The sequence below is a fragment of the Variovorax sp. Varisp41 genome (assembly GCF_047325085.1).
Classification (GTDB): Bacteria; Pseudomonadota; Gammaproteobacteria; order Burkholderiales; family Burkholderiaceae_C; genus Variovorax.
The window spans coordinates 505,479-560,869 of the sequence record NZ_CP168540.1 but is presented as its reverse complement, the minus strand read 5'-3'; the positions used below and the strand labels follow the sequence as shown (position 1 = coordinate 560,869).

50 protein-coding genes, 1 pseudogene and 1 riboswitch (2 of these 52 cut by a window edge) are annotated in these 55,391 nt (G+C 69.7%); of the genes and pseudogenes, 23 read left to right on the top strand and 28 right to left on the bottom strand.

Annotated elements, in window-relative coordinates; genetic code table 11:
- The 5 genes from ACEN9J_RS02435 to ACEN9J_RS02415 all read right to left on the bottom strand — a co-directional run.
- Positions 1 to 37: the 5' portion of a helix-turn-helix domain-containing protein gene (locus tag ACEN9J_RS02435; RefSeq protein ID WP_057597524.1), read on the bottom strand. The gene continues 575 nt to the left of window position 1, outside the view; 37 of the gene's 612 nt are visible here — the first part of the coding sequence; the start codon lies at positions 35 to 37; the stop codon falls past the left edge of the window.
- A gap of 139 nt (positions 38 to 176) precedes the next feature.
- Positions 177 to 581 (bottom strand): cupin domain-containing protein, encoded by a 405-nt coding sequence (locus tag ACEN9J_RS02430; protein ID WP_057597523.1) that lies wholly within the window; start codon positions 579 to 581, stop codon positions 177 to 179.
- A 118-nt stretch (positions 582 to 699) separates the two neighbouring features.
- Positions 700 to 1,311 (bottom strand): DJ-1/PfpI family protein, encoded by a 612-nt coding sequence (locus tag ACEN9J_RS02425; protein ID WP_413763196.1) that lies wholly within the window; start codon positions 1,309 to 1,311, stop codon positions 700 to 702.
- Positions 1,312 to 1,348: 37 nt separating this feature from the next.
- Complete coding sequence (locus ACEN9J_RS02420; RefSeq protein WP_093344382.1) at positions 1,349 to 1,675, bottom strand: ferredoxin family protein; 327 nt, start codon at positions 1,673 to 1,675, stop codon at positions 1,349 to 1,351.
- Between the two features lie 10 nt (positions 1,676 to 1,685).
- Positions 1,686 to 3,014 (bottom strand): MFS transporter, encoded by a 1,329-nt coding sequence (locus ACEN9J_RS02415; protein ID WP_413763195.1) that lies wholly within the window; start codon positions 3,012 to 3,014, stop codon positions 1,686 to 1,688.
- A 292-nt stretch (positions 3,015 to 3,306) separates the two neighbouring features.
- A riboswitch (Fluoride riboswitch) is annotated at positions 3,307 to 3,376 on the top strand.
- Between the two features lie 78 nt (positions 3,377 to 3,454).
- Here ACEN9J_RS02415 and ACEN9J_RS02410 point away from each other — a divergent pair.
- Positions 3,455 to 4,711, top strand: coding sequence for a voltage-gated chloride channel family protein (locus tag ACEN9J_RS02410; RefSeq protein ID WP_413763194.1), 1,257 nt, complete (start codon positions 3,455 to 3,457; stop codon positions 4,709 to 4,711).
- A gap of 12 nt (positions 4,712 to 4,723) precedes the next feature.
- Here the strand turns inward: ACEN9J_RS02410 and ACEN9J_RS02405 are convergent, their stop codons facing one another.
- Entirely contained in the window at positions 4,724 to 5,602 is an 879-nt protein-coding gene (locus ACEN9J_RS02405; RefSeq protein WP_057598144.1) for a LysR family transcriptional regulator, read from the bottom strand.
- A gap of 125 nt (positions 5,603 to 5,727) precedes the next feature.
- Here ACEN9J_RS02405 and ACEN9J_RS02400 point away from each other — a divergent pair, with 125 nt between their 5' ends.
- Positions 5,728 to 6,279 carry a GNAT family N-acetyltransferase gene (locus ACEN9J_RS02400; RefSeq protein ID WP_261207207.1) on the top strand — a complete coding sequence of 184 codons (552 nt, stop codon included), beginning with the start codon at positions 5,728 to 5,730 and terminating at the stop codon, positions 6,277 to 6,279.
- A 3-nt stretch (positions 6,280 to 6,282) separates the two neighbouring features.
- Positions 6,283 to 7,788, top strand: coding sequence for an MFS transporter (locus ACEN9J_RS02395; RefSeq protein WP_413763193.1), 1,506 nt, complete (start codon positions 6,283 to 6,285; stop codon positions 7,786 to 7,788).
- 9 nt (positions 7,789 to 7,797) lie between these two features.
- On the opposite strand, the gene ACEN9J_RS02390 is transcribed toward ACEN9J_RS02395, so the two are convergent.
- Both ACEN9J_RS02390 and ACEN9J_RS02385 read right to left on the bottom strand, forming a co-directional pair.
- The gene (locus ACEN9J_RS02390) at positions 7,798 to 8,484 is read right to left on the bottom strand and encodes an alpha/beta hydrolase (protein ID WP_413763192.1); all 687 of its coding nucleotides are present in this window, start codon (positions 8,482 to 8,484) and stop codon (positions 7,798 to 7,800) included.
- 99 nt (positions 8,485 to 8,583) lie between these two features.
- Positions 8,584 to 9,303: a Crp/Fnr family transcriptional regulator gene (locus ACEN9J_RS02385; RefSeq protein WP_057597478.1), complete on the bottom strand. Its 720-nt coding sequence runs from the start codon at positions 9,301 to 9,303 to the stop codon at positions 8,584 to 8,586.
- A gap of 174 nt (positions 9,304 to 9,477) precedes the next feature.
- Between ACEN9J_RS02385 and ACEN9J_RS02380 the strand changes: the two genes are divergently transcribed.
- The 13 genes and pseudogenes from ACEN9J_RS02380 (at position 9,478) to ACEN9J_RS02320 (ending at position 23,621) form a co-directional block, all read left to right on the top strand.
- Positions 9,478 to 10,068: an HD domain-containing protein gene (locus ACEN9J_RS02380; protein WP_413763191.1), complete on the top strand. Its 591-nt coding sequence runs from the start codon at positions 9,478 to 9,480 to the stop codon at positions 10,066 to 10,068.
- A gap of 26 nt (positions 10,069 to 10,094) precedes the next feature.
- The gene (locus ACEN9J_RS02375; RefSeq protein ID WP_057597476.1) at positions 10,095 to 10,862 is read left to right on the top strand and encodes a class II aldolase/adducin family protein; all 768 of its coding nucleotides are present in this window, start codon (positions 10,095 to 10,097) and stop codon (positions 10,860 to 10,862) included.
- Positions 10,863 to 10,961: 99 nt separating this feature from the next.
- Positions 10,962 to 11,840 (top strand): bile acid:sodium symporter family protein, encoded by an 879-nt coding sequence (locus ACEN9J_RS02370; protein ID WP_413763190.1) that lies wholly within the window; start codon positions 10,962 to 10,964, stop codon positions 11,838 to 11,840.
- Between the two features lie 7 nt (positions 11,841 to 11,847).
- Entirely contained in the window at positions 11,848 to 12,774 is a 927-nt protein-coding gene (locus ACEN9J_RS02365) for a LysR substrate-binding domain-containing protein (protein ID WP_413763189.1), read from the top strand.
- Between the two features lie 77 nt (positions 12,775 to 12,851).
- A complete protein-coding gene (tcuA, locus tag ACEN9J_RS02360) occupies positions 12,852 to 14,279 on the top strand; it encodes an FAD-dependent tricarballylate dehydrogenase TcuA (protein ID WP_413763188.1) in 1,428 nt (475 codons plus the stop codon).
- On the top strand, positions 14,263 to 15,492 hold the full coding sequence (tcuB, locus tag ACEN9J_RS02355; protein ID WP_413763187.1) for a tricarballylate utilization 4Fe-4S protein TcuB: 1,230 nt from the start codon (positions 14,263 to 14,265) through the stop codon (positions 15,490 to 15,492). Before tcuA ends, tcuB begins: the two co-directional genes overlap by 17 nt.
- 34 nt (positions 15,493 to 15,526) lie before the next feature.
- On the top strand, positions 15,527 to 16,315 hold the full coding sequence (locus ACEN9J_RS02350) for a class II aldolase/adducin family protein (protein ID WP_413763186.1): 789 nt from the start codon (positions 15,527 to 15,529) through the stop codon (positions 16,313 to 16,315).
- Between the two features lie 46 nt (positions 16,316 to 16,361).
- Positions 16,362 to 17,327: a tripartite tricarboxylate transporter substrate binding protein gene (locus tag ACEN9J_RS02345; protein WP_413763185.1), complete on the top strand. Its 966-nt coding sequence runs from the start codon at positions 16,362 to 16,364 to the stop codon at positions 17,325 to 17,327.
- A gap of 13 nt (positions 17,328 to 17,340) precedes the next feature.
- A pseudogene (locus ACEN9J_RS02340) lies at positions 17,341 to 18,165 on the top strand (amidohydrolase family protein); the annotation flags it as partial.
- A gap of 142 nt (positions 18,166 to 18,307) precedes the next feature.
- The gene (locus ACEN9J_RS02335; RefSeq protein WP_413764534.1) at positions 18,308 to 19,267 is read left to right on the top strand and encodes a Bug family tripartite tricarboxylate transporter substrate binding protein; all 960 of its coding nucleotides are present in this window, start codon (positions 18,308 to 18,310) and stop codon (positions 19,265 to 19,267) included.
- Between the two features lie 20 nt (positions 19,268 to 19,287).
- Complete coding sequence (locus ACEN9J_RS02330) at positions 19,288 to 20,241, top strand: D-2-hydroxyacid dehydrogenase (protein WP_413764533.1); 954 nt, start codon at positions 19,288 to 19,290, stop codon at positions 20,239 to 20,241.
- A gap of 36 nt (positions 20,242 to 20,277) precedes the next feature.
- Entirely contained in the window at positions 20,278 to 21,252 is a 975-nt protein-coding gene (locus ACEN9J_RS02325; protein ID WP_413763184.1) for a tripartite tricarboxylate transporter substrate binding protein, read from the top strand.
- A gap of 95 nt (positions 21,253 to 21,347) precedes the next feature.
- Positions 21,348 to 23,621, top strand: a complete 2,274-nt coding sequence (locus tag ACEN9J_RS02320; RefSeq protein ID WP_413763183.1) for a glycoside hydrolase family 3 N-terminal domain-containing protein — start codon at positions 21,348 to 21,350, stop codon at positions 23,619 to 23,621.
- Between the two features lie 3 nt (positions 23,622 to 23,624).
- Here the strand turns inward: ACEN9J_RS02320 and ACEN9J_RS02315 are convergent, their stop codons facing one another.
- The 7 genes from ACEN9J_RS02315 to ACEN9J_RS02285 form a co-directional block, all read right to left on the bottom strand.
- Positions 23,625 to 24,074: a DUF3592 domain-containing protein gene (locus tag ACEN9J_RS02315; RefSeq protein WP_413763182.1), complete on the bottom strand. Its 450-nt coding sequence runs from the start codon at positions 24,072 to 24,074 to the stop codon at positions 23,625 to 23,627.
- Between the two features lie 65 nt (positions 24,075 to 24,139).
- A complete protein-coding gene (locus tag ACEN9J_RS02310; RefSeq protein WP_413763181.1) occupies positions 24,140 to 26,179 on the bottom strand; it encodes a YadA family autotransporter adhesin in 2,040 nt (679 codons plus the stop codon).
- A 31-nt stretch (positions 26,180 to 26,210) separates the two neighbouring features.
- Positions 26,211 to 28,466: a phosphocholine-specific phospholipase C gene (locus ACEN9J_RS02305; RefSeq protein WP_413763180.1), complete on the bottom strand. Its 2,256-nt coding sequence runs from the start codon at positions 28,464 to 28,466 to the stop codon at positions 26,211 to 26,213.
- 52 nt (positions 28,467 to 28,518) lie between these two features.
- Positions 28,519 to 28,719: a hypothetical protein gene (locus ACEN9J_RS02300; protein ID WP_057598534.1), complete on the bottom strand. Its 201-nt coding sequence runs from the start codon at positions 28,717 to 28,719 to the stop codon at positions 28,519 to 28,521.
- 147 nt (positions 28,720 to 28,866) lie between these two features.
- Entirely contained in the window at positions 28,867 to 29,898 is a 1,032-nt protein-coding gene (gene phnE / locus ACEN9J_RS02295; RefSeq protein ID WP_296736979.1) for a phosphonate ABC transporter, permease protein PhnE, read from the bottom strand.
- Entirely contained in the window at positions 29,895 to 30,713 is an 819-nt protein-coding gene (locus ACEN9J_RS02290) for a phosphonate ABC transporter ATP-binding protein (RefSeq protein ID WP_082321850.1), read from the bottom strand. The genes phnE and ACEN9J_RS02290 overlap by 4 nt, the downstream gene beginning before the upstream one ends.
- A 50-nt stretch (positions 30,714 to 30,763) precedes the next feature.
- Positions 30,764 to 31,699 carry a phosphate/phosphite/phosphonate ABC transporter substrate-binding protein gene (locus ACEN9J_RS02285; protein ID WP_296736982.1) on the bottom strand — a complete coding sequence of 312 codons (936 nt, stop codon included), beginning with the start codon at positions 31,697 to 31,699 and terminating at the stop codon, positions 30,764 to 30,766.
- Positions 31,700 to 31,892: 193 nt separating this feature from the next.
- Between ACEN9J_RS02285 and ACEN9J_RS02280 the strand changes: the two genes are divergently transcribed.
- Entirely contained in the window at positions 31,893 to 32,747 is an 855-nt protein-coding gene (locus ACEN9J_RS02280; RefSeq protein ID WP_296736983.1) for an HAD-IIA family hydrolase, read from the top strand.
- Here the strand turns inward: ACEN9J_RS02280 and ACEN9J_RS02275 are convergent.
- Genes ACEN9J_RS02275 through ACEN9J_RS02265 form a run of 3 tightly spaced genes read right to left on the bottom strand, consistent with a single transcriptional unit; the run spans position 32,734 to position 35,953 of the window.
- On the bottom strand, positions 32,734 to 33,666 hold the full coding sequence (locus ACEN9J_RS02275) for a MurR/RpiR family transcriptional regulator (RefSeq protein ID WP_261207153.1): 933 nt from the start codon (positions 33,664 to 33,666) through the stop codon (positions 32,734 to 32,736). The genes ACEN9J_RS02280 and ACEN9J_RS02275 overlap by 14 nt on opposite strands.
- Before the next feature lie 44 nt (positions 33,667 to 33,710).
- Positions 33,711 to 35,006 (bottom strand): aspartate carbamoyltransferase, encoded by a 1,296-nt coding sequence (locus ACEN9J_RS02270; protein ID WP_413763179.1) that lies wholly within the window; start codon positions 35,004 to 35,006, stop codon positions 33,711 to 33,713.
- Positions 35,007 to 35,017: 11 nt separating this feature from the next.
- The gene (locus ACEN9J_RS02265) at positions 35,018 to 35,953 is read right to left on the bottom strand and encodes a LysR family transcriptional regulator (protein ID WP_057593116.1); all 936 of its coding nucleotides are present in this window, start codon (positions 35,951 to 35,953) and stop codon (positions 35,018 to 35,020) included.
- 91 nt (positions 35,954 to 36,044) lie between these two features.
- Here ACEN9J_RS02265 and ACEN9J_RS02260 point away from each other — a divergent pair, with 91 nt between their 5' ends.
- Genes ACEN9J_RS02260 through ACEN9J_RS02245 form a run of 4 tightly spaced genes read left to right on the top strand, consistent with a single transcriptional unit; the run spans position 36,045 to position 39,891 of the window.
- Complete coding sequence (locus tag ACEN9J_RS02260) at positions 36,045 to 37,049, top strand: hydroxyacid dehydrogenase (protein ID WP_413763178.1); 1,005 nt, start codon at positions 36,045 to 36,047, stop codon at positions 37,047 to 37,049.
- On the top strand, positions 37,046 to 37,738 hold the full coding sequence (locus ACEN9J_RS02255) for an RraA family protein (RefSeq protein ID WP_413763177.1): 693 nt from the start codon (positions 37,046 to 37,048) through the stop codon (positions 37,736 to 37,738). The genes ACEN9J_RS02260 and ACEN9J_RS02255 overlap by 4 nt, the downstream gene beginning before the upstream one ends.
- A gap of 48 nt (positions 37,739 to 37,786) precedes the next feature.
- Positions 37,787 to 38,764 (top strand): Bug family tripartite tricarboxylate transporter substrate binding protein, encoded by a 978-nt coding sequence (locus tag ACEN9J_RS02250; RefSeq protein WP_413763176.1) that lies wholly within the window; start codon positions 37,787 to 37,789, stop codon positions 38,762 to 38,764.
- A gap of 5 nt (positions 38,765 to 38,769) precedes the next feature.
- Positions 38,770 to 39,891, top strand: a complete 1,122-nt coding sequence (locus ACEN9J_RS02245) for an NAD(P)/FAD-dependent oxidoreductase (RefSeq protein WP_413763175.1) — start codon at positions 38,770 to 38,772, stop codon at positions 39,889 to 39,891.
- A 67-nt stretch (positions 39,892 to 39,958) separates the two neighbouring features.
- On the opposite strand, the gene ACEN9J_RS02240 is transcribed toward ACEN9J_RS02245, so the two are convergent.
- The 8 genes from ACEN9J_RS02240 to urtA form a co-directional block, all read right to left on the bottom strand.
- Positions 39,959 to 40,309 carry an alpha/beta hydrolase gene (locus ACEN9J_RS02240; RefSeq protein ID WP_413763174.1) on the bottom strand — a complete coding sequence of 117 codons (351 nt, stop codon included), beginning with the start codon at positions 40,307 to 40,309 and terminating at the stop codon, positions 39,959 to 39,961.
- A gap of 250 nt (positions 40,310 to 40,559) precedes the next feature.
- Positions 40,560 to 40,904, bottom strand: a complete 345-nt coding sequence (locus ACEN9J_RS02235; protein WP_057593111.1) for a zinc ribbon domain-containing protein — start codon at positions 40,902 to 40,904, stop codon at positions 40,560 to 40,562.
- 21 nt (positions 40,905 to 40,925) lie between these two features.
- A complete protein-coding gene (gene fmdA, locus ACEN9J_RS02230) occupies positions 40,926 to 42,158 on the bottom strand; it encodes a formamidase (RefSeq protein WP_057593110.1) in 1,233 nt (410 codons plus the stop codon).
- A 27-nt stretch (positions 42,159 to 42,185) separates the two neighbouring features.
- Positions 42,186 to 42,887, bottom strand: a complete 702-nt coding sequence (gene urtE / locus ACEN9J_RS02225; protein WP_093344438.1) for an urea ABC transporter ATP-binding subunit UrtE — start codon at positions 42,885 to 42,887, stop codon at positions 42,186 to 42,188.
- A 331-nt stretch (positions 42,888 to 43,218) separates the two neighbouring features.
- Positions 43,219 to 43,962: an urea ABC transporter ATP-binding protein UrtD gene (urtD, locus tag ACEN9J_RS02220; protein WP_057593108.1), complete on the bottom strand. Its 744-nt coding sequence runs from the start codon at positions 43,960 to 43,962 to the stop codon at positions 43,219 to 43,221.
- Positions 43,963 to 43,976: 14 nt separating this feature from the next.
- Positions 43,977 to 45,167 carry an urea ABC transporter permease subunit UrtC gene (gene urtC / locus ACEN9J_RS02215; protein WP_413763173.1) on the bottom strand — a complete coding sequence of 397 codons (1,191 nt, stop codon included), beginning with the start codon at positions 45,165 to 45,167 and terminating at the stop codon, positions 43,977 to 43,979.
- A 25-nt stretch (positions 45,168 to 45,192) separates the two neighbouring features.
- Positions 45,193 to 46,107 (bottom strand): urea ABC transporter permease subunit UrtB, encoded by a 915-nt coding sequence (gene urtB, locus ACEN9J_RS02210; RefSeq protein ID WP_057593106.1) that lies wholly within the window; start codon positions 46,105 to 46,107, stop codon positions 45,193 to 45,195.
- Between the two features lie 154 nt (positions 46,108 to 46,261).
- The gene (urtA, locus tag ACEN9J_RS02205; protein WP_057593105.1) at positions 46,262 to 47,527 is read right to left on the bottom strand and encodes an urea ABC transporter substrate-binding protein; all 1,266 of its coding nucleotides are present in this window, start codon (positions 47,525 to 47,527) and stop codon (positions 46,262 to 46,264) included.
- A gap of 270 nt (positions 47,528 to 47,797) precedes the next feature.
- Between urtA and ACEN9J_RS02200 the strand changes: the two genes are divergently transcribed.
- Complete coding sequence (locus ACEN9J_RS02200) at positions 47,798 to 51,214, top strand: ATP-binding protein (RefSeq protein WP_413763172.1); 3,417 nt, start codon at positions 47,798 to 47,800, stop codon at positions 51,212 to 51,214.
- On the top strand, positions 51,186 to 52,097 hold the full coding sequence (locus tag ACEN9J_RS02195; RefSeq protein WP_413763171.1) for a response regulator: 912 nt from the start codon (positions 51,186 to 51,188) through the stop codon (positions 52,095 to 52,097). Before ACEN9J_RS02200 ends, ACEN9J_RS02195 begins: the two co-directional genes overlap by 29 nt.
- A 9-nt stretch (positions 52,098 to 52,106) precedes the next feature.
- Here ACEN9J_RS02195 and ACEN9J_RS02190 read toward each other — a convergent pair whose 3' ends face one another.
- The gene (locus ACEN9J_RS02190) at positions 52,107 to 54,002 is read right to left on the bottom strand and encodes a GspE/PulE family protein (RefSeq protein WP_057593103.1); all 1,896 of its coding nucleotides are present in this window, start codon (positions 54,000 to 54,002) and stop codon (positions 52,107 to 52,109) included.
- A gap of 132 nt (positions 54,003 to 54,134) precedes the next feature.
- Positions 54,135 to 55,391: the 3' portion of a diguanylate cyclase gene (locus ACEN9J_RS02185; RefSeq protein ID WP_413763170.1), read on the bottom strand. Its footprint extends 273 nt past the window's final position; the window shows 1,257 of its 1,530 coding nt (coding positions 274-1,530); its start codon lies off the right edge, out of view; it ends in the stop codon at positions 54,135 to 54,137.

Here is a 55,391-nt window from a genome sequence, read left to right as displayed (position 1 = left end):
CCACATGGGCCGGCACCTCGGCGGGGGCCGCTGCCACGGCTGGAGCGGCGGGGGCCGCCGCGCGCCTGGGCGCGCGGGCGGTTTTCTTTGAAGCAACCATGCTCCGAATTTAACGGAACCGGTTTACCTGCCGGCACACCCGGTTGCCCGGATGGCCGGCACCGCGCGAGAAGAACTCAGTTCTTGTCGGCTTCGAAACCCGCTGCGTTGAAGAACACATTGGGCTTGCGATAGATCGCGAGGATGGTGCAGCCCTCGTCCGAGCGCGTCTCGTGCAGCGAGCCCGGCTGGCGCCAGACGAACTGGCCCGCGCGGCAGATGCCGTCGTGGTCCGAGAACGAACCCTCGAGCACCCAGCTCTGCTCGATCTCGGGATGCTTGTGGAACGGCAGCACCGCGCCGGGTTCCCACTTGAGCAGCACCGTCATCTCGCCCGATGCGTCGTTGCGGTAGAGCACCTTCATCTGGATCTTCGGAAACTGCGAGGGCCGCCATTCGAGCGTGGCGGGATCGACGTAGACGGAACCACCGATGGTGGGTTGCAGCTTGCCGGAGAGGCGTTCCTTGAAGACGGCGGACATGGTGTTTGACTCCTGTGAATGAATGGATGGGTGGGGGACGGGGGACATCGCCGCAGCGGGTGGATTCGATTCTAGATCAAAGTTTCCCATTGGACAACTTTTGAAATCATGGGACAGATCAGGCGGCGAAGCGCAGCCGGTTGGCCTCGCGCGCGGCGCCGTATTCCATGATCCGGGCCACCTCGGCCGCGGGTGCGGGGCCGAAGCGTTTCTCGATCAGGTACAGCACGGCGTCGATGCACAGCGTGACGCCGCCGCCAGTGACCACGCGGCCGTTGTCGACCACGAGCGCGGGCTCGGTGCGGATCGCCGGATAGCGTTGCCGCAGCTCATCGAGCGGCGAGGTCTCGGGTGGCACCACCTCGAACTTGGTGGTCGCGCGCAGGCCGTCGAGCACGCCGGCCTCGGCCAGGATCATCGCGCCGGTGCAGACCGAGCAGACCAGCGCTTCGGGCGCCACGCGGCGCACGAACTCGAGCACGCGTGCATCCTGCGAGGCGGCGCGCCAGCCGGGCCCGCCGGGCACCAGCAGCACGTCGACCTCGCGCACCTCCTCGAAGCTCTTGTTCGGCAGCACCTGCAGGCCGTTGGCGAGCGTGACCGGCGCGCGGTCGAAGGACACGGTCTGGTAGCCGAGCTCGGGGATCACGCGCCGCGCCATCGAGACCACGCCGATGGCGGCGAGGTCCACGGGCTCGATGCCCTCGTAGAGCAGGAAGGTCATGTGCATGCGCGGGTCTCCGTTCTGAATGAAAAAGGCGTGGGGGTCATGGTTCGAGGATCAGGCGCTCGCGCTTGGCGGTGTCGAAGGCATGCGCGTCGGCATCGGCCAGCGGCCGGGTGTCGGCCGCCACCGGCCACTGCGCCGCGAGCCGCGCATTGAGCGCGATCCAGTCGCGCTGGTCGGGCGCGAGGTCGGCCGCGGGATGGATCGCCTGCACCGGGCACACCATCTCGCACAGGCCGCAGTTGGCGCAGGCGCGCGGATCGATGACCACGAAGTTCGGTCCTTCGTGGAAGGCGTTCTGCGGGCACACCGACACGCACTCGCCATAGCGGCATGCGATGCAGGCTTCGGTCACGACGAAGGTCATGCGGCCGCGCTCAGAAGTTGCGCACCGATTCGTCGCGCGTCTCGTGCGCGAAGAAGGCCGCCACCAGCGTCACGCAGGCCAGGCCGATCAGCATGATCGACACGCCCGCGGTGCCGCCGAGCTTGCCCACCAGCAGGGTGGCGAGGATCGGCGCCAGTCCGCCGCCGAGCGCGGCCGACACCTGGAAGCCGAACGAGGCGCCGGTGTAGCGCACGCGCGCACCGAAGAGCTCGGGGAAGTAGGTGGCCTGCGGGCCGAACATGAGGCCGTGGCCGAAGCTCAGCGCCACCGCGGTCGCGGCGATGATGATCCACGGATCGCGCGTGTCGACCAGCCAGAACAGCGGGAACGCGAAGACGATGGTGAAGAGCGTGCCCGCGAAGTAGAACGGGCGGCGCCCGACGATGTCCGACAGCCAGCCGAACAGCGGAATCGTCACCACCTCGATCGCCGCCGCGACCATGATCGCGTTGAGCAGCATCTCCTTGGGCAGGCCCAGGTTCTTGGTCGCGTAGACCACCATGAACACCGTGAGCATGTAGACCCACGAGACTTCGCAGATCTTCAGGCCGACCGCGATCAGGAAGTTCTTCGGATCGCGGAACACCGCTTCGGCGAAGGGATTGCGCGCGATCTCCTTCTTGGCCTTCATCTCGAGGAACACCGGCGACTCCGACACCCGCGTGCGGATGAAGGCACCGAGCGCCACCAGCACCACGCTCAGCAGGAAGGGCACGCGCCAGCCCCAGGCCATGAAGTCCTCCTCGGGCAGGGTCGACACCATCGAATAGACGCCCGCCGACAGGATCAGGCCGATCGGGAAACCGACCTGCACCAGGCTGCCGCACAGCCCGCGCCGGCGCTTCGGCGCATGCTCGAGCACCATCAGCGCCGCCCCGCCCCACTCGCCGCCCAGGCCGATGCCCTGCACGATGCGCAGCACGATCAGGAGGATCGGCGCCCAGATGCCGATCTGCTGGTAGGTCGGCAGCAGGCCGATGGCGAAGGTGCCGAGTCCCATGATCGCAAGCGTCAGCAGCAGCATCGACTTGCGGCCCAGCCGGTCGCCAAAGTAGCCGAACACCGCGCCGCCGAAGGGCCGCGCGAAGAAGCCCACGGCCGCGCTGCCCAGCGCGGCCAGCGTGCCCATCAGCGGGTCGTCGGCGGGAAAGAAGATCTTGTTGAAGACCAGCGCGGCGGCGGTGCCGTAGATCAGGAAGTCGTACCACTCGATGATGGTTCCGACCGAGCTGGCGAACACGACACGGCTGACTTCGGAGCTGTCGGTCTTGGCCGACCGTCCCTCCTGGGCCAGCGCGGGGTTTGCGGGGTGATTCATGGTGGTGGCTCTCCGATGCGAGGTTGATGGCTCTGCTGGCGGGGACCGCCCGCCTCGAGGGCGGCGGCGGCACGGGTTGCCCGTTTTCGTGCACGGGCGTTGGAAGCTGCGCGAAGATTAGTTTTGTTTCCCAATGGGAAACATATCGCTTTCCCTGAGATGAAATATCCGCCGCTCCAGGGGTAAATCCCGTATCGAGAGTTGCCCAGTTTTGGTGAATAAGTTTCCCATCGGGCTACTTCTTCGCAAGAGCCATGCCACGGGACGGCGCCGGAGACCGCCCTCTTAGAATCCAGGCCCAAGAGATGGCGTACCTCTTCGAACCGCCGCACCTCCGTGCGGCTGATGACGCCTACAGACACCTGACCTCGTCAGGGCTGTAGGCGCTCGCGTGCATGCATCCCCCGCTGGTCAGGCCGATCGATCCGAGCCCCTGAACCATGCGCAAACTTTCCAACTTCGAACCGCTGCAACTGCTGCCCTTCATCGGCCGATGGCTGCTGCTCGCCACGCTCGTGGCCGCCCTGGCCGGCACCGCCTCGGCCTTCTTCCTGCACGCCCTCGACCTGGCCACGGCCTGGCGCGAGGCCCATCGCTGGATCGTCTGGCTGCTGCCCGTCGCCGGCATGGCCGTGGGCTGGGTCTATCACCGGCTCGGCAAGCAGGTGGACGCCGGCAACAACCTGCTGATCGAGGAGATCCACGACCCTCGCCAGGTGGTGCCGCTGCGCATGGTGCCGCTGGTGCTGGGCGGCACCGTGGTCTCGCACCTGTTCGGCGCCTCGGTCGGCCGCGAGGGCACGGCCGTGCAGATGGGCGGCGCGCTGGCCGATCAGCTCACGCACGTGTTCCGCCTGCAGCGCGACGACCGCCGCGTGCTGCTGATGAGCGGGATCGCCGCGGGCTTCGCGTCGGTCTTCGGCACGCCGCTGGCCGGGGCCATCTTCGGCCTCGAGGTGCTGGCCATCGGCCGCATGCGCTACGACGCGCTCTTTCCCTGCATCGTCGCGGCCTTCGTGGCCGACCGGGTCTGCACCGCCTGGGGCATCCACCACACCCACTATGCGATCGGTGCGGTGGGCGCCATCGACGCCTGGCGCGTGCTCGCCGTGGTCCTCGCGGGCATCGTGTTCGGCCTGGTCGGCATGCTGTTCGCCACCGCGGCCCATGCGCTGGGCGCGCTGGTCAAGCGCCTGATCGCCTACCCACCGCTGCGTCCCTTCGCGGGCGGCGTGGTCATCGCCACGGCGGTGTGGGCGCTCGATGCCCACCGCTACATCGGCCTGGGCATCCCCGACATCGTCCGCTCGTTCCAGGCGCCCATGCAGCCCTGGGATTTCCTCGCCAAGCTGGTCTTCACCGTCGCCTCGCTGGGCACGGGCTTCAAGGGCGGCGAGGTCACGCCGCTGTTCTACATCGGCGCGACCCTGGGCAACGCGCTGGCGCCGCTGCTGCACATGCCCTTCGCGCTGCTGGCCGGCATCGGCTTCGTCGCCGTCTTCGCGGGGGCCGCGAACACCCCGATCGCCACCACCCTGATGGCGATGGAACTGTTCGGCGCCGACATCGGCCCCCTGGCCGCGATCGGCTGCGTCACCGCCTACCTGTTCTCGGGGCACACGGGCATCTACCGCGCGCAGCGCATCGGGCACCGCAAGCACCACGGGCGCGCCGCGGAGGACGGCAGGCGCGCCTGAGCGCCGGACGGTTCAGGCCGTGCTGTCGAGCAGCAGCTCCGCGAAGCGCTGCTGCACGTAGAGCGCGGTGGCGCCCAGCGGCCGCCCCTGCAGCCACAGCATGCGCACCGACAGCCGCGGCAGCGCGAGCGCGGGGCACGGCAGTTCCTTGAGGGCCTGGCGGTAGCCCTCGTAGTGCGCGATGTTGACGGGCAGCACGGCCCATCCGAGCTTGTCGGCCACCATCTCGGCCGTGCTGTAGAAGCTGTCGGAGCGCCAGACGCGCGGGCTGTAGGCCACCTCGTGCACGTCGTCCGCATGCATCAGCAGTTGCCGGTGCCCGACCAGGTCCTTGCGCCGCACGGTGCGGCCGTCGGCCAGCGGATGGTCGACCGCCACGAACACGCCCTGCGGCACGCTGCCGATGCGGCGCAGCTCGAAGCAGGCGCGCGCCGGGCCACGGTCGAAATGGAAGGCCACGCTCGCGCGCTCCTGCTCCACGTAATCGGCCACCTCGGTGGCGGTGCCGTTGAGCAACGTGAGTTCGAGGCTCGGGTACTTCACCGAGATCTCTCGCAACAGCGTGGCGATGGCGGTGTACGGCAGCGCCTCGTCGAAGGCCATCGAGAGCGCGGCCTCGCTGCCGTCGTGCAGCGAACGCGCGCGCTGGTCGAGCTGCTCGGCCTGGCGCAGCAGCTCGCGCGCCTCGAGCAGCAGCACCTGCCCCGCCTCGGACAGCTGCGCATTGCGCCGCGAGCGATCGAACAGCGCCACGCCGAGGTCGGCCTCGAGCAGGCCGATGGCCGTGCTCACGGCCGACTGGGCCTTGCCGAGCCGGCGCGCGGCCGCCGAGAACGAGCCGCAGTCGGCGGTGGTGACGAACTGGCGCAACTGGTCGACGGTCCATTCCATGGGCCTGCCTCTTTCTATCTATTTATCAGATGGGTTTTATCTTTATTCATCCATTCTATTGAAGCAAGATCGGCAGTCCAGGCGAGGCGACCTCGCCCCGTCCCTGAAAAGAGAAGTCCGTTCGTATGCCGATCTCCCGTCTCGCGATGCCCCGCATCCATACCGCCCCCATCGACCTGAACTGGTGCCACGACCCCGCGCAGGAAGCCGCCATCGCCGCGCTGTTCATGCGCCAGCTGAGCCCGCGCTACATCTCGCATTCCGAGTTGCAGGGCGAGCGCGCCGTCGCGCCCGGCGAATGGCGCCGCGACCTGCCCGAAGTGCTGCGCGCCGAACTGCGCGAAACGCTCGCGCTGCCGCCGGCCACGGCCGCCTCGCTGATCGCCACCGCGCATGCCGGCGATGCGCTGGCCGCGATCGCGCTGGTGTCCATCGACGAGGTCGGGCGCGCCGCGCGCGCCTTCGCCACGCTCGACGACCTCGTGGTCGATGCGCCGTTCCAGTCGGCCGGCGTCGGCGGCCAGCTGTTCGACTGGGTCTGCGCCGAACTGCGGCAGCGCGGCATCGCACGCCTGTTCCTCGAGAGCGGCCTCGGCAACCAGGGCGCGCACCGCTTCTTCGAGGCGCGCGGCTGCATGCCGGTCTCGGTCACGATGCTCAAGGAACTGGAGGCCTGAGCGATGAATACCGTGTTCAGGCAATGGATCACCCTGGTGATCGTCTCGATGGCGCTGCTCTTGATCGTGGTCGACATGACCGTGCTCTACACGGCGCTGCCCACGCTCACGCACGATCTCGCGGCCTCCTCTTCCGAGAAGCTCTGGATCGTCAACGCCTACACCGTGGTGGTGTCGGGCTTCCTGCTCGGCATGGGCGCGCTCGGCGACCGCGTGGGCTACAAGCGCATGTTCCTCGCGGGCCTGATCGTCTTCGGCGTGGCCTCGCTGTGCGCCGCCTATGCCGGCAGCCCCGCGGCGCTGATCGCGGCGCGCGGTCTGCTGGGCGTGGGCGCCTCGATGATGATGCCGGCCACGCTGGCCATCATCCGGCTCGCCTTCGCCGACGAGCGCGAGCGCGCGGTCGCCATCGGCGTCTGGGCCTCGGTCGCCTCGGGCGGCGCCGCGTTCGGCCCGGTGGTCGGCGGCGTGCTGCTCGAGTACTTCTGGTGGGGCTCCGTGTTCCTCATCAACGTGCCGGTGGTCGTGCTCGCGCTGGTGCTCGGCGCCTGGCTGCTGCCGGGGCGGCGCGCGGGCGCCACCGCGCAGCCGAAGCCCTTCGACGTCCTCGGCTCGGTGCAGGTGTTCGTGGCGCTGGTCTGCCTGGTGCTCGCGATCAAGGAATTCGCCAAGCCCGCGCCCTCGGGCCTCGCGATGGGCATCAGCGGCGCGCTGAGCCTGCTGGCCATGGCGCTGTTCGCGCGCCGCCAGCGTCGCAGCGCGAGCCCGCTGGTCGACTTCCGGCTGTTCCGCGACCCCTATTTCTCGGGCGGCGTGATCGCGGCCATCGTGGCCTCGGTGGCGCTGATCGGCGTCGAGCTGGTGTTCAGCCAGCGGCTGCAGCTGGTGAGCGGCCTCACGCCGCTGCAGGCGGGCCTGACGATCCTGCCGGTGCCGCTCGCCGCCTTCGTGGCGGGCCCGCTCGCGGGCATGCTGCTGCCGCGCATCGGTTCGCGCCCGCTGATCCTCGGCGGCCTGCTGGCCACCGCGCTCTCGCTGTGCGGGCTGGCGCTGGCCGTCGATGCCACGGGCGCATTCAAGCTCGCGGTGCTGGTGCTGTTGGGCCTGGGCGTGGGCGCGACCATCACGGCGGCCTCGAACGCGATCATGAACAACGCGCCGGCCGAGCACGCGGGCATGGCCGCGTCGATCGAGGAGGTGTCGTACGAACTGGGCGGCGTGCTCGGCATCGCGCTGCTCGGCAGCGTGCTCTCGTCGACCTACACGGCCACGCTGGCCATTCCCGACACGCTGGCGGTGCCGGCCTCGGCGCGCGACGGCATCGATGGCGCCCTGCTCGCGGCCGAGACGCTGCCCACCCAGGCCGGCACGCAGCTCGTGGCGCTCGCTCACACGGCCTTCGACCAGGCCTTCTTCGCGGTGATGGCGGTGGCCGTGGCGATCGTCGTCGCGGCGGCCTGCTCGGTGGCCGTGCTCGGCTGGCGCAGCGCGAAACCGCGCTGCGCCTGAGTCGAACCGTCAGCCTCTCGCGGCCTCGTCGATCAACGCCGCCACCTCCACCGGCTTCGACGCCAGCGAGGCGTGGCTGGCGGCCAGCGTGATGACCTTGCGCGCGCCGAGGCGCGCCGACATGTGCTCCTGGTTGGCCGGCGCGATCATGCGGTCGTCGCTCGAGATCTGGTACCACGAGGGCTTGTTCTTCCAGGCCGGCGCCGTGATGGCGTCGCCGAAGGTACTGGCCAGCGGCGCCTTCTGCGTCACGCCCATCACCAGGCCCTCATCGGCGCTCAGGTCCTGGCAGAAGCTCTCGTGGAACTTCTCGGGCTTGACCCACAGGTAGCCGTCGCTGTCGGGCGCAAGGTTGGGCACCGCGACCGGCGGATGCTGCTCGGTGATGGCGCCGGGGCTCTCGCCCGCATCGGGCGCGAAGGCCGCGATGTAGACCAGCCCGACCACGTTGGGCAGGTCGCCCGCCTGCGTGATGACGGCGCCGCCATAGGAGTGGCCCACCAGCAGCACCGGACCCGGCACCTGCGCCACCATCCTGCGCGTGCGCTCGGCGTCATCGGCCAGCGAGGTCAGCGGCAGCTCGACCGCGCGGATGCCCACATGGCCCTTGCGCGAAAGCTCGACGATGACCTTGGCCCAGTGCGCGGCGCCACCCCAGAAACCATGGACCAGAACGACTGTCGGCATGTTGCTCATGATTCGGAACCTTCCCTGTAGAACGAAAGAACGCCAGGCCCCCATGGCATGGCGGGAGGCCGTTATACGCCGCGCCATCGACCCGTCGGTGACAACCGTTCAGCCCGTGCTGACCATGCGCTGCAGCGCCTCGAGCGACAGCAGTTCGATGCGGCCATAGCCCAGCGCCACCACGCCCTCGCCCGCGAGCGCATTGAGTTCCTTCGACAGCGTCTGGCGCGTCACGCCGAGCATCATCGCCAGCGCTTCCTGCGGCAGCGCCACGCGCTGGCGCGTGTGCTGCGACTGCGTGGCATCGCCGCGCGCCAGCACCAGCAGGCGGTGCGCGACACGCGCGCGCAGGCTGCGCAGCGTGGCGTCCTCGGCCAGGCCGTAGAGCATGCGCACGCGCGCGGCCAGCATGGCGGCGATCGCGTTGGCGAACAGCACGTCGCGCATCAGCAGCCCGAAGGACCGCGGCGAAATCACCAGCAGGTCGAGCGCCTCGAGCGCGGTGGCGTCGTGGGTGCGCGGCGAGCCGTCGATCAGCGTGATCTCGCCGAACCAGTTGCCGGGCTCGAGCACCGCGAGGATCGCCTCGCGGCCGTCCTGGCGCAGCGACGAGATCTTGATGGTGCCCGCGGCCAGCCCGAAGAAGCCGCCGTCGGCGATCACCGGATCGCCCTGGCGGAACACCATGGCGCCGCGCCGCAGGTGGATCAGCTCGGCCGCGCCCAGCAGGTTCTCGCGCTGCGCGCGCGGCATGCTCATGAACCAGGGGTTCGACTCCATCGCCGCGCGATGGGCGGCGGACAGGCGCGGTTTGGCGGGAGCGGACATGCGGTGCGGCGGTGGCCGGAAAGAGGTGGAGGCCGATGGCGCGAGACAAGTCGGCGACAGGCGCGGGCGGGGTTTACCAGCAGCCTCAATTGTCAAATTCTTGACAGTTGAGCGTCAAGCCCGGGTCTACAGTGCCCTCACCCACGAACGAGAGACCCACCGGAGACGACAACGATGAATGCACGGGCAAGCTTCAAGACCATGCAGGACAGCACGCGCGACGACTGGCAGCTGATCGGCGGCGAATTCATGCAGTTCACGCGCGGCCTGCCGGAGCGCGTGATCAAGCACCTGCAGATCCTCGAGGGCGACTACGGCGGCTTTCCGGTCGACCGCTACACCCACTCGCTGCAGACCGCCACGCGCGCGCTGCGCGACGGCCGCGACGAGGAGTACGTGGTGTGCGCGCTGCTGCACGACATCGGCGACACGCTCGGCAGCTTCAACCATCCCGACATCGCCGCCGCGATCCTCAAGCCCTTCGTGAGCGAGGCCAACCATTGGATGGTGCAGAACCACGGCATCTTCCAGGGCCACTACTTCTTCCACCACATCGGCCTGGACCGCGACATGCGCGACAACTTCAAGGGCCACCCGCACTACGAGCGCACGGCCGAGTTCTGCGCGCTCTACGACAACCCGGCCTTCGACCCGAAGGCCGAGACCCTGCCGATCGCCGAGTTCGAGCCGATGCTGCGGCGCGTGATGGCGCAGCCGAAGCAGAGCATCTACAAGTCGGCGCTGAAGGAGCCGGCCACGGCCTGACCCCCTACCTCCAAAGGACCCCCACCATGAACGCCACCACCCAATCCGAAGTCCAGAAGCTCGTCTCCGCCGAGGAATGGCAATTGCGCGTCGACCTCGCCGCCTGCTACCGCCTGGTGGCGCTGTACGGCTGGAGCGACCTCGTGTTCACCCACATCAGCGCGCGCGTGCCCGGCCCCGAGCACCACTTCCTGATCAATCCCTATGGCCTGATGTTCGACGAGATCACGGCCTCGAGCCTGGTCAAGGTCGACCAGCAGTGCAACAAGATCATCGACTCGCCCTACCCCGTGAACCCGGCCGGCTTCGTGATCCACAGCGCCGTGCATGCCGCGCGCGAGGACATCCAGTGCGTGCTGCACACGCACACCAAGGCCGGCATCGCGGTCAGCGCGCAGAAGAACGGCGTGCTGCCGATCAGCCAGCAGTCGACCTTCGTGCTGGCCTCGCTGGCCTACCACGACTACGAGGGCGTGGCCTTCCGCGATGACGAGAAGCCGCGGCTGCAGGCCGACATGGGCCACGCCAACTTCCTGATGCTGCGCAACCACGGCCTCCTGACCTGCGGCAAGACCATTGCCGATGCGTTCCTTTCGATGTACACCTTCGAGAACACCTGCCAGATCCAGATCGCGGCCCAGTCGGGCGGCAGCGAACTCACGCACGTGAACCCGCAGATCATCGAAGGCGTGGGCCAGGCCATGAAGGTGCAAAGCGGCGGCCTCGGCGGCATGTTCGTCTGGCCCTCGCTGATCCGCAAGCTCGACCGCATCGACGACAGCTACAAACAATAAGACGCGTCGACCCCGGTTTCCCAGGCTGCCAGCACCCGCGCGACGGGGGCCGGCAGCCATTTTTTTAGATCCAGAAGAACGAATGAGGAGACAAGACCCATGGACGCCACGCTCATCGTGACCCGCTTCCTGTTCGGCGCGCTCGCGCTCGTGATGTTCGGGCTCGGGCTGTCGCTCTCGCTCGACGACTTCCGGCGCCTGTTCCGGCATCCGAAGGCCGTGACCATCGCGCTGGTGCTGCAGGTCATCGGCTTGCCGCTGGCCTGCTACGCGATCATCGTGGGCTTCGGGCTCTCGCCGGTGTTCGCGATCGGGCTCATGCTGCTCGCGGCCTCGCCCGGCGGCATCTCGGCCAACCTGTTCTCGCACCTGTTCGGCGGCAACGTGGCGATGAACATCTCGCTCACGGCCGTCAACACGCTGCTGTCGATCGTCACGCTGCCGCTGATCGCCAACTGGGCCATCAACCATTTCGCGCAGAGCGGCCAGGTGGTGCCGCTGCAGACGCGCAAGCTGGTCGAGGTGATCGCCATCGTGCTGATCCCGGTGGCCATCGGCATGTTCGTGGCCTCGCGCCGGCCCGGCTTCGCGGCGCGCATGGAGAAGCCGACCAAGATCTTCAGCGGCGTGGTGCTCGCGGTGGTCACGGTGCTGGCGATCGCGAACGAGTGGAAGACCATGGCCGCCACCTTCGCCGAGATCGGCCTGCCGGTGGTGCTGTTCAACGTGCTGAGCCTGCTCGCGGGCTACTACCTGAGCCGCGCCGCGGGCCTCGAGAAGCCGCTGGCCACCGCCATCAGCTACGAGATCGGCATCCACAACTCCACCTTGGCGATCTTCGTCGCGGTCAGCGTGCTCGGCAGCTTCCAGCTCGCGCTGCCGGCCGCGGTGTACTCGGTGGCGATGTACGTCACCGCCCCGCTGTTCGGATGGTTGCTGCTGCGCCGCCGCGCGCCCGAAGTGGCGCCTGCGCGATGATGCGCGCATGGAACTGAGGCAACTGCGCTACTTCGTCAAGGTCTGCGAACTACGCAGCATGGGCCGCGCGGCGGTCGAGCTCGGCGTGGTCACCTCGGCGCTGAGCCAGCAAATCAGCCGGCTCGAGAGCGAGCTCGCCACCCGCCTGCTGCAGCGCAGTTCCACGGGCGTCACGCCCACCGATGCCGGCCTGGCCTTCCTGCAGCAGGCCCAGCTCACGCTGCGCCATGCCGACGACGCGGTGCGCGCGGCGCAGCAGGCGCGGCTGTCGGGCCACGTCAGCGTGGGCCTCGCGCCCACCACCGCCACCGTGCTCGGCGTGCCGCTGATGCGCGCCATGCAGGAGCGCTATCCCGAGGTGCGGCTGCACATGGTCGAGGCGCTGTCGGGCCATCTCACGACCATGCTGCATGCGCGCCAGCTCGACCTGGCCGTGCTGTTCCAGACCGACACGCCGCGGCGCTGGAGCGTCGCGCCGCTGCTGGCCGAGAAGCTCTTCGTCGTGGCCTCGCCCACGCTCGCCAGGCGCCCCATGGGCACCAAGGTGCGGCTCTCGCAGCTGGCCGAGGTGCCGCTGATCCTGCCGAGCGGCAGCCACGGCCTGCGCGCCACGCTGATGGCGGCCTTCCTGCGCGCGCGCGTGCAGCCGAACATCGTGGCCGAGGTCGACGGCCTCGCACTGCTGATGGACGCGGTGCGCGCCGGCTACGGCGCCACCGTGCAGCCCGGCGCCGCCACCGCGCGCCACGACCGCGACGACCTCGAGCTCACGCAGATCGCCGATGCCCACGTGGGCCGGCGCAACCTGCTCGTGAGCCTGTCGGACGACGAGCTCTCGCCGGCCGCGCTGGCCACGCGCGTGGTGGTGGCCGACACCGCGCGCAGCCTCGTTCGCGACGGCCGCTGGACCGGCGCGAGTCTTCTCGAAAACTGAACACCCATTGCCGCTTTCGGCCTTTCGCGTGAAGGCCGCGCTGCCTAAAGTCTCCTGGATTCCAAGGAGACCCACGAGTGATAGACGTACTGGTTGTCGGTGGCGGCAATGCCGCGCTGTGCGCCGCCCTGATGGCGCGCGAGGCCGGCGCTTCGGTGCTGCTGCTGGAGGCCTCGCCCAAAGCATGGCGCGGCGGCAATTCGCAGCACACCCGCAACCTGCGCTGCATGCACGACGCGCCGCAGGACGTGCTGGTCGATGCCTACCCTGAAGAGGAGTACTGGCAGGACCTGCTGAAGGTGACGGGCGGCCTCACCGACGAGCACCTCGCGCGGCTCGTGATCCGCGCCTCGTCGAACTGCCGCGACTGGATGCGCAGCCACGGCGTGCACTTCCAGCCGCCGCTGTCGGGCGCACTGCACGTGGCGCGCACCAATGCCTTCTTCATGGGCGGCGGCAAGGCGCTGGTCAACGCCTATTTCCGCAGCGCCGAAAGGCTCGGCGTGCAGATCCGCTACGACACGCCCGTGGCCTCGGTCGAGCTCGACGGCGAGCGCTTCGTGGCCGTGCGCACCGAGGCCGGCGAACGCATCGCGGCCAAGAGCTGCGTGCTCGCGGCCGGCGGCTTCGAGTCGAACCGCGAATGGCTGCGCGAGGCCTGGGGCCGGAACGAGCGCGGCGAATGGCCGGCCGACAACTTCCTGATCCGCGGCACGCGCTTCAACCAGGGCGTGCTGCTCAAGCACATGATCGCCGCGGGCGCCGACAGCATCGGCGATCCCTCGCAGGGCCACATGGTCGCCATCGACGCGCGCGCGCCGCTCTACGACGGCGGCATCTGCACGCGCATCGACTGCGTGTCGCTCGGCGTGGTGGTCAACCGCGAAGCCCGGCGCTTCTACGACGAGGGCGAGGACTTCTGGCCCAAGCGCTATGCGATCTGGGGCCGGCTGGTGGCGCAGCAACCGGGGCAGATCGCCTGGTCGATCATCGACCAGAAGGCGGTCGGGCGCTTCATGCCGCCGGTGTTCGCCGGCACGCAGGCGAACACGCTCGGCGAACTCGCACGGAAGATCGGTCTGGACGAAGCCACCTTCGTGCGCACCGTGCAGGACTACAACGCCGCCTGCCGCGTCGGCCGCTTCGACCACACCGCGCTCGACGACTGCCACACCGAGGGCCTCGCGCCCGCCAAGACGCACTGGGCGCGCCCGCTCGACACCGCGCCCTTCTACGCCTACCCCGTGCGCCCCGGCATCACCTTCACCTACCTGGGCCTGAAGGTGGACGAGACCGCGGCCGTGCGCTTCGGCGGCCGGCCCAGCCCCAACCTGTTCGTGGCCGGCGAAATGATGGCCGGCAACGTGCTCGGCAAGGGCTACACGGCGGGCGTCGGCATGAGCATCGGCACGGCCTTCGGTCGCATCGCCGGCACGCAGGCAGCGAAGGCCGCCAAGAACATTTCGAAGAATTCCCCGGAGACCCTTCTTGCAGCAGCTCACTGATCTCGTCGCCCGCGCGCGTGCCGATGCGGAGGGCATCGGCGCCACCCCGTCGCGCGTGATCCCGATCCAGCCCGCCCTGCCGCTGACCGCCCCCGAGGGCGAGGTCGCGCGCATCCTGCAGATCTGCAACGCCTGCCGCTACTGCGAGGGCTTCTGCGCCGTGTTCCCCGCGATGACGCGGCGGCTCGAGTTCGGCAAGGCCGACACGCATTACCTGGCCAACCTCTGCCACAACTGCGGCGCCTGCCTGCATGCCTGCCAGTACGCGCCGCCGCACGAGTTCGCGGTCAACGTGCCGCAGGCCATGGCCCAGGTGCGCATGCAGACCTACCACGACTACGCCTGGCCCGCCGCGATGGGCTCGCTCTACGAGAAGGCCGGGCTCACGGTCGCGCTGGCCCTGGCCGGCGGCCTCGCGCTGTTCCTCGTGCTCGCGGTCGCGATGAGCGGCTCGCTGCTGCACGAGCCGCTGGCCGGCAACTTCTACGCGATCTTCCCGCACAACTTCCTCGCGCTGCTGTTCGGCACGGTGTCGCTGTTCGTGCTGCTCGCGCTGGCCCTGGGCGTGCGGCGCTTCTGGCGCGAGGTCTCGCCGGCCAACGACCCCGGCAACGCGCCGGCCATGGCGGGCGTGCGCGGGCCCGCGAGCGCGGAAGCGGCGCACGACGCGCTGCGCCTGAAGTACCTCGGTGGCGGCCATGGCGAGGGCTGCAACAACGAGGACGACCGCTTCACGCTGTGGCGCCGGCGCTTCCACCACTTCACCTTCTACGGCTTCATGCTGTGCTTCGCCTCGACCTGCGTGGCCACGCTCTACCACTACCTGTTCGACCTGCATGCGCCCTATGCGCTGACCAGCCTGCCGGTGCTGCTGGGCACCGCGGGCGGCATCGGCCTGGTGGTCGGCCCGATCGGCCTCCTGTGGCTCAACCTGCGGCGCGACCCGGCGCATGGCGACGTCGCGCAGCGGCCCATGGACCGCGGCTTCATCGCGCTGCTGCTGCTGACCAGCCTCACCGGCCTGGCGCTGCTGGCCTGGCGCGACACGCGATTCATGGCGCTGCTGCTGGCGGTGCACCTGGGCGTGGTGATGGCGCTGTTCCTCACGCTGCCCTACGGCAAGTTCGCGCACGGCATCTTCCGCTGCGCCGCGCTCTTGAAGTTCGCGATCGAGAAGCGCCTGCCCAGCCGCCTGCAGCTCGGCGCCGACTGAACCCATACCCGATATCGAAGAAAGGACCTCCGCGATGACGAACCCTGGCGTGCTCCAGATCCCCTCCATGAAGGACAAGTGCTCCGCCGCCGAATGGCAGGCGCGCATCGACCTCGCCGCCTGCTACCGGCTGGTCGACCTCTACGGCATGTCCGACATGATGGCCAACCACATCTCCTCGCACGTGCCCGGCGAGAAGGGCGCCTTCCTCATCAACCCCTACGGGATGATGTACGAGGAGATCACGGCCTCGAGCCTGATCAAGGTCGACCAGGACGGCAACATCCTGTCCTCGCCCGACTTCGGCGAGCTGAACTACGGCATCAACAAGGCCGGCTACGTGATCCACAGCGCGGTGCATGCCGCGCGGCCCGACGTGGCCTGCGTGATCCACACGCACAGCTGGGCCTCGATGGCCGTGTCCTCGCTCGAATGCGGGCTGCTGCCGCTCACGCAGACCGCGATGCGCTTCCTCAAGATCGGTTACCACGACTACCAGGGCGTGGTGCTCGACACCGCCGAGCAGGCTTCGCTGCTGGAAGATCTGGGCGACAGCGAGGCCGTGATCTTCCGCAACCACGGCGCGCTGGTGGTGGGCCGCAGCGTGGGCGAGGCCTTCAACTGGATGCACCGGCTCGAGCTGGCCTGCCGCGCGCAGATCGGCGCGATGTCGTGCAACACGCCGCTCAAGGCCGTGCCGCAGGAGGTGCTCGAGGAGACCTGGAACAACTACCAGCCCGGCACGCGCCGCCCCTACGGGCTCATGGAATGGCCGGCGCTGCTGCGCAAGCTCGACCGCATGGATCCGGGCTTCCGCGACTGACGCCCCCGCCTCCCCGCCTGCCCCAGAAGAACCAAGACGACTCCCGATGAAAAGAAGACTGTTCCCCGCCGTCGTGGCGCTGCTCGCCGCGGCCATGGCCGTTCCCGCCTTCGCGCAGAAATTCCCGCAGAAGCCCGTCACGCTGGTCGTGCCCTTCGCGCCCGGCGGCAACCTCGACGTGGTCGCGCGCACGCTCGCGCCCGCGCTCGGCCAGATCCTGGGCCAGTCGGTGATCGTGGACAACCGCGCCGGCGCCGGCGGCGCCATTGGCGCGTCCTACGTGGCACGCGCGCAGCCCGACGGCTACACGCTGCTGGTCAGCACGCCCAATGCGCTGGTGGTGCTGCCGCTGATGACGAAGACCACCTACGCGCTCGACAACTTCGCGCCCATCGGCCTCGCCGCCACCACGCCGCTGGTGATCGCGGTGCGCGGCCAGGGTCCGTACAAGGACATCGAGGGCCTGCTCACCGCCGCGCGCGGCAAGCCCGGCCAGGTCACGGCCGGCCATGCGGGCCCGGGCACCACCAACCACATCGCGCTGCTGCAGCTCGAGCAGGCCGGCAAGCTGAGCCTCAACACGGTTCCCTACAAGGGCTCGGCGCCGGCGCTCACCGACCTGCTGGGCGGCCAGATCGACCTGGTGGTGGACCAGCTCACGAGCTCGGCCGCCCACATCCAGTCGGGCATGCTGCGCGCGGTGGCCGTGATGTCGAAGGAACGCGACCCCGCGCTGCCCAACGTGCCGACCCTGCGCGAGGCCGGCCTCAAGGACTTCGACGCCACCACCGCCACCGGCCTGCTCGCGCCGGCCGGCACGCCACCCGACGTGGTGCAGGCGCTCAATGCCGCGCTGCGCAAGGCGCTGGCCGACGAGAACGTGAAGCGCCGCCTGATCTCCGTCGGCAGCCCCGGCCAGGCCTCCTCGTCCGAGGAATGGCTCGCCACGCTCAAGAAGGACGACGCCGGCGCCCGCCTGCTTGCGAAGAGCGGCAAGCTCAAGGTCGACTGAGGAGGCACGCCGCATGACCCGCCCCTGCCTGCCTCCCCACGAGGCCTTCGCACCCGTGGCGTTCGCGCCGCCGCCCGGCGCCTGCGACAGCCATGCCCACGTCTTCGGTCCCTACGCACGCTTTCCGCTCGCCGAGGACCGCAGCTACACGCCCGCCGAATACCCGGGCGCGGCCTTCATCGCGCACCTCGATCGGCTCGGCCTCGCACGCGGCGTGCTCGTGACCGGCAGCGCCAGCGGCACCGACAACGGCGCGGTGCTCGAAGCCCTGTCGCAGTACCCCGGGCGCCTGCGCGGCATCGCCGTGCCGCGCGCCGACACCGGCGATGCCGAGCTCGACCGCTGGCATGCGGCGGGCATCCGCGGCGTGCGCTTCAACCTGTTCCAGCGCGACGGCCATGCGGTCTACCGCAACGGCGTGGGCATCGAGGTGCTGGAGGCACTCGCGCCGCGCCTCGCCGAACGCGGCTGGCATGCGCAGATCTGGATCCACGCGCCCGACCTGGTCGAGCTCGCGCCGCGCCTGCTGCGCCTGGGCCTGCCGCTGGTGATCGATCACATGGGCCGCATGGCGGCCGCGCGCGGCATCGAGGACCCGGGCTTTCGCACGCTGTGCCGCCTGCTGGCCGACGGCAAGGCCTGGACCAAGATCTCGGGCGCCGACCGCAACACCGGAATGGGCGCGCCCTACGCCGACATCGATCCCTTCGCCGAAGCGCTGCTGCAGGCCAATGCCGAGCGCGTGGTGTGGGGCAGCGACTGGCCGCACATCAACTACTTCGAGGCGCAGCAGGTGCCCGACGACGGCGCCCTGCTGAACCTGCTGGCGCGCTGGCTGCCCGACGCGGCGCAGCGCCGGCGCGTGCTGGTCGACAACCCGGCCGCGCTGTACGACTTTCCCCGCCCGTGTAGAGCCCACCCACCCCCAGAGGATCACAAGAATGAAACGAGACAAGCCCTCCCTCCTGCCGCGACCGCTCATGGGCCTGGCCGCGGCCCTGCTGCTGGCCGCCGGCCTCGGCGCCGCGCCGCGCGCGCAGGCGCAGGCCGCCTATCCCGCCAAGCCCGTGCGCGTGGTCGTCGCCTTCACCGCGGGCGGCACCACCGACATCCTCGCGCGCGCCGTCACGCAGCAGCTGTCCGAGAAGCTCGGCCAGCCCTTCGTGATCGACAACAAGCCCGGCGGCGGCGGCAACATCGGCACCGAGTTCGTGGTGCGCGCGCCGGCCGACGGCTACACGCTGATCGTCAACTCGGTGGGCCCGATGGCCGTCAACCAGACGCTCTACAAGAACCTGCCCTACGACCCGCTGCGCGACCTGGTGCCCGTGGTGCAGATCGCCGACGTGCCCAACGTGCTGGTGGTGAACCCCGAGGTGCCCGCGAAGACGCTCGAGGAATTCATCGCCTATGCCAAGGCCAACCCGAACAAGCTCAACTACGGCTCGACCGGCATCGGCACCTCCTCGCACCTGTCGAGCTACATGCTCGGCAAGCGCATCGGCGCCGACACGCTGCACGTGCCCTACAAGGGCGCCAACGCGCTCACCGACCTGCTCGCGGGCCGCATCCAGTTCATGTTCGCCACCATTCCCTCGGTGATCCCGCACATCCGCGCGGGCAAGCTGCGCGCCATCGCGGTCAGCAGCCTCAAGCGCTCGCGCTCGCTGCCCGACGTGCCGACCGTGGCCGAGAAGGGCTTCGGCGATTTCTCGGCCGGCTCCTGGTTCGGCTTCTTCGCGCCCAAGGGCACGCCCGCGCCGGTGATCGCGCTGCTCAACAAATCGGTCAACGACGCGCTGCCTTCGCTCGAAGCGCAGATGATCCGCGAGGGCGCCGACCCGGTGGGCGGCACGCCCGAGCAGTTCGGCCGGTTCACGCGGCAGGAGTACGAGAAGTGGAAGAGCATCGTTCGCGAGTCGGGCGCGACGGCCGAATGAGCGGGCCGCTGCGCATTCTGATGACCGAGGCCGCCGCGCTTCAGGCCGGCACCGGCCTGGCCGAGGCGCTGGCCGGCCGCGCGCACGTGGTGGTGGCCGAGGGAGCCGATGCCGACGTGGCCTTCGTCTCGCGCGACGTCACGGGCCTGTCGACCAAGCACGAGCTGCTGCCGCAGACCCGGCGCTTTCACGATGCGCTGCGCCATGCGCCCTCGCTGCGCTGGGTGCATGCCCATTCCTCGGGCGCCGACCGGCCCGTGTACGGCGAGCTGCGCGCACGCGGCGTCGAGGTGACGACCTCCTCGGGTGCCAATGCGGGCGTGGTGGTGCAGACCGCGCTGGCCGGCGTGCTGATGCTCGCGCGCCGCTTCCCGCAACTGCTCGCGGCGCAGCGCGACAAGACCTGGGCGCCGCTCGTGGGCAGCGGGCTGCCGCGCGACCTCGCGGGCCAGACCGCGGCGATCGTGGGCTGGGGTCCGATCGGGCAGGGCCTGGGCACGCTGCTGTCGGCGCTCGGGCTGCGCGTGGTCTCGGTGCGCAGCAGTGACCATGCCGCGCTGGCGCCCGCCGTCGAGAGCCTGCGCTTCGAGGATATCGGCCGGGTGCTGCCGCGTGCCGACTGGCTGCTGCTCGCCTGTCCGCTGACCGAACGCACGCGCGGGCTCGTCGATGCGGCCGCGCTCGCGCTGCTGCCACCGGGCGCGCGGCTCGTGAACGTCGCGCGCGGCGAGGTGGTCGACGAAGCCGCGCTGATCGAGGCGCTGCGCGGCGGCGCGCTCGCCGGGGCCTATCTCGACGTGTTCGCGCACGAGCCGCTGCCCGCCGACTCGCCGCTGTGGTCGCTGCCGAACGTCATCGTCACGCCCCACACCGCCGGCCATTCGGACGGCAACGAGGCGCGCGTGGCCGCCCTCTTCCTCGACAACCTGCGGCGCTGGAACGCCGGCCTTCCTCTGCTGAACCGCGTGGCCTGACCACCCTCTTCATAACAACACCAAGACCCCACGACCATGAAAAGACAAGCCTTCCTCCGCACCACCCTCGCGACCCTGCTGTTCGCCGCGGGCACCCTGCCCGCGCTCGCCGCCGACTGGCCGAGCAAGCCCATCACCCTCGTCGTGCCCTTCGTTGCGGGCGGCACCACCGACATCGTCGCGCGCACCGTGGGCCAGAAGCTGTCGGAATCGCTCAAGCAGCCGGTGATCGTCGACAACCGCGGCGGCGCGGGCGGCACCGTGGGCGCGACCCTCGCGGCCAAAGCGCCGGCCGACGGCTACACGCTGTTCCTCGCGACCATCGCGCATGCGATCGCGCCGGGCCTCTACAAGAAGCTGGCCTACGACTTCCAGCGCGACTTCGACCCGGTGGCGCTGGTGGCCTCCACGCCCAACGTGCTGATCGTCAACGACAAGGTGCCCGCGAAGACCGTGGCCGAACTCGTGGCGTACATCAAGGCCAATCCCGGCAAGGTCAACTTCGGCTCGGCCGGCAACGGCAGCACCGAGCACATCTCGGGCGAACTGTTCCGCGCGATGACGAAGACCGAGATCGTGCACGTGCCCTACAAGGGCGGCGCGCCGATGATGGCCGACCTGATGGGCGGCCAGATCCAGATGGCGATCGAGACCAGCCCGTCGGCCTCGCCGCACATCAAGGCCGGCAAGGTGCATGCGCTGGCCGTCACCACCAGGGCGCGTTCGCCCGCCTACCCCGGCGTGCCCACGCTCGACGAGGCCGGCCTCAAGGGCTACGACATGACGACCTGGTTCGCGCTGATGGCGCCGCACGGCACGCCGCCGGAGATCGTGCAGCGGCTCAACACCGAACTGGCGCGCGCGCTGCAGCAACCCGACGTGGTCAAGCGCTTCGAGGAACAGGGCGTGACGGCCGGCCACATGAAGCCGGCCGAGCTCGCGGCCTTCATCGGCAGCGAGACCACCAAGTGGGTCAAGGTGGCGAAGGAATCGGGCGCGACGGCCGAATAGCCCACGGCTCGTGTGAACGGGTCGGACATCGCCCTACGGTCAGGGCGGAAACCCGCTTGCGGCCGCGGCGGGCGATGTCTGCAGAATGGGCGCCCATGCACGTCGGAAAAAAAGCCCCGCTCCTCTTTCTTGCCCTCGGTCTCCTCGCCAGCCTCCTCGCCACCGCCCAGTCTCCCGCCTCGCCCGCCCCGGCCACCACCGATCCCCGCATCGAAGCGCTGATCGCGCGCATGACGGTCGAGGAGAAGGTCGGCCAGCTGAGCCTCTACGGCCCGGCCGACACCAACATTCCCGGCAATCCGCAGGCCAACCGGCGCAATGCGCAGCTCGAGGCCGACGAGGTGCGCGCGGGCCGCGTGACCGGGCTCTTCAACAACGAGGGCCTGACGCGCAAGCGCGAGCTGCAGCGCATCGCGGTCCAGGAATCGCGCCTGGGCATTCCGCTGATCTTCGGTGCCGACGTGATCCATGGCTTTCGCACCATCTTCCCGATGCCGCTGGCCGAGGCCGCGAGCTGGGAACCCGCGCTGGCCGAGCGCACCGCGCGCGCGGCGGCGGTCGAGGCCAGCGCCGACGGCTTCCGCTGGACCTTCGCGCCCATGGTCGACATCGCGCGCGATGCGCGCTGGGGCCGCGGCATCGAGGGCGTGGGCGAAGACCCGCTGCTCGCGAGCCGCTTCGCCGCCGCGCGCGTGCGCGGCTTCCAGGGCGAGGACCTGTCGCGCGCCGATGCGCTGCTCGCCACGCCCAAGCATTTCGCGGGCTACGGCGCGGCCGAGGGCGGGCTCGACTACAACACCGTCGACATCTCCGAGCGCACGCTGCGCGAGGTCTACCTGCCGCCATTCCGCGCCGCGCTCGACGCGGGCGCGCTGTCGCTGATGAGCGGCTTCCACGAGATCTCGGGCATTCCCTCGACCGCCAACCCGGCCCTGCTGACCGGCGTGCTGCGCGGCGAATGGGGCTTCCGGGGCTTCGTGGTGTCGGACTACACGGCCGACGAGGAGCTGATCGCGCACGGCTACGCGGCCAACGGCCGCGAGGCCGCGAAGCAGGCCTTCCTCGCGGGCACCGACATGAGCATGCAGAGCGGCCTCTACATGCGCGAGCTGCCGGGCCTGGTGGCCGCGGGCGAGGTGCCGATGGCGCGGCTCGACGACGCGGTGCGCCGCGTGCTGTACGCCAAGCTCAGGCTGGGCCTGTTCGACCAGCCGATGCGCGGCCTCGACGGCCCGCCGGCCGCGCAGCGCGCCGAGGACCCGGCCTTCATCGCGCTGGCGCGCGAGAGCGCGCGCCGCTCGATCGTGATGCTGAAGAACGAGGGCGCGCTGCTGCCGCTCGCGAAGACCGGCACCAAGGTCGCGCTGATCGGCCCCTTCGCCTCGGGCACGCAGGACCTGCTGGGTGCCTGGAGCCTGTTCCCGGGCCAGAGCGCGCCGGTGGGCATCGACCAGGGCCTGCGCGCCGCGCTCGGCGACGCGGCGTCGCTCACGGTCACTCGCGGCTCGAACGTCGAGTCGCTGCTGCCCGGCGGCATCGAGGCCGCGATGGCCGCGGCACGCCAGGCCGACGTGGTGGTGCTGGCCATCGGCGAGGGCGAGCGCATGTCGGGCGAGTCGCGCTCGCGCGCCGACATCGGCCTGCCGCTGGTGCAGCAGGCGCTGGCCGAGGCGGTCGCCGCCACCGGCAAGCCGATCGTCGTGCTCTTGAGCAACGGCCGCGCGATGGCGCTGCCGCCGGTGGTGCGCGATGCGCGCGCGATCCTCGTGACCTGGTTCCTCGGCGTGCAGACCGGCCACGCGATCGCCGACGTGCTGTTCGGCGACTTCAACCCCTCGGGCCGGCTGCCGGTGAGCTTTCCGCAGGCGGCGGGACAGGTGCCCTACTACTACGCCCACAAGCGCACCGGTCGCCCGCTGCCGCCCGATGCGCCCGGCACCGCCTTCAAGACGCGCTACATCGAGGCCCCCAACGAGGCGCTCTATCCCTTCGGCTTCGGCCTGGGCTTCGCGCCGGTGCGCTACGACAGCGTCGCGCTCGACAGCGAGCAGTTGCCGATGACGGACGGCACGCTGCGCGTGCGCGCCACCGTCACCAACACCGGCCAGCGCGAGGCCGAGGAGGTGGTGCAGCTCTACATCGCGCAGCGCACCGCGAGCGTGACGCGGCCGGTGCGCGAGCTCAAGGACTTCCGCAAGCTGCGCATCGCGCCCGGTGCCTCGGTGCAGGTCGAGTTCGCGCTGCGCGCGGCCGACCTGGCCTTCATCGGCCGCGACCTGCGGCCCACCGTGGAGCCCGGCGACTTCGACCTGTGGGTGTCGCCCTCGGCCGTGGGCGGGCTGCACGCGCGCTTCGCGCTGGTGCCTTGAAGCTCAGCCGCGCGGCGGCAGGAACGACAGATCGACGTGGTAGCGCTTCGGGTTCGCGGGATCGACGTAGACCGCGATCCGGCGCCCGCTCAGGTGCCGCGTGGGATCGAACCAGATGTTGGCGCTGCGGAACTGCCGCAGTTCGCGCCCGAAGCCGGCGCGCGCCTCGACGATGGCGCGGTAGGGATGCCGGCCGTTGACCTGGAACGTGGTGTTGAGCTCGACCTCGCGCAGCTCGGCATCGATGCGCTGGCCGTGCTGCAGCAGCCAGGCCGCGCGCTTCGCATTGCGCTCGCCGACGAACAGGATGCCGCCGCCCACGCCCGCGAACATCAGGCCCAGCAGCGTGAGCAGCCACTTGGCCTCGTTGGGCACCGCGATCGCGATGAGCAGCAGGCCCAGGCCGACGGCGATGAAGATCCACTTGAGCAGCGTCAGCGACGTGTTGTGCATGAGGGGTACGGCGGGTTGCGGGGAGACCGCTGCGTTATAGCAGGGCCTCCTCTCCACCCGCGCCCTCAGTCGAACACGCCCGTGAGCGCCACGCGCGTCACCACGCCCGAGCTGCTCGCGCCCACGCCGAGCGTGACGCTGTAGCGGCCGTCCTGCGACGTGTGGCGCAGCGAGCCGCCGATCGCGCTCTCGCTGCGGTAGTTGCCCAGGCCCACGGCATAGCTGATCTTGCCGGGCACCATCGGCGCGGCCTCCATCGCGGCCACGCTGGCGATGCCGGCGTAGGCACGGCGGGCCGTGTCGTCGATCTGGCCCTGCAGGCGGGCGGCCGTGAGGTCGGTGTAGGCCTTGCCGACCGGCAGGCCCTGCGCGGCCACGGTGTCGGTGTAGGCATTGGCCTGGCTCACGCCCTCCTTCACCATGCCCTGCACCTGGCCGACGTTGGTGGCGTCGGTGGGCGCGCTGCCCGGGGCCACGCCGGTGATCTGGCGGTTGCCCAGCGCCACCTCGCCCAGCGACGACTGCACGCCGGCCATGCCGATGGCGGTGTAGTTGGCGAGCGCGCCGCGCGTGGTCGCGCTGCCGGCACCGAGCGCCACGCTGTTCGCATGGTTCACGGTCGCGCCGTTGCCGATCGCCACGCCCGAGTCCTCGAAGGCCTGCGCATTGGTGCCGATGGCCAGCGCGTTGTCGGCACTGGCGCGCGCGCCGGCGCCGATCGAGGCGGTCTGGTTCGCGCTCACGTAGGCGCCCGAGCCCGAGCCGATCGCGATGTTGTCGTTGCCGCGCACGTGCTGGCCCGCGCTGTTGCCCTGCGCGAGGTTCGAGTTGCCGCTGACCGCCTGGCCCGCCATCGTGCCCGAGGACAGGTTGTTGCTGCCCTGCACGCCGCCGCCCGCGGCCTGGCCGGTGGCGATGTTGTTGTTGCCCGAGACGCCCGCGCCGGCCTGCATGCCCGAGGCCTGGTTGCCCACGCCCGTGACGCCCGCGCCCGAGCCCTGGCCCATCGACAGGTTGTTGCTGCCGTTGACGTTGTTGCCCGCGCCCGTGCCGTAGGCCTGGTTGCCGTTGCCCTTGACGTTGCTGCCGGCACCGGTGCCGTAGGCCTCGTTGTCGTTGCCGGTCACGTTCTGGCCGGCGTTCTGGCCGGTCGCGTCGTTGCGGCTGCCGGTGACGTTCGAGCCGGCCGCGTAGCCGGTCGAGTTGTTGTAGTCGCCGGTCACGTTCTGGCCCGAGCTGCGGCCCATGGTCTGGTTCCAGCCGCCGTTGACGTTGGTGCCCGCGTAGTAGCCGATCGCCTGGTTGGCGTTCTTGCCCGACACGTTGCTGCCCGCGCCCTCGCCGATGGCCAGGTTCCAGTTGGTGCCGACGTTGTTGCCCGCGCCCTCGCCGAGCGACACGTTGTTGCTGCCCGTCACGTTGCTGCCGGCATTGGTGCCGATGCCGGTGTTGTCGCTGCCCGTGACCTTGTTGCCGGCGCCGTTGCCCATGGCGTTGTTGTTGCTGCCGGTCACGGTCATGCCAGCGTTGGTGCCGGTGGCGTTGTTGTCGCTGCCGGTCACGCCGCTGCCGGCATGGAAGCCGGTGGCGTTGTTGTGGTCGCCGGTGACGTTGTCGCCCGCGCTGCGGCCGATCGACTGGTTCCAGCCGCCCTTGACGTTCTGGCCCGACTCGAAGCCGATGCCCACGTTGGCATTGCCGCCCGAGACGTTGGTGCCGGCGTTGTTGCCGATCGCGAGGTTCCAGTTGGTGCTGACGTTGTTGCCGGCGCCCAGGCCGATCGAGATGTCGCTGGTGCCGGTGACGTTGCTGCCGGCGCCCTGCCCGATGGCCTGGTTGGTGGAACCGGTCACGTTGTTGCCGGCGTTCTGGCCGATGGCCTGGTTGCCGCTGCCGTTGACCGTCTTGCCCGCGCCCTCGCCGATCGCCTGGTTGTTGCTGCCGGTGACGCCGGTGCCGGCACCGGTGCCGATCCCGAGGTTGGCCTTGGCCGGGTCCCAGGCCGTCGGCACCGTCTGCGCCAGGGCCGGGCCGCAGATCGCGGCCAGGGCGAGCGATGCGCCGAGCAGGCTCGCGCCGCGCGGCATGCGCTTGTTCTTCTTCATGCTGTTTCTCCTCGTCGGTTGGAAGGCGCGCTCAGCCCTGCAGGTGCATCGCCATCGCCGGATCGCTCACGCCGGGCTTGCCGGTCTCGACCCGGCCCGCGAAGCGGCGCACCACGTTGTCGGCGGTCACGGTGAAGTCGTACCAGTGGCCGCTGTCCTTGAGCTCCCAGTGCAGCGTGCCCATGTCGCCCTTCGGCGCCTTGAGGGTCCAGGGACCGTCGGTGCGGTAGGCATTCGACTGCACGGTCACCGTGCCGTCGGCGCTGCCGTTGTTGTGCACCTTCACGTAGACATTGCCTGCGGCCGGGTCGTAGCAGACCTGCACCTCGGGCTTGAAGGCGGCCGAGTTCGAGGCCATCGCGTCGCCGCTGAAGCTGCGCACGAAGCCGTTGGTGCCGTAGACCCAGAGCTCGTACTTGCCGCCATCGGTGGCGCCGGTGTCCCAGTAGTCCTGCAGCTGCTTGCCGGCTTCCACCGTGTAGCGGCGCGGGATTCGGTCCAGGTGCAGCTTGTCGTAGACGTGGAACACCGCGCCCTGCTCGCCCGTGTTGCTGAAGATCAGCGAGACCAGGCCGCGCGCCTCGACGCGCGCGCTGGTGTGCAGCTCGTAGGGCAGCGCGCGCGAGAAGCGCGTGCCGGTCTCCTGGAACAGCGGCTTCGCGGGGCTGGGAGCCTTGGTGATGACGCCGGTGTTGCCCAGCGCCTTCTGCGCCAGGTTGATCGCGGGGTAGCCGCTGGTGTCGGGCAGCTTGGGCACCACCGGGTCGTTCGGGCTCACGAAGTCGAAGCAGCTCGTGAGGTCGCCGCAGACCGCGCGGTGCCAGGGGCTGATGGCGTCGATCGTGATGCCGAAGCGCTTCTCGAGGAAACGGCCCATCGAGGTGTGGTCGAACACCTGCGAGTTGACCCAGCCGCCCTTGCTCCACGGCGACACCACGTACATCGGCACGCGCGAGCTCAGGCCCCAGGGGCGGATCTTGCCGCTCACGGTGTCGGCGGCGGTGAGGTAGCTGCCGACCGAGGCGTCGAAGTACTCGCCGTCCAGCGGCACGGTGGACTTGCCCATCAGGTTGCCGTTGGCGTCGTACGAAGGCACCGCGGGCATCGCGAGGTGGTCGAAGAAGCCGTCGTTCTCGTCGAAGGTCACGAACAGCGCCGTCTTGCTCCAGACCGCGGGGTTCGAGGTCAGCGCGCCCAGCACGTCGGCGATGAAGTCGGCCGCGCCGGCCACGCCTTCGCTGCTGCCCGGGTGCTCGGCGAGTGCCTGCGTGGGCAGCACCCACGAGACCTGCGGCAGGGTGTCGTTCATCACGTCCTGCTTGAGCTGGGCCAGGAAGTTGGTGGCGCCGTCGGCCGCGGCGGGGCCGCCCGTGAGGCCGTGCTGGTAGATCGGCGAGCCGGGCTGCGCGGTGCGGAAGCTCTGGAAGGCCAGGCAGCCGTTCATGGCGCCGGTCCAGTTGTTGTTCATGTTCTGGTAGATGTGCCAGCTGATGCCGTTCTTCTGCAGCACGTCGGGCAGCGTGTCCCACTTGAACGCGTTGTTGACGTACTTGTAGTTGTAGGCGCCCGTGGCCGGGTCCTTCTGGCCGGTGCCGTCGGTCTCCTGCGCGCGGCCAGCGACCCAGTTCGACGGGCTCGGCCAGCAGCGCGAGTTGACGGGTTCCGAATCGGTGTCGGTGCTGTTGATGCCCTTCTTGCGCAGCTCGGGATTGAAGTTGGAACCCGACCAGAACACGATGCGGTTGGGATCGGTGCCCGTGAGGATCGAGCAGTGATAGCCGTCGCAGATCGTGAAGGCATCGGCCAGCGCGAACTGGAACGGGATGTCCTCGCGCAGGTAGTAGCCCATCGTCACCTGGTTCTTGAACTGGATCCAGCGGTCCATCTTCCCCTGCGCCCAGGCCGCCTGCTGGTCGGGGAAGTTGTGCGGAGCGCCCGAGCCGATCAGCGCGTTGGCGATCGTGGAGTCGCGGCGGAAGGGCTGGATCTCGGGCGCGCCCGCGGTCACGTCGGGCTGGAAGAACACCGACTTGCCGTTGGCCAGCGGGATCGGGAAGCGGTCGCCGAAGCCGCGCACGCCCTTCAGGGTGCCGAAGTAGTGGTCGAAGCTGCGGTTCTCCTGCATCAGGATCACGATGTGCTTGATGTCCTGGATGGTGCCGGTGTCGACGGCGGCCTCGACCGCCAGCGCCTTGCGGATCACGGGCGGGAGCATGGTGAGGGCCGAGGCCGCGCCGATGGCGCCGGCCGACTTGCGGAAGAAATCGCGACGGGAGGGGGTGTTCATGGGAGGTTCTTTCAACGCGGGGGCGAAGGGATGTCGGGACGAAGGCGCGGGCTCAGGGCGCGCACTTGAGCGCGGGCTGGGCCGGCGGGTTGCCGTTGCCGTTGTTGTTGCCGTCGCCGGCCGGCGGGGTCTGGCCCGGCGGCAGGAACGGCAGGCCGCCGCCCCCACCACCGCCGCCACCGCAGGCGGCGAGGCTCAGGCACAGGAGAAGGCCTGCCGCAGCGAGGCCGTACCGGGAAGATGCTGTTTTCATGAGGGTTCCTTTTCGGATCGAGGGAGATGGGAGACGAAGGCGCGGCCGAGGCCGCTCCGCGCGGCGGACGGGCCGCGCGAGAGTTCGGACGAGAGGCGGGGAAAGGAAGCGGGCGCCGCGCACGCGGTGCCCGCTCGGACTCAGGGCTCAGCCATAGCGGCTGCGCAGCCGGGCGGCGACGCGGTCGAGCACCAGCACGGTCAGGAAGATCGCGATCAGGATCGTGCCGACGTGCGCGTAGTTGTACATGTCGTAGCGGCCCTTGAGCTCCTGGCCGATGCCGCCCGCGCCGACCAGGCCGACCACGGTGGCCATGCGCACGTTGCGGTCGAGCACGTAGAGCGTGTAGGCGATGAACTGCGGCATCACCTGCGGCAGCACCGCGAAGCGCATCACCTTGAGCTTGCTGGCGCCGATGGCGCGCAGCGCCTCCTGCGGCTTGTCGTCGGCGGTCTCGATGTCCTCGGCGTAGAACTTGCCGAGAAAGCCCGCCGAATGCAGCGCGAGGGCCAGCACGCCGGCGATCGGGCCAAAGCCGTAGGCCAGCACCAGGAACAGCGCGCTCACCAGCTCGGGCACCGCGCGGAACAGGCCGACCACGCTGCGCGCGAGGCCGTAGGCCAGGCGGTTGGGCGCGTAGTTCCTCGCGCTGCACCAGGCCAGCGGCGCGCTCAGCACGATCGCGATCAGCGTGGCCCAGACCGCGATCTCGAAGGTCTCGAGCATCTTCACCGCCACGTGCCACAGGTAGCCCAGCGGCTCGACCAGCACCTCGCGGCGCTCGACGCGGTCTTCCATCTGCAGGGTCTGGGGATTGAGCTTGGGCTCGTGCGTCTCGATCGTCTCGACGCGCGAGAACCAGGGCAGCCGGTTGCGGTCGAAGCCCTCGATGCGCGCGACCTCGGTCTGCTCGGAGATCTGCGGCGGGAACAGCGAGCGCGCGATCGAGCCCAGCCCCGAGAGCACCTGCGAGTCGTCGCGCAGGCCCACCGCGGCGAGCACGCCCTCGCCGGTCAGCGAGAGCATGCGGCCCAGTTCCACGCGCTGGCCCGCGAAGAAGCCCGCCACGAGTACCAGCAGCAGCACGAGCAGCGTGCGCGTGCCGAAGGGCCGCGGCAGGTCCCAGGCCGAGGCCGGGCGCGACGCACGCGCCTCGGGGGTCGTCGGGATCGTGTTCATCGCGCGAGCTCCAGGGCACCGGCATGCAGCGGCAGCGCCGCCTCGGGCTCGCCGGCCGGCGACGGCCGGGCCGCGGGGGCCGCATCGTCGCGGCCATAGATCGCATCGAAGACCTGCGGCTGGAACATCCGCGGCGCGCCGTCGAACACCACCACGCCGCGGCGCAGCGCCACGATGCGGTCGGCGAACTCGCAGGCCAGTTCGACCTGGTGCAGGCTGCACAGCACCGTGGTGCCGCGCTCGCGCGCCTGCCGGCGCAGCAGCGACAGCACGTCGTGGCTGGTCTGCGGATCGAGGCTGGCCACGGGCTCGTCGGCCAGCACCAGCGGCGGATCGAGCATGAAGGCGCGCGCGATGCCCACGCGCTGCTGCTGGCCGCCCGAGAGCTCGCTCACGCGGCGCAGCAGGTGCTCCTCGCCCAGGCCCACCGACTCGACCAGTTCGCAGGCCTTGCGCCGCTGCGCGTCGGTGAACAGGCCCAGCAGCGCGCGCCAGGTGCCCAGGGCCGGCAAGGCGCCGGCGAGCACGTTCTCGGCCACGCTCGAGCGCAGCACCAGGTTGAACTGCTGGTGGATCATGCCGATGCGCGGACGCACGCGCGCCAGCGAGCCCGCCGCGATGCGCACGCCCTCGACCCGCACCGTGCCCTGCGTGGGCACGACCAGGCCGTTGGCGGTGCGCAAGAGGGTCGACTTGCCCGCGCCCGAGGCGCCCAGCACCACGCAGAACTGGCCCGCGGGCACCTCGAGCGAGACGCCGCCGAGCGCGCGCGTGCCGTCGGGGTGGCGCATGGCGACCGATTCGAACTGCAGCATGGGCGTGCTTCCGGCGGCGGGCGCTGCGGCGTGCGTGCGATCGCCGGCGATCAACGCTCGGCCGCCTTGGCGAGGATGCGGCCCTTGAGGTCGTCGGTCAGCAGGCCCAGCTTCTCGGCGGCGACGTTGAACTCCTCCTCGGAGAACCTGGTGTCGTAGCCGTCGATCTTGCCGCCGCCGTAGCCGCGGATCATGTCGGGCGTGACGCCGGGGGCCTTGTTCACGGTCTGGAAGGCGTCCTTGAGCTTGGTCTTCAGCGCCTCGGGCAGCTTGGAGTTCAGCGCCAGCGGCGGATAGGGAATGGCCATGCTCTTGGCGATCACCTTGATGGTCTTCGGATCGGCCGCGCCCTGCTTGACCGCCTTCTCGTACGAGTCGAACGAGAGCGAGGCCACATCGACCTGGTCCTGCACCAGCGCCGCCAGGCTGCTGGCGTGGCTGCCGGTCATGCGGATCGCCGACAGGTCCTTGGCCGGGTCCATGCCGGCGTCGAGCAGCATCGCGACCTGGAAGGTGAAGCTCGAGGCCGAGTTGACGTCGCCGAAGGCCACGCGCTTGCCCTTGAGGTCCTTGATCGAGGCGATCGGGGCGTTGGCCTTGGCGAACATGCCGGCGTAGTAGACCGAGGCGCCCTTCTCCACGCCCACGGCCAGCAGCTGCGCGCAGCCGCGCTTGTGGGCCTGCACGTACGACACCGGGCCGAAGAAGGCGATGTCGGCGAGCTGGTTGCACATGCCCTCGACCACGGCGCCATAGGACTGGCCGACCTTGAGGTCGAAGTTCAGGCCGGTGCTGCGCGTGATGGCGTTGAACACCGGCGCGTAGTCGGCCTTGGTGCCCGACTCGGTGCCGCCGTCAGCGGGAATCAGCAGCACGCGCAGCGGATGCTCGCGCGAGCCGTCGGCCACGGACTGGGCATGGGACGGGAGGGCCAGCAGCGCGCTGAACGAGACGGCGGCGGCGGCGATGGCCAGGAGTTTCTTCATGATCGATTCCTTCGGTTCGGGGGCGTTTCTCGGGCGAGTGCCTCGCTCGGTTGCGTTGAACTTTAGAAGTCGAAGATGACAAGCAAATGAAATAAGCTCATTTGAAAATTAGCAATCAACTGAGCAATGTTCAATACAATCCCGCCCCACGGCCAGGACACCCCGCTCCCCCGATGGCCCGAACCGGAGATCCATGAAGAACATCGCATCCAAGACCCGGGCGCCGGGAGGCCCCGCGGCAGCGGACCTGGCACCGCTCGCGCAGGCGCGCCACCTGCTGCTCGACCTCGACGGCACGCTGGTGCGCCAGAACGAGGCCATCGACGGCGCGGCCGAACTGCTCGAGCGTTTCGAGGGCCGCTTCGCGATCGTGTCGAACAACTCGACCCACACCGCCCAGGGCCTCGCGCTGCGGCTGCGCCGGCTCGGCCTGCGCGCGCCGCCCGAGCGCATCGTGCTGGCCGGCGAGCTCGCCGTGAGCCTGCTCGCGCGCCAGCACCCCACGGCGCGGCTGATGGTGGTGGGCACGCCCGCCTTGCAGCGCCATGCGCGCGCGCTCGGCTTCCGGCTGGTCGCGTCCGAGGCCGAATTCGTGCTGCTCGCGCTCGACATGCGCTTCAGCCATGCCCGGCTCGGCGCGGTGGCCAACGAGCTGCTGCGCGGCGCGCGGCTGGTGGTCACGAACGCCGACGCCACCCATCCGGGCCCGCATGGCCGCGTGGTGCCCGAGACCGGCTCGCTGCTCGCGGCCGTGCTCACGGCCAGCGGCGCGCAGCCCTGGCGCATCGTCGGCAAGCCCGAGCCGCTGCTGTTCGAGGAGGGCCTGCGCTGCCTGGGCGCCGAGCCCGCGAGCACGGTGGTGATCGGCGACAACCCGGCCACCGATGCCGCGGGCGCCGCGCGGCTGGGCATGGCCTGCCTGCTGGTCGGCACCGCGCCCGAGGCGGTGGCGCCGTCGGTCGCCGGCCTGCTGCATGCGCGCGCCACGGCCGAGGTGACCGCCCTGCCCGCGCGGCCGACCGAGCGCAGCCGCCTCAGTACCGCTTGAGCGACAGCACGTCGAAGGTCTGGCGCAGCGTGCGCACCGAGGTGTCGTAGTCCGACAGCGCCAGGCAGGCGATCAGCACGTCGATGATCGCGAGCTGCGCGAGCCGGCTGGTCATGGCCTCGGTGCGGAAGTTGGTCTCGCGCGCCATGGTGAACAGCAGCACGTCGGCGAAGGCCTGGATCGGCGACTTGCCGAAGTTGGTGATGCACACGGTCGAGGCGCCGGCCTCCTTGGCCAGCCGCGTCGCGGTCACGGTCTCGTGCGTGCTGCCCGAGTGCGAGATGGTCAGCACCGCCACCCGCGAGTCGGTGAGCGAGGCGCTGATCGCCTGCACGTGCGAATCGACCACCACCTTCGCGTTGAGGCCGATGCGCAGCATGCGGTAGTGCGCGTCCTCGGCGATGGTGGCCGAGCTGCCGATGCCGTAGATCTCGATGCGCTCGGCATCGCGCAGCAGCTTCACCGCGCGCTCCATCGAACCGGCGTCGAGCGTGGCCTGCGTGTCGTGCAGGGTCTGCACGTTGCTCTGGAAGATCTTGCGGATCACCGCGTCGGCCGCGTCCTGCGGATCGAGGTCCTCGTGGATGAACTGCACCGGCCGCACGATCTCCTGCGCGAGCGCGATCTTGATCTGCTGGAAGCCGGTGGCGCCGAGGTTCTTGCACAGGCCGACGATGCTGCCTTCGCTCGAACCGGTGCGCTCGGCCACCTCGCTGACCGACATGTGGACCACCTCGCGCGGATTCTTCACGATGAAGTCGGCGATGCGCTGGCCCACCGGGCCGAGCGAGGACCAGAGGGTCTCGATGCGCGCGAGCACCGCGAACACCGGGGCGCCGCCGGAGGCATCGGCGGCCGAGGCCTTGCCGTTGGGCGCGGGGGTGACGCTGGTGGACTTGGCGGTGGAGTTGCGCTTCATGGGCGGCGAGCTTACCCGCGCTCGATGGCGGTTTCGCGCATCCCTCAGTCGAGGCCGTGGAAGCTGCTGTCGTCGGGGCCGATGTGCGAGGGCGGCGTCCAGGCCGCGTCGCGCATAGAGCGGCTCACCAGTTTGTCCACGCCCAGCAGCGTGGCGAAGATCGCCATGCGCACCGGGATGCCGTTGTCGGTCTGGCGGAAGATCGCCAGCCGCGGGTCGTTGTCGAGGTCCGTGCTCAGGTCGTGCGAGCCCGGGCGGCCGTCGCGCGGCAGCGGATGCATCAGCACCACGTCCTTCCGGCACGAGGCATCGACCAGCGCGCGGTCGATCGCGAAGGCCTGGCCGAAGCCCTCCAGCACCTCGTCGTGCGCGAAGCGCTCCTTCTGGATGCGCGTCGCGTAGACCACGTCGGCACCGGCCAACGCCCGCGCCGGCGCGGTGGCGGTCTCCACCACGTGGCCGTTGCGGCTCACCAGCGCCACGATTTCCGCCGGCATCGCGAGCTGCGGCGGCGCGACCAGCGTGAACTTCAGGCCGCGGTACAGCGCGAGCAGCTTGATCAGCGAATGCACGGTGCGGCCGTACTTGAGGTCGCCGACCATCGCGACATGCGCGCCGTCGACCAGCTTGCCCAGGCGCGAGAACTCGCGCTGGATGGTGTAGAGGTCGAGCAGCGCCTGGCTCGGATGCTCGCCCGGGCCGTCGCCGCCGTTGATGACCGGCACGTTGGTGGCGCGCGCGAATTCGGCGACCGAGCCCTGCTCGGGATGCCGCACCACGATCGCGTCGGCATAGCCGCTGATCACGCGGCTGGTGTCGCGGATCGATTCGCCCTTGGCCATCGAGGAGAAGGTGAAGCCCGTCGTGTCGCAGACCGAGCCGCCGAGCCGGCAGAAGGCCGCGCCGAAACTCACGCGCGTGCGCGTGCTGGCCTCGAAGAACAGGTTGGCCAGCACCGCGCCCTCGAGCACGCGGCTGACCTTGCGGCGGCGCGCGATCGGCTGCATCACGTCGGCGAGCCGGAACAGCTCGTCGATGGCCTCGCGGTCGAACTGGGCCACCGACAGCAGGTGCTGCGCGCCGTCGACATGGAGCGATCGGCGCAGCGCGCCATCATGTGCGCTCTGCGTATATTCGATGGGCCGCCCACTGGAGGCCAGGATCTCGCTCACGAAGCGCCGCGCGACCTCGGGCATGGCCCGGAATTCGTTCGACTCGTCGGGCAGCAGCCAGGCATCGAGCGCCCTTCTCCGGCTGCCGATGCGCTCGGCGAAGGCGTCGCGCGTCATGTTGAGCTGACGCATCGCGTCGCGGAGGAGCACCTGTTGCGGCATGTTCATGAGCCGCGAGTTTATACGCAATGCGTATATTTCGACAACGCCGTGGAAAAAAGCTGCTCGCCTTCGCTGCGCAGCAGCGTCACCAGCCGCCGCGCCGCGGGCGACAGGTAGCCCTCCTTGCGGTAGGTGACGCCCAAGTGGCGGCGCAGCGTGGTTTCCTTGAGCGGCACCTCGCGCAGCGTGCCCTCGCGCCCCGCCGCGCCCAGCGTGTGGCGCGACAGGAAGCTCAGCAGGTCGGTGCGCGAGATCAGCCGCGGCAGCAGCGGGATCGAGTTGGCGTTGACCTGCACGGTCGGCAGCGGCAGCCCGCGCGACTGGAAGGTCGCATCGAGCCACTGGCGGCTGGGAATGGGATCGGCCGGCAGCACCCAGCGCCATTGCAGCAGGGCCTTCATCGTGGGCCGCGGCATGTCGAACACCGGGTGCTGCGGACTGGCCGCGACCACCACCACGTCCTCGACGATCGAATGCGTGACGAAGGCCGGGTCGTGCTCGGGCATGAGGCCGATCAGCAGGTCGATGGCGCCTTCGCGCAGCCGCTCGCGCAGCGCCATGCTGGGCGCGACGGTGATGTCGATGCGCGTGTCGCCGGCCTCGGCCAGCAGCAGGTTGCAGACCTCGGGCAGCACGTGCTCCGCGGCGATGGGGCCGCTGCCGATGCGCACGTGGCCCGCGTTGCCCTTGGCGAAATCGCTGACCTCGCGCAACGCCTCCTCGGTGGCGCCGCGCAGCAGCCGCGCGCGCGCCAGCAGCACCTCGCCCACGGCGGTGAGCTGGATGCCGCGGCCCTTGCGCTCGAACAGCGCGCTGCCGAAGGCTTCCTCGAGCCGCTGCACGGCCTTGGTGAGCGCGGGCTGGGTGCGGCCGAGCTTGTCGGCGGCCTGGCCCAGGTGGCCCGCGTCGGCCACCGCCTCGAAGTACTTCAGGTCGCGCAGCTGGATGTCCATTCATAGCTCCGAGGAATCATTGAATGAACATTATCGATTGGACGGAATGAGTTGGGCTTTCGAGAATCCGCCCCGCATCGCAAGGAGACCCATGAAGCCCACCGTCCTGGTGACCGCGCCGCGCCTGGCCAGGGCCGGCACCGACCTGCTCGCCGCGGCCGGCGCGCGCATCCTCTACCTCACGCACGCGGACAGCGCCGAGGAGGTCGAACGCCTGATGGCCAGCGAACCCGTCGACGCGGTCGTCTCGCGCACCGTGCCGCTGTCGGCGCGGGCCATCGCCGCCTGTCCCACGCTGAAGGTGGTCTCGAAGCACGGCGTGGGCGTGAGCAACATCGACGTCGAGGCGGCCACAGCGCGCGGCATCCCGGTCTACGTCACGCCCGGCGCCAACGCGCCCTCGGTGGCGGAGATGACGCTGGGCCTGATGCTCGCCGCCGCGCGCCGCATCGGCTGGATGGACCGCGAGCTGCACGAGGGCCGCTGGTCGCGTGCGCAGGACGGCGTCGAGCTGCAGGGCCGGACCCTGGGCCTGGTCGGCTTCGGCCAGGTCGGCCAGCGCGTGGCGCGCGTGGGCCTGGCGCTGGGCATGCGGGTGGCCGCGTTCGATCCCGCGATCGGCGAAGGCGCGGCCCCGGTGGCCGACGTGCGCATGCTGCCCTCGGTCGAGGCGCTGCTGCCGCTGAGCGAGGTGCTGAGCCTGCACGTGCCGCTCAACCGCCACACGCACCGGATGCTGGGCGCGGCGCAGCTCGCGGCCCTGCCGCGCGGCGCGATCCTCGTCAACACGGCGCGCGGCGAGGTGGTCGACGAGGCCGCGCTCGTCGACGCGCTGCGCAGCGGCCACCTGCACGCCGCCGGCCTCGACACGATGGCCGACGAGCCGCTGCCCGCGCACAGCCCGCTGGCGGCCCTGCCCAACGTGGTGCTCACGCCGCACGTCGGCGGCTCCACGCCGGCCGCGCTCGCGGCCATGGCCGAAGGCGCCGCGCGCAACGTGCTCGGCTGGCTGCAGGGCCGTCCCGCCGATCCCTCGGCCTGCGTGAACCCGCAGGTCCTTTCCTCCTCCATCCCCGCCCACGGAGTCAACGCATGACCACGCCCCTTTCCTGGCCGCCCGGCTACCGCATCAACCCACGCGCCGCGGGCCCCGATGCCGCCATCGTCGATGCCTTTCGCGCGCTGCCCGTGGCCGCCATCGGCGACGTGATGAGCCGCCACATCGGCACCGTCGGCCTGCGCCAGTACCACGCGCGGCTCGACACGGTGCTGTGCGGCCCGGCCGTCACCGTGCGCGTGCGGCCCGGCGACAACCTGATGATCCACAAGGCGCTGACGATGGTCGCGCCGGGCGACGTGCTGGTCGTCGACGGCGGCGCCGACCTCACGCAGGCGCTGGTCGGCGGGCTGATGCGCACCACCTGCATCGCGCGACAGCTGGCCGGCCTGGTCATCGACGGCGCGGTGCGCGACCTGTGCGAGTGGGCCGGGGACGGCATGCCGATCTTCGCGCGCGGCCACACGCACCGCGGCCCGAGCAAGGACGGCCCGGGCGAGGTGAACGTGCCCGTTTCGTGCGCGGGCCTGGTCGTGCTGCCGGGCGACCTGGTGGTGGGCGATGCCGACGGCGTCATCGCCGTGCCGGCCGCCGAAGCCGCGAGCGTGCTCGAGAAGACGCGCGCGCACCTGGCCCGCGAGGCGGCAATCCGCGAGGCCAACCGCGCCGGCACCGCCGATCCCGAGCGCTTCGACGCCGTGCTGCGCGCCAAGGGCCTGCCGGTCTGAGCCCCGCCCCCCGCCGAGAGAGCCCACGAGAACCCAAGGAGACAAGACATGGACCGAAGAAATTTCCTGCAGGCCGCCACCCTCGCCGCGCTGGCCCCGGCCGCCGGCATGGCGCGCGCGCAGAACGACTGGCCGCAGAAACCGCTGCGGCTGGTGGTGCCCTTCACGCCGGGCGGCGGCACCGACGCCACCTCGCGCCTGATCGCCGAGCGGCTCACCGTGCTCGAGCGCTGGACGGTCGTCATCGACAACAAGCCGGGCGCCGCCGGCAACATCGGCCTCGACGCCGTGGCCAAGGCCGCGCCCGACGGCTACACCATCGGCATGGGGCAGACCTCGAACCTCACGATCAACCCCTGGCTCTATCCGAAGATGCCCTTCGACGCCTTGAAGGACTTCACGCCCATCGCCGAAGTGGCGGCGCAGCCCGTGGTGCTGGCGGTGCGCGCCGACTCGCCGCTGCGCACCCTGGCCGACTTCGTCAAGGCCGCCAAGGCCAGGCCGGGCCAGTTCAGCATCGCGCAGGCCGGCAGCGGCACGGTCGGCCACCTGGCCGGCGAGATGCTCGCGCGCCGCGCGGGCCTCCAGGTGCTGCAGGTGCCGTACAAGGGCGCGGGCCCGGCCATGACCGACCTGCTGGGCGGACAGATCGGCCTGTATTTCGGCAGCAGCGTGTCGGTGATGCCGCAGCTCTCGGGCGGCAAGGCGCGCGCGCTGGCCGTCACCTCGGCACAGCGGCTGCCCGCGCTGCCCGACGTGCCCACGGTGGCCGAGCAAGGCTTCCCGGGTTTCGAGGCGACGACCTGGGTCGGGCTGGTCGGTCCGGCCGGACTGCCCGCCGACGTGGTGGCGCGCCTCAACGCCGCCGTGGTGAAGGTGGTGGCGCGCAAGGAGGTGCAGGACAAGCTCGCGCTGGAAGGCAGCGTCCCCGTCACCGGCACGCCGCAGCAGTTCGATGCCTACATCCGCGCCGAGCACGCCAAGTGGGGCGCGCTGATCCGCGACGCCGGCATCAAGCTGGACTGAAGCGCATGGACCGGATCGACTGCGTCGTGATCGGCGCCGGCGTGGTGGGCCTCGCGATCGCGCGCTCGCTCGCGCTGGCCGGGCGCGAGGTGGTGATCCTCGAGGCCGAGCACGCCATCGGCACGCACACCAGCGCGCGCAACTCGGAGGTGATCCATGCGGGTCTCTCGTACGCGCCGGGCTCGCTCAAGGGAAGGCTGTGCGTGGCCGGCAAGGCCGCGCTGTACGCCTATTGCGCCGAGCGCGGCATCGGCCACCGGCGCATCGGCAAGCTGATCGTGGCGGTGGAGGACGCCGAGCTGCCCGAGCTCGACAACTACCTGAAGCTGGGCGCGGCGCACGGCGTGACCGACCTGCGCCTCATCGGCGCGGCCGAGGCGCGCGAGATGGAACCCGAGGTGGCGTGCGTGGGCGCGCTGCATTCGCCCTCGACCGGCATCGTCGACAGCCACGCGCTGATGCTGTCGTACCTGGGCGATGCGGAACGCGCGGGCGCCGCGCTCGCATTGCACAGCCGCGTGCTGGCCGCGCGCCCGACCGCGGACGGCATCGTGCTCGACGTGGGCGGCGCCGAGGAGACGAGCGTGCTGTGCGGCACGGTGGTGAACGCCGCCGGACTGGGTGCGCAGGCGGTCGCCTCGCGCATCGAGGGCATGCCGGCCGAACGGGTGCCGCCGCTGTACCACGCGATCGGCCACTACTTCTCGCTCGCGCGGCCGTCGCCGTTTCGCCATCTCGTGTACCCGGCGGGGCGCGATGGCGCACTGCGCGCGCACGTGACGCTGGACCTCGGCGGCCAGTGCCGGTTCGGCCCCGACCTGGGCTGGCGCGACGGCGTCGACTACGGCTTCGATGCCTCGCGCGAAGCGGCCTTCTATCCCGCGGTGCGCCGCTACTACCCCGGCCTGCGCGACGGCGAGCTGCAGCCCGGCTACACCGGCATCCGCCCGCGCCTCGCGGGACCGGGCTCGTCGATGCACAACACGGCGACGGACTTCGTGATCCAGACGCCGCGGGTGCACGGGATACCCGGACTGGTCAATCTGTTCGGCATCGAGTCGCCGGGGCTGACCGCTTCGCTCGCGCTGGGCGCGCACGTGGCGGGGCTGGTGTCGGCGATGGGCTAGACAAAAAAAAACGAGCCCGAAGGCCCGTTCCTGTCGGCACCCGAGGTGCCATGGCTGCGGCGCTGGCTCACAGGCCGGCTTGGCGCGTGAACGACACGCTGGGCTTCTTGTAGGCTTGCGGCACTTCGTCGCGGTAGAAGGCGCGGCGGTCCAGGCTTTGCAGCGGATCGTGGGCCTTGGCAACGGCTTCGGCACGGACAGCCGAGCGATCGACGGTCGAGCTGAAGGGTTGCGCACCGGCGGTGGCACCTTCGCTGTAGGCGTCGCCGGCACGGGCGGCGGCCACGGCTTGCGATTCGACTTCGGCACGCGAGACGGTGGAGTGCACGGTGTGGACGCCGTCATAGGTTTCGGCATGTGCGCCGGTGGCGGCAAGCAGGGCAACGGCAACGGCGGCGAGGATCTTCGAGGCGGTCATTTGGTATCTCCTTCAGGTTGAACGGTGGTTTGTCCGTGAGGAGAAGTTTGATCCTGTTCGACCCTTTTGAATCACCGCAAAAAGAATCACGGCGTTCGCCGTTTCGAAACAATCAAGAAAGTTTTGGGCAAGTTTCACGCATGCGAGCGGACCACCGAATCTGCCCTCTTCATAGGGAGATCGGCCGAAAGCACTACTTTCACGCATCCTTTGCATGCTTCCTACGCATGCATGAAAACTTGCCAAATCCTCAATGCGAGATCATCCAGGGCCGCCGCGACGGTGCCGACTTGGCACCGTTCGACGCGGTCACCGTGGCACCGCGGCGCGCATTCGTCGAGCAGCATCCGCAGCCCGATGGATGGCGCAATCGCGCGTAGTCGCGCGAGCTCGCGGGCTCGTGCCTTGCGCGCTCGTTGGTGGCCATCGCATGGCGCGTGTCGGCCGCCATGAGCGCGAGCCGCGGCGCGGCCGAGAGCACGCGCGGCGAGGCGCCGCCGCAGTCGGGGCAGGCGGCGGGCTCGTCGCGCAGCGCCGAGGGGCGCAGCGCCTCGAAGCCGCCGCAGCGTGCGCAGTCGTAGTCGTAGGTGGGCATGCGGCTTCCTTCTCCAATGCCTCAGCGCAGGTCGGGCGACAGCGGCATGTCGATGCTGCCGTCGATCATCTTCACCGGCCCGGTGGCGTTGGGATTGATGTCGAAGTCGAAGATGCCCGTGGGCAGCCACAGCGTGGCGCAGGAGTTGGGCACGTCGACCACGCCGCTGATGTGGCCCTGCACCGGTGCCGTGCCGAGAATCGAGTAGGCCTGCGCGCCCGAGTAGCCGAACTTCTTCAGGTACTCGATGGCGTTGAGGCAGGCCTGGCGGTAGGCGACGTTGACGTCGAGGTAGTGCTGCTTGCCGCTCTCGTCGACCGAGATGCCCTCGAAGATCAGGTAGTCGTTGTATTGCGGCGTGATGGGGCTGGGTTTGAAGATCGGGTTCTTGATGCCGTACTTGGCCATGCCGCCCTTGATCAGCGAGACCTTCATGTGCACCCAGCCGGCCATCTCGATGGCGCCGCAGAAGGTGATCTCGCCGTCGCCCTGGCTGAAGTGCAGGTCGCCCACGCTGAGGCCCGCGCCGTCGACGTAGACGGGGAAGAACACCTTCGAGCCGCGCGACAGATCCTTGATGTCGCAGTTGCCGCCATGCTCGCGCGGCGGCACGGTGCGCGCGCCCTCGGCCGCGGCCTTGGCACGCGCCTCGCCGGTCATCTTTCCCATGTGGGCGGTGCCCGCGAACGGCGGGTTGGCCAGGCCCGGCACGCGATCGGGGTCGGTGGCGATCAGCGCCTTCTCGCGCTCGTTCCACATGTCGAGCATGGGCTTGTCGGGCAGGCAGCCGATGAGGCCCGGATGGATCAGGCCCGCGAAGTTCACGCCGGGGATGTGGCGCGAGCTGGTGAACATGCCCTTGAAGTCCCAGATCGATTTCTGCGCCTCGGGAAAATGATCGGTAAGAAAGCCGCCACCGTTCTTCTTCGAGAAAAATCCGTTGAAGCCCCAGAGGCTGTCCTGCTTGGCGCCGATGTCGAGAAGATCGACCACCAGCAGGTCGCCGGGCTCGGCGCCCTTCACGCCCACGGGGCCCGAGAGGTAGTGCACGGTGCTCAGGTCGATGTCGCGCACGTCGTCGGCGCTGTCGTTGTTCTTGATGAAGCCGCCGGTCCAGTCGAAGGTCTCGAGGATGAAGTCGTCGCCGGGATTGACCCAGCAGGCCATCGGGATGTCGGGATGCCAGCGGTTGTGGATCATCTCGTTCTCGGTGGGCGACTTGGTCAGATCGACCTTGATCAGCGTGTCCGTCATTGCAGTGGCTCCTGGTTGGGGTTGTGGTTAAACAGAGAGATAGGCCTTGATGCGCTCGACATCGGTCTTGTCGCGCGCGGTCTCGTGCACGAGGCGCCCGCCTTCGATCACGAACAGGCGGTCGGCCACGTCCATCGCGAAGCTCAGCACCTGCTCCGACACGACGATGGTCAGGCCGCGCAGCTTGCGGATCTCGTTCAGCGCCTTGGCGATGTCCTTGATGATCGAAGGCTGGATACCCTCGGTGGGCTCGTCGAGCAGCAGCACCTTGGGATCGGTGACGAGGGCACGCGCGATGGCCAGCTGTTGCTGCTGCCCGCCCGAGAGGTTGCCGCCCTTGCGCCGGCGCATGTCCCACAGCACGGGAAAGAGCGCGTAGATCTCCTCGGGGATGCGGCGGGTCTTCGAGTTCTCGAGGCCGGTCTCGATGTTCTCCTCGACGGTCAGCGTGGGGAAGATCATGCGGCCCTGCGGCACGTAGGCGATGCCCTTGGCGACGCGCCTGAAACTCTCGTCGCGCGAAACGTCCTGGCCCGCCACCTCGATGCGGCCGCTCTTCAAGGGGAGCACGCCCATGAGGCTCTTGAACAGCGTGGTCTTGCCCATGCCGTTTCTTCCCATGATGGCGACGGTTTCGTTGGCCATGCCCTCGAACGAGATGCCGTGCAGGGCTTCGCTCTGGCCGTAGGCTACGTGGAGGTTTTCTACCTTGAGGTTGATGTTGCTCATTTGCCTGGCCTCTGTTTGGGTGCGTTCTTTGTCTGGGGTGCTGCTGTTCGGGGCGCGTGCACAGGACAGCGGGTACTTCCCTCCGCGAATGTCCCCCGGCCTTCGGCCTCCTCCTTGATTTCGCTGCGGGAAGCACCCACTGCCCTGTGCACGGGGACGCCGCGGTGGTGCCGGCCGCACAACAACCGTTGCGTCCAGGCGCACGTCGATGGGGTACTCCCCGCAGCGAAATAAAGGAGGAGCCGAAGGCGGGGGACATTCGCGGAGGGGAGTACCCCGTCGGCGTGTGCCCGCTCCAACCGATGAACACTCGGCACAACGAGAAAACTCATCAATGCCCCAGATAAACATCGATGACCTTCGGATCCGCCTGCACCTTCTCCATCGGCCCCTCGGCCAGGATCTTTCCCTGGTGCATCACAGTGACCTTGTGCGCGATCTGCTTCACGAAAGCCATGTCGTGCTCGATCACGATCACCGCGCGGTTCTGGCAGATGCGCTTGAGCAGCTCGGCCGTGAGCTCGCGTTCGCGCGCACTCATGCCCGCGATGGGTTCATCGAGCATCAGCAGCTCGGGTTCCTGCATCAGCAGCATCCCGATCTCCAGCCACTGCTTCTGGCCATGGCTCAGCAGGCCCGCCTCGGTGTCGAGCCGGTCGGCCAGGCCGATCTCCGTGGCCACGGCCTGCACGCGCGCCTTGACCTCGTCGTCGCACTGGAAGGCCAGTGCGCCGAACACCGAGCGGCCCTTGGGAAACGACACCTCGAGGTTCTGGAACACGCTGAGGTTCTCGTAGATCGAGGGGGTCTGGAACTTGCGTCCGATGCCCAGCCGCACGCGCTTGTGCTCGGCCATCTTCGTCAGCTCCGTGTTCTTGAACTTGATGCTGCCGCTGCTCGCGCGCGTCTTGCCGCAGATCAGGTCGAGCAGCGTCGTCTTGCCGGCGCCGTTCGGGCCGATGATCACGCGCAGCTCGTTGCGGTCGATGTAGAGCGTGAGGTCGTCGATGGCCTTGAAGCCGTCGAAGGACACGCTGAGGTCTTCCACGGCGAGCGCGAAGTCGGTGTTGCTCATGGTCGGTCTCCGGTTCAGGCGCGCTGGCTGCCGACGCCTTCGGGCAGCGTGGGTTCGGGATCGGATACGGGCACGACCGGAGTCGCGACCACCGCCGGCGGCTTGACCGCGGCCTCGCGCAATGCCTGGCGACGCGACTTCCACCACGGGCGGATCTTTTCCTCCCACAGGCCCGCCAGGCCCATCGGGAAGGCCATCGTCACCCCGATGAACAGCCCCGCCATCAGGAACAGCCACAGGTCCGGGAAGCTCTCCGAGAACAGCGTCTTGCCCGCGTTCACCAGCAGCGCGCCGTAGACCGCGCCCACCAGGCTCATGCGGCCGCCCACCGCGCAGAAGATCACCATTTCGATCGATGGCACGATGCCCACGAAGCTCGGCGACATGAAGCCCACCTGCAGCGCGAACATCGCGCCGCCGATGCCCGAGAGCCCCGCCGCCAGGCAGAAGGTGAAGACCTTGAAGTTCGACACGTCGTAGCCCGAGAAGCGCACCCGGTCCTCCTTGTCGCGCATCGCCAGCAGCAAGGTGCCGAGCTTGCTGGTCTGGATCCAGCGGCACAGCACGATGGCGGCCACCAGCAGCGCCACGCAGACGTAGTAGAGGATGTACTTCGCGCTGTCGGTGCGCGTGTCCCAGCCCAGCATCGTCTTCAGGTCGGTCATGCCGTTCACGCCGCCGGTGTAGCCCTGCTGGCCGATGATCAGCACCGTGAGGATCAGCGCCACCGCCTGCGTGATGATCGCGAAGTAGACCCCGCCCACGCGGCGCTTGAACATCGCGAAGCTGATCAGCCAGGCCAGCGCCATCGGCACCGCCACCACCAGGATCAAGGTCAGCGGCAGGCTCTTGAACGGCAGCCAGAACGCCGGCAGCGCCGTGATCTGGTTCCAGTCCATGAAGTCCGGAATGCCGGGCGTCGACTGGATCTTGGTCGACACCGGATCGGAGGCCTCGAGCTTGAGGAACATCGCCATCGCGTAGCCGCCGAGCCCGAAGAACACGCCTTGCCCGAGGCTCAGCACCCCGCCGTAGCCCCACACCATCACCAGCCCCACGGCGACGAAGGCATAGGTGAGGTACTTGCCCACCAGATTGAGTCGGAAGATGTCGAGCGACAGCGGCAGCACCACCGCGAGCAGCAGCACCAGCAGCAGCAGGCTGCCGAGCTGGTAGCGCTGGATCGAGGCCTTGAGGAAATTCATCGGGAGTTCTCCGGGAAAGCGAAAGTCAGCGACGCACCTTGACGGCGAACAGGCCCTGCGGCCGCATCATCAGGATCAGCACGATCAGCGACAGCGTCAGCACCTTGGCCATCGAGCCGGTCATGAAGAACTCCGAAACGGACTGCGTCTGCGCGATGCCGAAGGCCGAGACCACCGTGCCCAGCAGGCTGGCCGCGCCGCCGAAGGTGACGACCAGGAAGGCGTCGACGATGTAGAGCGAGCCCGAGGTCGGCCCGGTCGAGCCGATGGTGGTGAAGGCCGCGCCCGCCACGCCCGCGATGCCGCAGCCGATCGCGAAGGTCAGGCGGTCGGTCTTCTTCGTGTCGATGCCGGTGGCGTTGGCCATCGTGCGGTTGGCCACCGTGGCGCGCACCCTGAGGCCCCAGCGGCTCCTGTGCAGCGCGATCAGCACGCCGCCCGTGACCAGCGCCGTGAGCACCAGCACGAACATGCCGTTGATCGGGATGTCGAGGCCCTCGTGCGGCGTCCACGAACCCATCAGCCACTCGGGCAAGGTCGGGCTCACTTCCTTCGGACCGATGAAGGTGCGGAAGATCTGCTGCAGCCCCAGGCTCACGCCCCAGGTCGCGAGCAGCGTGTCGAGCGGCCGCTTGTAGAGATGGCGGATCAGCGCCCACTCCACCAGCCAGCCGACGATGAAGGCGAACACGAAGGCCAGCGCGATCGAGATCGGGAAGTAGTACGGCATGAAGGCCGGTGCCAGGTGCTCGGTGACCTGCGCCGCGAGGAAGACCGAGTAGGCCCCGATGGTCATGAACTCGCCGTGCGCCATGTTGATGACGCCCATCTGGCCGAAGATGATCGCGAGCCCCAGGCCCATGAGCAGCAGCACCGCGAAGAGGCTCAGCCCCGCGAAGCCCTGCATCAGGCCGATGTTCCACATGTCCGACAGCGTCATGGCGACAGTTCCAGGTGTTGGGGTAGTTGCTCCTTCCCCCTCTGGGGGAAGGTCGGGATGGGGGCATGCGGCGTGCGCGGTGGTTACGCCGCTTGCCCCCACCCCTGCCCTCCCCCAGAGGGGAGGGAGAAAGACAGAGACAGGCAGGCGGGGATTACTGGTAGCCCTTGGGGAACGGATCCGGCTTGATCAGCTCGGCCGACTCCGCCACCACCTTGAAGGTCCCGTCCGGCTGCCCCTGGCCGATGCGCGCCTTGCTCCACAGGTGGTGGTTCGCGTCGAGCTTCACGTAGCCTTCGGGCGCGGTCTTGAGTTCGATGCCCGGCGAGCCGGCCACCACCTTGTCGACGTCGAAGCTGCCGGCCTTCTCGACCGCGGCCTTCCACAGCCACGGGCCGAGGTAGCCGGCCTGCGTCACGTCGCCGATCACCGCGTCCTTGCCGTACTTGGCCTTGAAGGCGGCCACGAACTTCTTGTTGTTCTCGTTGTCGAGCGACTGGAAGTACTTCATCGACGAGTAGAAGCCCGCGAAGTTCTCGCCGCCCACGCCGGTCATCTCGTCCTCGGTCACGGCCAGGGTCAGCAGGAACTGCTTGTCGCCCGTGATGCCCGCGGCCTTGAGCTGCTTGTAGAAGGCCACGTTCGAGCCGCCCACCACGGCCGCGAAGATGCAGTCGGGCTTGGCGACCTTGATCTTGTTGATCAGCGAGTTGAAGTTGGTGTGGCCCAGCGGGTAGTACTCCTCGCCCTTGACCGAACCCTTCTGGAAGTTCTCGATGTGCTTGCGCGCGATCTTCATCGAGGTGCGCGGCCAGATGTAGTCGGAGCCGACGAGGAAGAAGGTCTTCGCCTTCTTCTCCTTCGCGCCCCAGTCCAGGCCCCAGATGATCTGCTGCGTCGCTTCCTGGCCCGTGTAGATCACGTTCTTGCTCTGCTCCAGGCCTTCGTAGAAGGTCGGGTAGTACAGGAGGCCGTTCTCCTTCTCGAACACCGGAAGCACGGCCTTGCGCGAGGCGCTGGTCCAGCAGCCGAAGACGGCCGCGACCTTGTCGTTGACCAGCAGCTTCTTCGACTTCTCGGCGAAGGTCGGCCAGTCGGAGGCGCCGTCCTCCTTGATGACCTTGATCTTGCGGCCCAGGATGCCGCCCATCGCGTTGATCTGGTCGATCGCGAGCTGCTCGGCCTGGATCGAGCCGGTCTCCGAGATCGCCATCGTGCCGGTGGACGAATGCAGCTGGCCCACCGTCACCTCGGTGTCGGTCACGGCGAGCTTGGTGGTGTTGACCTTGGCCGTGGGGAACTGGCCCTGGCCGAAGCTCAGGCCGCTCAGGCCCATCACGGGCAGCGCGGCGGCGCCTTGCAGCAGGCGGCGGCGACGCAATGCCAGGGCATCGAGGGAAAGATCGGAATCACGCGACATCGAAGAACTCCAGCAGGTTGAGGAAAGTACAGGCCGCGCACCATCGAAGTGCATCGGACGGTGCGGCTGGCACCATGGCTGGAACTTTAGAAATCACTGGCCGCTGCGCGAATACGTCATTCAACGTAGCGGCCTGCGCATCGCCTGCCCGCAGACTCGCGGGACCGACGACGACGGACCGGGGGGCGCACGGCGGGCACGGAGCGCTTCTTGCAATGCAGCTGCACCATGCCGATCCCCTCGCCGTCGCCGTCTCCACGAGACACCCCGATGCCTTCCGTCAATTCCGTGAGCGGGCAGAAGATCTTTCGCATCCGGCGCGACTACAACGCCTGGGTCGCGAACGAGACGCTGGAGGACTACGCGCTGCGCTACACGCCGCGCAGCTTCCGCAAGTGGTCGGAGTTCCGGGTCGCGAACGCGGCCTTCGGCGCCACCTCCTTCCTCGCGCTCGAGGCCATCGGCGGCGCGATCGCGCTGAGCTACGGCTTCTCGAACGCGCTGTGGGCGATCCTGGTGGTGGGGCTGATCACCTTCCTCACGGGCCTGCCGATCTCCTACTACGCCGCGCGCCACGGCGTCGACATGGACCTGCTCACGCGCGGCGCCGGCTTCGGCTACCTGGGCTCCACCCTCACCTCGCTGATCTACGCGAGCTTCACCTTCATCTTCTTCGCGCTCGAGGCCGCCATCCTCGCGCTCGCGCTGCAGATGTACCTCGACTGGCCGCTGTGGCTGCTCTACCTGGTGTCGTCGCTGGTCATCATTCCGCTGGTGGCGCGCGGCATCACGCTGATCTCGGGGCTGCAGCTGTGGACGCAGCCGATCTGGATCGTGCTGTTCGTCTGCCCCTTCGTCGCGGTGCTGCTCAAGAAGCCCGAGCTCTATGCCGACTTCACCGGCCTCGTGGGCCGGGTCTCGAACAGCAGCGGCTTCGATCCGCTGATGTTCGGCGCCGCCGCCACGGTCGCCTTCTCGCTGGTGGTGCAGATCGGCGAGCAGGTCGACTACCTGCGCTTCCTGCCCGAGAAGACGGCCGCCAACCGCGCGCGCTGGTGGACCGCGGTGCTGGTGGCCGGGCCCGGCTGGATCGTGCCGGGCATGCTCAAGATGATGGGCGGCGCCTTCCTGGCCTTCCTCGCGCTGCAGCACGAGATCCCGGCCAACCATGCGATCGAGCCGACGCAGATGTACCTCACGGGCTTCGCCTACGTGCTGCGCGACCCGGCCTGGATTCTCGGCATCACGGTGCTGTTCGTGGTGGTCTCGCAGATGAAGATCAACCTCACGAACGCCTATGCCGGCTCGCTGGCCTGGTCGAACTTCTTCGCGCGGCTCACGCACAGCCATCCGGGCCGCGTGGTGTGGCTGGTGTTCAACGTCGTGATCGCGATCCTGCTGATGGCGCTGGGCGTGTTCGCCGCGCTCGAGCACGTGCTGGGCTTCTACAGCAACATCGCGATCGCCTGGGTCGGCGCGCTGGTGGCCGACCTGGTCATCAACAAGCCGCTGGGCTGGAGCCCGAAGACCATCGAGTTCAAGCGCGCCCACCTCTACGACATCAACCCGGTGGGCCTGGTCGCCACGCTGGTGGCGGCGGCGCTCGCGATGCTGGCCTACTCGGGCGCCATCGGCCAGTGGGCGCGCTCCTTCTCGCCCTTCATCGCGCTGGCCACCGCGCTCGCGGTCTCGCCGCTTCTGGCCTGGCGCACGCGCGGGCGCTACTACCTCGCGCGGCGCGACATCGCGCACTGGACGCCGGGGCAGATCGTCAAGTGCTCGGTCTGCGACAACGGCTTCGAATCGGAGGACATGGCCCACTGCCCGGCCTACAGCGCGCCGATCTGCTCGCTGTGCTGCACGCTCGAGTCGCGCTGCCACGACCGCTGCAAGACCGACTCGCGCGCGGCCGAGCAGATGAGCGGCTGGCTGCAGTCGCTGCTGCCGCCGGCGCTGTCGGCGCGGCTCAACTTCCGCGTCGCCCACTACCTGATGGTGGCGGCCTCGCTGGTGGCACTGCTGGCCACGGTGATGGGCGTGGTCTATGCGCAGGAGGCGATCACCGGCGCCAGCGCGGTCGACCCGCGGCTGCGCGACGCCTTCCTCAAGGTCTTCACCCTGCTGTCGCTGGTGGCGGCGGTGGCGGCCTGGTGGGTGGTGCTGGGCAGCGAGAGCCGGCAGATGGCGCAGGAGGAGTCGAACCGCCACAACCACCTGCTCACGCTCGAGATCGAGGCCCACCAGCGCACCGATGCCGCGCTGCAGGCGGCCAAGGAGGCGGCCGAGGCGGCCAACCAGGCCAAGACCCGCTACGTGGCCGGCATGACGCACGAGCTGCGCACGCCGCTCAACAGCATCCTGGGCTACTCGCAGATCCTGCTCAAGGGCGATGCCGCGCTGCCGCCGCGCGAGGCGGTGCAGACCATCCACCGCAGCGGCGAGCACATGCTGGGCCTGATCGACGGCCTGCTCGACCTCGCGCGCATCGAGGCCGGCCGGCTGCAGCTCGAGCCGGCGCCGCTGGCATTGCCGGCCTTCCTCGACCAGGTGGTGCACATGGTGCGGCCGCAGGCCGAGAACAAGGGCCTGGCCTTCGTCTACACCCACGCCGGGCGGCTGCCGCCCTGGGTGCATGCCGACGCCAAGTGGCTGCGCCAGATCCTCATCAACCTGCTGACCAATGCCGTGCGCTTCACCGACAGCGGCACCGTCACGCTGCACGTGGACGCGCGCCGCGAGGTGCTGCGCTTCGACGTGATCGACACCGGCATCGGCGTGGCGCCGCAGGACCACCAGCGCATCTTCCTGCCGTTCGAGCGCGGTGCCGCGGGGCGCCGGCGCGGCGAGCCCGGCACCGGGCTGGGCCTCACGATCACCGGCCTGCTGACCTCGCTGATGGGCGGCGAGCTCAAGCTGGCCGCCACCTCCTCGGCCGGCAGCACCTTCAGCGTGCGCGTCTACCTGCGCGCGGTGGCCGACCCCGGCCCGCAGGCCAGGGCCGGCGCGCTGCGCCAGCCGGTGTCGGGCTACCTCGGCGAGCGCCGCACGCTGCTGGTGGTGGACGACCAGCCGGTGCAGCGCCAGATGCTGGCCGGCATGCTGGCGCCGCTGGGCTTCGAGGTGCGCGAGGCCGCGAGCGGCACCGAGTGCCTCGACAGCCTGCGCGAGGAGCTGCCCTCGGCGATCCTGCTCGACCTCAGCATGGACGACCTCGACGGCTGGCAGACCGCGGGCCTGGTGCGGGCCTCGGGCTTCGATGCGCTGCCGATCATCATCGTCTCGGCCAACATGTTCGAGAACCAGGCCGAGCGGCTGCGCGCCGCGGGCTGCCAGGCCTTCGTGGGCAAGCCGGTGATCGAGTCCGAACTGATCGCCACGCTCGAGCGCCACCTCGGCCTCGAATGGCTCGATGCCGCCGACGCGCTGCGCCCGCGGGCCGACGAGGAGCTCGCGCCGGTTCGCCCGCCGCGGCTGCTGCTCGGCGAGGACGAGCGCGCCGAACTGATGCGGCTGGTGCAGATGGGCCACGTGCGCGGCCTGCACCAGGCGCTCGACCGGCTGGCCGCCCGCTCGCCTGGCGCGGCCGCCACCTGCACCTGGCTGCGCGGCATGGTCGCGCGCTTCGAACTCGACTCCCTCCGCCAAGCCCTCGCCGAAGATGCAGACACCCTCGCCTCCCCTTCCTGAAGCCGAACGCCCCGTGGTGCTGGTGGTGGACGACGCCCCCAGCAGCCTGGGCATGCTGTGCGACACGCTCGAGGCCAGCGGCTACACCGTGCTGGTGGCGGCCGACGGCGAATCGGCGCTGCAGCGGCTCGCGCTGGTGGTGCCCGACGCCATCCTGCTCGACGGCATGATGCCCGGCCTCTCCGGCTTCGAGACCTGCCGCCGCATCAAGGCCGACGCGGCGCTCGCGCACATCCCGGTGATCTTCATGACCGGTCTCTCGGAAACCGCCGACGTGGTCGAGGGCTTCGAATGCGGCGGCGTCGACTACGTGGTGAAGCCGATCCGCGCCCAGGAGGTGCTGGCGCGCCTGCACACCCATGCGCGCAACGCCCGCATCACGCGCATGGCGCGCGACGCGGTCGACGTGGCCGGCATGGGCGTGGTCTTCGTCGACGCGCGCGGGCGCGTCGCCTGGCGCTCGCCGCAGGCCGGCCTGTGGCTGCATGCGCTGGGCGAGGCACGCGCGCCGGGCCTGCTGCCGCGCGCGCTCGAGGCCGCGCTGGCGCCCGGCGCCACCCTCGGCGTGGTCACCGCGGCCGGCATCCGGCTGTCGGTGCGCAACCTCGGCGCGGCCGCGCTCGGCGAGACCATGCTGCTGTTCGCGGTGCAGCGCGAGGGCGCGGGCGGCGCCTCGTCGGCGCGGCTGGCCGAGGCCGCGCTCACGCCGCGCGAGACCGAGGTGCTGTCGTGGCTCGCCAAGGGCAAGACCAACCGCGACATCGGCGAGATCCTCGGCACCAGCCCGCGCACGGTGAACAAGCACCTCGAGCACATCTTCGAGAAGCTCGGCGTGGAAACCCGCGCGGCAGCCGCGGCGCTGGCCAGCGGCCGGTTCGATTGAGGCGCGTCCTCAGGCGTTGCTGGTCGCGCGCACTTCCTCGATCGTGGTCTGGCCGGCCAGCACCTTCTCGATACCGTCCTGGCGCAGGGTGCGCATGCCTTCCTTCAAGGCGGCCTGCAGCAGTTCCTCGGCGCGCGCCCCGCCCTGCACCAGCCGGCGCAGCTCCTTCGAGACCGTCATCAGCTCGTGGATGCCGACGCGGCCGCGAAAGCCCGTCTTCGCGCAGTGCTCGCAGCCCGCGCCGCTGTGCAGGTGCAGCCGCCCGTCGCGGCCGAAGCGCTGCAGCCAGCCATCGAGCGTGGCCTGCCGGCGCGCCGGGATCTCCTCGGCCGGAAAGGCGTGCAGGTAGTCGGCCAGCAGTTCCTCGACCGCCTCCTCGCTCGCGGGCGCGCTGCGCACGCAGTGGCCGCAGATGCGGCGCACCAGCCGCTGCGCCAGCACCGCGAGCAGCGAGTCGGCGAAGTTGAACGGGTCCATGCCCATGTCGAGCAGGCGCGTCACGGTCTCGGGCGCGCTGTTGGTGTGCAGGGTCGACAGCACCAGGTGGCCGGTCAGCGAGGCCTCGATCGCGGTCTTCGCGGTCTCCTCGTCGCGGATCTCGCCGACCATGATCACGTCGGGATCGGCGCGCACGAAGGCGCGCAGCGCCTTGGCGAAGGTCCAGCCGATGCGCGGATTGATCTGCACCTGGCGCAGCCCGTTCTGCGTGATCTCCACCGGGTCCTCGGCGGTCCAGATCTTGCGCTCGGGCGTGTTGATGTGCATGAGCGCCGAATGCAGCGTGGTGGTCTTGCCCGAGCCCGTGGGCCCCACGCACAGCACCATGCCGTAGGGCCGTTCCACCGCGTGGGTCAGGCGCCGCAGGTTGTCGGGCGACAGGCCCAGCGACTGCATCGGCAGCGGCTTGGCCGAGGCCAGGATCCGCATCACCACGTCTTCGAGGCCGTTGTTGGTGGGAATGGTCGCCACGCGCAGCTCGATCTTGTGCTGCGGCGAGTACTTGGCGAAGTTGATCTTGCCGTCCTGCGGGTTGCGCTTCTCGCTGATGTCGAGGTCGCACATGATCTTCACGCGCGCCACGATCGCGTTGCGGTAGCTCGGCGGCAGCTCGAGGTAGGTGTAGAGCAGCCCGTCGCGGCGGAAGCGGATGCGCGTCTTCTCCTGGCCCGGGTAGCTCTCGATGTGGATGTCCGAGGCGCCCTCGCGATGCGCCTCCTGGATCATGCTGTTGATCATGCGCACCAGCGAGTTGTCCGACTGCTCGATCGGCGTTTCCGCCGGTGCCGGCGCCGGGCCCTCCTTCTCGAGCGTCTGCAGCAGCTCGGTGGTGCCGGCCATGTCGAACTCGAGCGGGCGCATCGGGTCGAGGTGGGCCGCGCCGCCGCCACCGCCGTCGGCCGCGTCGCCTATCTTCTCGTAGGCCGCGGCCAGCACGGCGTCGAGGTCCAGGCACTGGCCCACCACCGGGATCACCTTCATCTGCGCGACGAACTGCACCTCGTCGATCACCGAGTAGCGGCTCGTGGGATCGTCGATCGCGATCACCAGCCGCCCCTCGTGCAGCATCAGCGGCATGACCTGCAGCCGCCGCGCCACGCCATGCGCGACCTTGCGCAGCGCCTCGGCCGCGGGCGGGAACACATGCAGGTTGACCAGCGGATAGCCCATCTTGCGCACCAGCGCGGTCTGCAGCTGGCCGCGGCTCACGGCGCCCATGCGCACCAGGGTCTCGCCCAGCGGCACCAGCGGCTCGCGGCGCTGCTGGCGCAGCCCGGCGGCGAGCTGGTCGCCGGTGATCATGCCGAGCGCGACCAGCGCCTCGCCGATCCGCGTGATCGGCATCCGGCTCTGCGCGTCGAGCGCGCGCACGAGCTGCTCGGGCACGGCGACTTCTGTGAATGACATGGCTTGTTCTTTTCCTGTTGTCGGGTTGGGCGGCGCGCCGGACGGCGATGCCATCGCGGCGCGCGGGATGCGCGATCGTAGAGCGCCGCGCGAGGGCCCGCTACCCGGCGGGACTCCTGAGTACGCAAGTGTTCAGGTCACCGGTGTCTCGTTGGTGCACACGCGGTTGCGCCCGCCCGACTTGGCGACGTACAGCGCCTTGTCGGCGCCGCGCACCAGCTCCTTCGGCTGCACGGCGCCGGCCTCGGGCCGCAGCGCGTCCACACCCGCGCTCAGCGTGACGAAGCCGTCGATGGCACCAACATGCTCGATCTCGAGCGCGCGCACCGCGGCGCGGATGCGCTCGGCCAGCAGCGCGGCCGCCTCGACGTCGGTGCCCGGCAGCAGCACCGCGAGCTCCTCGCCACCATAGCGCGCCGCGAGGTCGCCGGGCCGGCGCGCCGCCACGTTGGCGATGGTGCGGCAGATCTTCTGCAGGCACTCGTCGCCGGCCGTGTGGCCGTAGATGTCGTTGTATTCCTTGAAGCGGTCCACATCGAGCAGGATCAGCGCCAATGTGCTGGCATTGCGCACCGCGCGGCCGAACTCCGTGTCGAGCGCGACGTCGAACTGGCGCCGGTTCGCGAGCCCCGTCAGGCCGTCCTCCATCGCCAGCGTGTTGAGCGTCTTGTTGAGCGCCTCGAGCGCGTCGCGCGCGCGCAGCAGCTCGGCCTCGGTGCGCGTGCGCCGCTCGATCTGGCGCACCAGCCCCAGGCCGACGAAGGCCACCACGGCGCTGAGCGCCAGCACGCCGCCCGAATGCCAGAAGGTGTCCTTCCACCAGCCCGCGAGGATCTCGTCCTTGGACAGCGCCGCGCCCACGAACAGCGGATAGTGGTCGAGCCGCCGGAAGCTGTTGAGCCGCAGCACGCCGTCCTGCGCCGACTTGATGTAGGCGGTGCCGACCGGGCCGTTCTCCTTGTACGAAGTGAACAGCTGCGAGCCGCGCATGTCGCGCCCCACCATCTCCGGGCCGAAGGGGCGGCGGACCATCATGGTGCCGCTCTCGAGGATCAGCGCCGCGGCGCCGCCCTTGCCGATGTCGAGGCTGTCGTAGAACCTGAGGAAGAAGTCGACGTCGATGCTCGCGAGCGCCACGCCCGCGAAGCTGCCGTCGGCATGGTCGATGCGGCGCGACACCGGGATCAGCCGCTTGCCGTTGGTGCGGCTCGTCACCGGAATGCCGATGTGCGGGCCGCGGTCGGGGTGGTCGCGGTGGAAGACGAAGTACTCGCGGTCCGCGTTGTTGAGGTTCTGCGGCGGCGCCGCGCGGGAGTTCGCGACCCAGTTGCCGTCCTGGTCGTAGACGTGCAGCGCGTCGAGCTGCGGCAGCTCGGCCACCTGCGCGGC

Coding starts and splice junctions, on each gene's coding strand:
- ACEN9J_RS02430 (WP_057597523.1), bottom strand. CDS start 581: ATGTCCGCCGTCTTCAAGGAACGCCTCTCCGGCAAGCTGCAACCCACC.
- ACEN9J_RS02425 (WP_413763196.1), bottom strand. CDS start 1,311: ATGCACATGACCTTCCTGCTCTACGAGGGCATCGAGCCCGTGGACCTC.
- ACEN9J_RS02420 (WP_093344382.1), bottom strand. CDS start 1,675: ATGACCTTCGTCGTGACCGAAGCCTGCATCGCATGCCGCTATGGCGAG.
- ACEN9J_RS02415 (WP_413763195.1), bottom strand. CDS start 3,014: ATGAATCACCCCGCAAACCCCGCGCTGGCCCAGGAGGGACGGTCGGCC.
- ACEN9J_RS02410 (WP_413763194.1), top strand. CDS start 3,455: ATGCGCAAACTTTCCAACTTCGAACCGCTGCAACTGCTGCCCTTCATC.
- ACEN9J_RS02405 (WP_057598144.1), bottom strand. CDS start 5,602: ATGGAATGGACCGTCGACCAGTTGCGCCAGTTCGTCACCACCGCCGAC.
- ACEN9J_RS02400 (WP_261207207.1), top strand. CDS start 5,728: ATGCCGATCTCCCGTCTCGCGATGCCCCGCATCCATACCGCCCCCATC.
- ACEN9J_RS02395 (WP_413763193.1), top strand. CDS start 6,283: ATGAATACCGTGTTCAGGCAATGGATCACCCTGGTGATCGTCTCGATG.
- ACEN9J_RS02390 (WP_413763192.1), bottom strand. CDS start 8,484: ATGAGCAACATGCCGACAGTCGTTCTGGTCCATGGTTTCTGGGGTGGC.
- ACEN9J_RS02385 (WP_057597478.1), bottom strand. CDS start 9,303: ATGTCCGCTCCCGCCAAACCGCGCCTGTCCGCCGCCCATCGCGCGGCG.
- ACEN9J_RS02380 (WP_413763191.1), top strand. CDS start 9,478: ATGAATGCACGGGCAAGCTTCAAGACCATGCAGGACAGCACGCGCGAC.
- ACEN9J_RS02375 (WP_057597476.1), top strand. CDS start 10,095: ATGAACGCCACCACCCAATCCGAAGTCCAGAAGCTCGTCTCCGCCGAG.
- ACEN9J_RS02370 (WP_413763190.1), top strand. CDS start 10,962: ATGGACGCCACGCTCATCGTGACCCGCTTCCTGTTCGGCGCGCTCGCG.
- ACEN9J_RS02365 (WP_413763189.1), top strand. CDS start 11,848: ATGGAACTGAGGCAACTGCGCTACTTCGTCAAGGTCTGCGAACTACGC.
- ACEN9J_RS02350 (WP_413763186.1), top strand. CDS start 15,527: ATGACGAACCCTGGCGTGCTCCAGATCCCCTCCATGAAGGACAAGTGC.
- ACEN9J_RS02345 (WP_413763185.1), top strand. CDS start 16,362: ATGAAAAGAAGACTGTTCCCCGCCGTCGTGGCGCTGCTCGCCGCGGCC.
- ACEN9J_RS02335 (WP_413764534.1), top strand. CDS start 18,308: ATGGGCCTGGCCGCGGCCCTGCTGCTGGCCGCCGGCCTCGGCGCCGCG.
- ACEN9J_RS02330 (WP_413764533.1), top strand. CDS start 19,288: ATGACCGAGGCCGCCGCGCTTCAGGCCGGCACCGGCCTGGCCGAGGCG.
- ACEN9J_RS02325 (WP_413763184.1), top strand. CDS start 20,278: ATGAAAAGACAAGCCTTCCTCCGCACCACCCTCGCGACCCTGCTGTTC.
- ACEN9J_RS02320 (WP_413763183.1), top strand. CDS start 21,348: ATGCACGTCGGAAAAAAAGCCCCGCTCCTCTTTCTTGCCCTCGGTCTC.
- ACEN9J_RS02315 (WP_413763182.1), bottom strand. CDS start 24,074: ATGCACAACACGTCGCTGACGCTGCTCAAGTGGATCTTCATCGCCGTC.
- ACEN9J_RS02310 (WP_413763181.1), bottom strand. CDS start 26,179: ATGAAGAAGAACAAGCGCATGCCGCGCGGCGCGAGCCTGCTCGGCGCA.
- ACEN9J_RS02305 (WP_413763180.1), bottom strand. CDS start 28,466: ATGAACACCCCCTCCCGTCGCGATTTCTTCCGCAAGTCGGCCGGCGCC.
- ACEN9J_RS02300 (WP_057598534.1), bottom strand. CDS start 28,719: ATGAAAACAGCATCTTCCCGGTACGGCCTCGCTGCGGCAGGCCTTCTC.
- phnE (WP_296736979.1), bottom strand. CDS start 29,898: ATGAACACGATCCCGACGACCCCCGAGGCGCGTGCGTCGCGCCCGGCC.
- ACEN9J_RS02290 (WP_082321850.1), bottom strand. CDS start 30,713: ATGCTGCAGTTCGAATCGGTCGCCATGCGCCACCCCGACGGCACGCGC.
- ACEN9J_RS02285 (WP_296736982.1), bottom strand. CDS start 31,699: ATGAAGAAACTCCTGGCCATCGCCGCCGCCGCCGTCTCGTTCAGCGCG.
- ACEN9J_RS02280 (WP_296736983.1), top strand. CDS start 31,893: ATGAAGAACATCGCATCCAAGACCCGGGCGCCGGGAGGCCCCGCGGCA.
- ACEN9J_RS02275 (WP_261207153.1), bottom strand. CDS start 33,666: ATGAAGCGCAACTCCACCGCCAAGTCCACCAGCGTCACCCCCGCGCCC.
- ACEN9J_RS02270 (WP_413763179.1), bottom strand. CDS start 35,006: ATGAACATGCCGCAACAGGTGCTCCTCCGCGACGCGATGCGTCAGCTC.
- ACEN9J_RS02265 (WP_057593116.1), bottom strand. CDS start 35,953: ATGGACATCCAGCTGCGCGACCTGAAGTACTTCGAGGCGGTGGCCGAC.
- ACEN9J_RS02260 (WP_413763178.1), top strand. CDS start 36,045: ATGAAGCCCACCGTCCTGGTGACCGCGCCGCGCCTGGCCAGGGCCGGC.
- ACEN9J_RS02255 (WP_413763177.1), top strand. CDS start 37,046: ATGACCACGCCCCTTTCCTGGCCGCCCGGCTACCGCATCAACCCACGC.
- ACEN9J_RS02250 (WP_413763176.1), top strand. CDS start 37,787: ATGGACCGAAGAAATTTCCTGCAGGCCGCCACCCTCGCCGCGCTGGCC.
- ACEN9J_RS02245 (WP_413763175.1), top strand. CDS start 38,770: ATGGACCGGATCGACTGCGTCGTGATCGGCGCCGGCGTGGTGGGCCTC.
- ACEN9J_RS02240 (WP_413763174.1), bottom strand. CDS start 40,309: ATGACCGCCTCGAAGATCCTCGCCGCCGTTGCCGTTGCCCTGCTTGCC.
- ACEN9J_RS02235 (WP_057593111.1), bottom strand. CDS start 40,904: ATGCCCACCTACGACTACGACTGCGCACGCTGCGGCGGCTTCGAGGCG.
- fmdA (WP_057593110.1), bottom strand. CDS start 42,158: ATGACGGACACGCTGATCAAGGTCGATCTGACCAAGTCGCCCACCGAG.
- urtE (WP_093344438.1), bottom strand. CDS start 42,887: ATGAGCAACATCAACCTCAAGGTAGAAAACCTCCACGTAGCCTACGGC.
- urtD (WP_057593108.1), bottom strand. CDS start 43,962: ATGAGCAACACCGACTTCGCGCTCGCCGTGGAAGACCTCAGCGTGTCC.
- urtC (WP_413763173.1), bottom strand. CDS start 45,167: ATGAATTTCCTCAAGGCCTCGATCCAGCGCTACCAGCTCGGCAGCCTG.
- urtB (WP_057593106.1), bottom strand. CDS start 46,107: ATGACGCTGTCGGACATGTGGAACATCGGCCTGATGCAGGGCTTCGCG.
- urtA (WP_057593105.1), bottom strand. CDS start 47,527: ATGTCGCGTGATTCCGATCTTTCCCTCGATGCCCTGGCATTGCGTCGC.
- ACEN9J_RS02200 (WP_413763172.1), top strand. CDS start 47,798: ATGCCTTCCGTCAATTCCGTGAGCGGGCAGAAGATCTTTCGCATCCGG.
- ACEN9J_RS02195 (WP_413763171.1), top strand. CDS start 51,186: ATGCAGACACCCTCGCCTCCCCTTCCTGAAGCCGAACGCCCCGTGGTG.
- ACEN9J_RS02190 (WP_057593103.1), bottom strand. CDS start 54,002: ATGTCATTCACAGAAGTCGCCGTGCCCGAGCAGCTCGTGCGCGCGCTC.